We start from the raw sequence: 55,155 nt of genomic DNA on the forward strand, positions 1-55,155 counted from the left end.
TGCAGTTCAGTTTGGACATGATGTAGTCAATGGTATTATCAAAAGTATTGTTTTTGCCCTGATTTGTACCTGGATTGCGGTGTATCAAGGCTATGCCTGTGAGCCGACATCTGAAGGAATTGCAACATCCACAACCCGTACAGTGGTTTATTCGTCATTGTGTGTATTAGGTTTTGATTTCGTGTTGACTGCGGTCATGTTTGGAGGGGTTCAATGAAATCACGTACAAGTGAGCTGACCGTCGGTATTTTTGTCATTATCTTCGGTGGGGCGTTATTTTTCTTAGCTATGAAAGTAAGTGGATTGTCTGGCACCAATTTACGTGATGCTTATGAGATGACTGCGCAATTTGACAATGTGAATGGTTTAAAACCGCGTGCAAAAGTCACGATGAGTGGAGTAACGATTGGTCGTGTCACCGATATTACCCTTGATCCGGTATCGCGTTTGGCTACCGTTCATTTTGAACTCGATGGTAAGCTGACTTCATTCAATAAAGAGCAGCTTAAAACGGTTAAAGCCAATGCTTTAGAAGAACTTCGCTATAGCACAGAATATACTGAAGCAATGCCTGCACAACAAAAAGAAATGGAAAAACAACTTGTTGATAACATGAACTCCATCACTAGTATTGATGAAGATGCTTATATTATGGTTGCAACCAATGGTTTATTGGGTGAAAAATATTTGAAAGTGGTCCCGGGCGGTGGTTTGAACTACGTAAAACGTGGAGAAAGTATTGCCAATACACAAGGCACCATGGACCTTGAAGATCTAATTAGTAAGTTTATTACTGGTGGTGCGGGTAAATCATCAGAAAAAATGGCAGATGCAAAGACATCGAGTGAATCAACCGGTGCAGAAGCATCATTTGTTGAATAATTTGGAGAGGAAGTTTTAATGAATACTTTAGTTAAACATGCACTTACGGCTAGTATTTTATCAACAATGATGGCGACTACTGCATTTGCAGCACCAGCGGAAACTCCACCTGCTTTTGTAAAAAAAGTTGCAGATGGCCTGATTTCACGCTTAAAATTGGATAATGCTAAATTGCAAAATAATCCAGCTGCAGTGAAAGCGATTGTACGTCAAAATCTTGATCCCTATATTGATTCACAATCCTTTACACGTATTGTGATGGGTACGTATGCGACCAATCAATATAGTACTGCTGCCCAGCGTGCTCAGTTTGAAAGTAACTTCCGTGAAACTTTAATTGAAAACTACGGTAGCGCATTTGCGAAGTTCTCAAATCAATCGTATAGCCTTCGTCCATACAAAGAGACCAACAGTAAAAACCCTGTTGTAACTATGGACTTTAATAATAAAGGTGAAAAAATTCCTGTATCTTTCCAATTGGTAGATAAAGGCAATCAATGGAAAATTCGCAATATTAATGTATCGGGCATTGATTTAGGTTTACAGTTCCGCAATCAGTTTGCATCGACAGTAAAACTTAATGGTGGCAGCTTGGATAAAGCGATTGCAAACTTCCAGCCAGATGCAGATGCGGCGATTAATAAAAAATAATTGAGTAGGTGGTCGGTGATTGAAGTCATTAATCAGGAATTACAAGTTTCTGGAAAAATAGATTATCTAAATGCTGAAAGCTATTACCAGCAGGGTGTGAAACTGATTCAATCTCAAAATAAGTTTCCCGTGGTAGTGAATTTGGCGAAGCTGGAGCATGGTAGTACCTTGGCTTTGGCGGTGCTGGTGCGCTGGTTACGCCAGACTCCGAAAGCTCAAGGTCTACAGTTTAAAGCTGTGCCTGAAAAAATGATCAAAATTATTCAAGCTTGTCATTTGCAAAATGATCTGCAATTGATTACCTGAACACAGAGACAATAAAAAAGCACCTAAAGGTGCTTTTTTATTGTCTGCAAATAGGTATTGATCAAATCGGAAGCATTTCTTGCGCTTCGCTTTAAAAGCAGTATTTTGAAGCTCGCTTAAATCCATTTTTTCCAACGGAAATAGGCCAGCGGGCCAATAAAGAAAGCAAGCAAAATAATACCGACCATAATAAAACTGGTAGTACCTCTGGCAAAAGGCAATACATCGGTATTCATACCATAAATACTGGCAACCAGCATGGGCGGAGCAAGCATACTTGGCAAGATCGAGAATCGACGGATCGTGTCATTCTGTTCGGTGTTAATGAATCCGGAGGTGGTATCGAGTAAGAATCGTACTTTCTGGAACAAGAAGGCATCATGTTCGACCAGAGATCGCACATCTTCACTCAGCTCTCGAATATCAGCATCGTAAATATGACTGCCCAAAGCACGTGGGCGAGACAAGAAAGTCAGTACACGACGCAAGTCGATTAAACATAATTGGGCTTTTCCAAGCATGTCTTCTAATTGAGCCAAGCGTGTAATCATGTCATCCAAATCGAGTATTTGTTCACGATGACGGTTATTCAATACTTCGGTAGAATATTTTTCCAGGTCTTTATGGACATCTTCCAAGATATCCGCAAGCTCATCCAGTTTGGCTTCAAGCAGACCCAGTAATACCCAGGTGGGATCTTTATAGTCAATTTCATAATCATTACGCCGAGCACGTGCACGAAAGGCACGGAACGCAACCAGCTTTTCACCGCGCAGAGTAAACAGGTGTTGTTTATGCAGAATAAAAGCAACTGTTTGTACGGTGGCTAAGATACTCGAATCGTCATCTGTTTCAGCATCAACCTGAAAGTTTTTATTTTTCGTTAAAAAGTAAGTACTGATATGTAAAATACCGTCATCATCACGGTAAAATCGTGCTGATGAGGAAATGTCTTCTAAGGATTTTAGTGTGGGTAAATTCTGTTTATAGGCATCTAATACCCATTGTTCTTCTTCTTGTGAGGGTGCAATTAAATCAATCCACACCAAATCTGGGTGAAGATCAAAGCCTCCATTAATAATGGCATCTTCCAAACTACCGCGCTCTGTGGCGTAAAAGGCTTCAAGCATGCTGTCTTTTCCCTGCGCAGTATAGGTTAATCAATGCGTGTATTTTAGACAAGGAATTGAATAAAAACACTGATTGAATCGCTTTTTTATTAAAAAATCTCCTGAAAAGTTACTTTATTAATATGACATCTTAAAAACAGGTGAAACAATGACGAAATCAATCGCAATTTTTTGTGGTTCAGCTGTGGGAACAGATACTATTTTTTTGGATACCGCACAGAAAATGGGTCAAACCATTGCTCGGCAAGGCAAAACATTGGTCTATGGAGGGGGGCGATCAGGCTTGATGGGTATTGTTGCCGATAGTGCCTTACAGGCAGGAGGTAAAGTCATAGGTGTGATTCCGAATGCATTGGTCGACCGTGAGCTTGCACATCCACATTTAACAGAATTGCATGTGGTTAAAAATATGCATGAACGAAAAACCAAGATGTCAGAACTGTCCGATGCTTTTATTGCTTTACCGGGTGGCGCAGGAACTTTAGAAGAAATTTTTGAGCAGTGGACTTGGGCGCAGTTGGGCATTCATTTAAAGCCGTGTGCATTTTTAAATGTGGACGGTTTTTATGATGATTTACTGAAATTTATCCAGTTGACTACCGTTAAAGGTTTTACCCATGCCCGTTTTACCGACAGTATTATTGCCTCAGATTCTATCGAAGACATTTTACAGCAATTTAATACTTTTCAAGCTCCGCAACCGAAATGGGGTATGGTCGATCAGCAAGAATTGGTGAGATAAAGATGAAAGTGATTACCGTTGCTGCTGCCATTATTTTAAATGATCAGCGCCAGCTTTTAGTAGTTCGGAAGCAGAATACCTCCTGTTTTATGCAGGTCGGTGGAAAGTTGGAACCAAATGAGCTACCTGAACATAGCATGCTGCGTGAAATTCAGGAAGAAATTGGTTGTCAGGCATCGATTGAGCAATTTGTCGGGCGTTTTGAAACGGCAACTGCCAATGAACCTGATCATTTATTGGTCAGTTATGTCTATGTGGTGAGTCTGGATCATACTCCGAAAATTGATGCAGAAATTGCAGAGATGAAATGGGTCGATTTAGAGGATAAAGAAACTCAACTTGCTCCATTGACGACTGAAATTGTGATGCCGTGGGTGAAGCTGTTTTTAACAGAAAGTACAATTGCTTAGATAGTGACTAAAGCAAGTTTTACATTGTTACTTGTCTTTTAAAAACAGAGGAATATTTAAGTTTCTGCACTTGCGATACACATTGCGTAAACTTTATGACAACCCAGTTCTTCAAGCTTTTGTTTTAATGCATAGATAGAGCTGCCTGTGGTCACGACGTCATCTAAAATAAGTACACGGCGGTAACGAAGCTTTGATGTGGGGTTGATCTGAAACTGTTGTTCAATCTGATCAATGCGTTCTAATCGGCTTAAGCCTTTTTGTGAATGTTGCTGTAAACGACTAACAGGTTGCCAGATGGGAACATTCATTTGTTTGGCCATAATTTTAGCCAGGATCAGAGACTGATTGTAACCGCGTTCTAGGAGTCGTCTAGTAGATATCGGCATCGGGACAATAGCCTGAATTTTAGGTAGGCGAAGTTCGATTAGTGCGCCAGCAAGCAAGTTTTGAAAATGCAGTTGTTGTTCGTATTTAAATTTTTGAATAATCCTGTCAATTGGATAGGCATAATGATAAGCCACCTGAATATCCATTTGCTGACGCTGAACTGTACTTTTAGACCACGGCAATTGTTGCCAGCAATCTTTACAGAGTGAATGGCGGTGTTGTAAGTCTATTCCACAAAGTACGCAGGGGGAAATGCTTTGGATTGCTTTGTAAAGTAATGGGCTAATGAATTGCAGCATGTTTTTATTTTTCTTTTTATTTGATATTAATTTTACACCACATGTATGAAGGCTCAAGAGTTTTTTATTGGATTTAATCATTCATTTTAAAATCTACAAAGCGTATAGCGACTCTTGTTAGGACGGCATCCATGCCACTCATGTGATCGTTGCTACTTGATTAAACATTTTATTTGTACTTGTTATCTAATGTGTTCTTTTGAAATTATGCTTTACACATATGCATAGCGTGGGGCTTCAGGCAGCCAGCGTTTGAGTAAAGCTTTGGCATTTTCCGGATAGTCTTTGAGAATTTGCTGTGCCACATAATGCGCCTGATTCAGCAAATGGTCATCACGTTCTAACTTGGCAACCCGAAAACCCATATCTCCGGTTTGCTTGGTGCCAAGTAGCTCACCCGGACCGCGAATTTCCAGATCTTTTTCTGCAATCACAAAACCATCATTACTTTCACGCAAAATGCGTAATCTTTCCTGACCATTTTGCGATAAAGGACTTTTATAAAGCAGGGCACAGAAACTGGCGGTTGCGCCACGCCCAACCCGTCCACGTAATTGATGTAACTGAGAAAGCCCTAAGCGTTCAGCATTTTCAATTACCATAATTGAGGCATTCGGCACATCAACCCCAACTTCAATGACGGTGGTGGCAATGAGGAGTTGCAGCTGATTGTCTTTAAATTGCTGCATCACTGCCTGCTTTTCATCGGCTTTCATTTTGCCGTGTACCAGGCCAATATTGATATGTGGAAAGCGTTCCTTAATTTCCTGATAAGTTGCTTCAGCTGCTTGCGCATCCAAGGTTTCTGATTGTTCCACCAGGGTACAGACCCAATACGCTTGCTTGCCTTCAGCACAGTTGCTGGCAATTCGGGCTAAAACTTCTTCACGGCGGTCTAAAGGAATGGTCACGGTTTGAATTGGGGTACGACCGGGAGGAAGTTCATCAATCACCGAAGTATCCAGATCGCCATAGGCAGACATGGCGAGCGTACGTGGAATCGGGGTAGCCGTCATCACCAATTGATGCGGTGTCATATTGTTGGCACCTTTGTTACGCAGTGCCAGCCGTTGATCGACCCCAAAGCGATGCTGTTCATCAATAATCACCAACCCCAGTTTGGCGAATTCAACATTTTCCTGAAACAGGGCATGGGTACCGACCACTAAATTGGCGCTGCCTTCCTTAATGCCTTGTTCTGCTGCTGCACGCACTTTACCTTTTTGTTTCCCGGAAAGCCAGGAAACATGAAGGCCTAATGGTTCAAACCATTTTTTAAAATTTAAATAATGCTGTTCAGCCAAAATTTCAGTCGGTGCCATCAGTGCCACTTGCCAACCTTCTTCTAAGGCATGACACGCTGCAACGCCTGCAACCAGAGTTTTACCCGCACCGACATCTCCCTGAACTAAGCGCAGCATCGGTTTGTTTTGTTTTAAATCCTGCACAATTTCTTTGGAGACGCGTTTTTGCGCACCAGTCAGGCTAAAGGGCAAGCTGCCTAATAACTGTTTGGCAAAATTTTTACTGGGTGAAAAAGAAGGGGCTTCAATTTGCTGAATATAAGCACGGCGTGAAAGCAGACTAATCTGATGCGCGACCAGTTCTTCAAAAATTAAACGCTGCTGGGCAGGGTGTGAGCCTTGTGCCAGTTGCAACATATTGGCATTCAGTGGCGGCTCATGAATATATTCCAGTGCCTGTTTCAGCGCATAACCATTGGTAAATTTTTCTGGCAATAATTCAGGTAGGTCATCACTATGCTGTTTCAGTGCCTGTTTGACATATTCGCGCAGTTTGGCTTGGGTTAAGCCTTCGGTTGCCGGATAAATGGCAGTCAGTTCAGTTTTGGGTAAGGGCGTATGTTGGGTAATCAGCTGGATTTCGGGATGATACATTTCCAAACCACGTGCACCAACGCGGACTTCACCGAAAATGCGTAGCTGATTGCCCGGTTTAGCTCGATCGGTCAGGGCCTTATAAACATGGTAAAAACGCAAGGTGACTTTGCCAAAATCATCCTCCAAGAGCACCGCCATCGATTTGCGCTTGCCCGGTGGAAAATCCACACCTTTGACGATGCCTTCTAGCAAATAGCTGCGCCCCACGGTCAATTGGTTCATGGGGATGATCGTGCTACGATCTTCATAATCACGTGGCAGATGAAACAGTAGATCATCTGTGCTGAAAATATTCAGTTTTTCCAGTAAAGCAGCAGAGGCATTTCCTACCCCTTGCAATTGATGGACTGCAGCCATTTACCCTCAACTTCGGTTATGTAATCAGGTGTTTAATGCATATATTATTTATTGGTTATGGTAAAACATCTCGGCGCGTTGCTAAACAGTTATTTGAGCAAGGCCACCAAATTACCACAATTAGCCAAAGTCCGAAAACCGATGAATTTGCGACGCATCTGATTCAGGATGTTCATCAGCTCAATTTAACCCAGATCAAGCCTATAGATTGGGCGTATGTGTTGCTGTCGCCTTCACAGAGCAGTATCGAAGGGTATAAACAGACCTATGTTGATTCTGTTGCTCCCATTGTAGCCGCATTAAAACAGCATCCCATTCAAAAGATCGTGGTTGTGTCATCCACTCGTGTGTATGGTGAAAATAAGGGTGAGCGCATTGATGATAAGTCATGTATTCAACCTGTTGATGAGCAGGGTAGATTATTACGACAAATGGAACAGCTTTATCAGCAGGCTTTTCCGAAACAATGCATCATTACTCGCCCAACCGGGATTTATGGCACCTCGATTACCCGAATGATCAAGCTGGCCGAGAGTACTCAAACTTATGCCAACATACATTGGTCAAACCGAATTCATATCGACGACTTGGCACGGTTTCTTGCACACTTGATTCACGTGGAACATCTAAAGAATTTGTATATTGTCAGCAATAATCAGCCGCTCCCTTTGCATGAAATTATTCAATGGTTTCAACGACAGCTGAATTTAGCGGAACTGGTTTTAGACAGTGAGGTAGTGTCAGGAAAAAGGATTTATGCAACTCGAATGCTTGAAACAGGATTTGAGCTGGACCATGAAGATTGTTTTGAGGATTATTTGCAGATGTGGGAAAAAATATAAGAAACTCTCCTTCCTTCTTTTTAAAGGAGGGGTTAGGGGAGGATTAAAATTAAACCATCCCCTTGCGGACTTGAAATATATTTCGAGCTCCTCATCTTCTAAAAGGAAAGTGAACTCTTAAGGCTCTTATTTCTTTTTGCGCTTCAAACGACGTTTCGCTTGTTGAGCAGCAACAGCATCCAAAGCTTCTTTCAGCTCTTCATCGCTAAAGGTCGTAATGTGCTGAAGCATTTGCAAGGTCACATCATCCAAAACCAAGTTGGCGTACTGCGCAACATTCTGGAAGTTCTCATCAAACACAATGGCGTTGTCTTCGTTGTTACGGATATAGCCCTGTTGAGTCAGTACCTTAATAAAGCTTTGGAACAGGGCTTTATCAAAGAATTCTGGTGAATTGAACTCATAAAGTACCGACAAGCGTTGACCGACCAGATGACTCAGCTCTTCCACCTGACGGGTCGAAATGTTGCCTGAACCACGCTGGGTGATCAGCGCTAGCGTCATATAGTAACGCTCAAGACTTTGCATTACCGGAGCGGCAAGCACCACAAGCTGGTTGTGATCTTCTGAGTTTGGTGCAGGCGAAACCAGGTTGCCCTCACTATCTTCGGAAATCAATTTTGCCTTGATTAATGCTTCAACATAGGCACAGATCTGATCTTTCAGCTCATCATCTTGCCATTTCAAGAACAATTCAGCTTTTAAGAATGGATAAAGCGTGCGAATTACATTGATCAGATCACCACGACGAATCGAACCGTTATGTTCAACCAAGGCAGCAATTAAAGACGGCAATACAAAAGCATGCAAAATGTTATTGCGGAAGTAGGTCAGTAATACAGCTTGATTATCTTCAATCGCAATAATATCGCCCAACACGTGTTTGATGCGTTTAATCAGCTTCAGTTTTAGACCATAGGCAATAATTTCTTTGCCTGAAAGCGGTGTGACTTGGGTGCGTTCATCGTAAGGTAAGGCAGCAACCAAATTACGATAAACATCCAGCTGTTTAATGCAGATTTCTTCATCTAAGGTATGTTTTGGCGTTGCCAGTAGAATCAGAGAAAGCAGCGATACCGGGTTAATTACCACAGCCCGGTTAATGTTTTCTAAAATTGCATTCGCTGAACCGTTGACTGCATCCGACACTTCTTGCGGAACTGGGTCATCATTTTTTTCAATTTTGATTTGATCTGCACCGTGTTTTTTCAGCATGTCATCTAAAAATACCGGTTCACCGAAGTTCACATGCACTTTACCGAAAATGCGCTCGATTTTACGCAAGGTTTTTAAAATACCAATAATCGACTCAGATTCTTTCGGCTTGCCTTGCATCTCACCGACATAGGTTGAGCCTTCCATCAGGCGTTCATAGCCAATATACGTCGGCAGGAATACGATCGGTTTTGATCGACCACGCAAATGGCTATGTACCGTCATCGCAAGCATGCCTGTTTTCGGTGGCAACAAACGACCGGTGCGTGAACGGCCGCCTTCAATAAAATATTCCAGCGGGGTGTTGCGCGATAAAATACTGTACAGGTATTCTTTAAATACCGTGGTATATAAGCCATTGCCACGGAAGGTGCGACGAATAAAGAAGGCACCGCCACCACGGAGTAATTGACCCACAAACGGCATATTCAGGTTATCACCTGCAGCAATGTACGGAACCATCATGCCACGTTTATAAATCACATAAGACAGCAACAAGTAGTCAATGTGACTGCGGTGGCAAGGGGTATAAATAATTTCGTAGTCTTTGGCGAGTTCACGTACGGTACTGAAATTATGCACTTCTACGCCGTCATATAGCTGTGTCCATAAACGGGTCAGCGCCATATCGGCAAAATGCACCGCAGAATGTGAATAATCAGAGACAATCTCGTTTAAATAAGTAATCGCACGACGTTCTGATTCAATCATGCTGACTTTACTGCGTATGCTTTCACGGCGAATTGCTTCTTGCACATCTTTAGATTTGATCAGTGAATGCATGACATTGCGGCGGTCTGACAGGTCAGGGCCGAGTACAACTTCGCGCTGACCGTCTAAATACTTATTCAGGGTATTGAGGATATAGGTCGCAGGCGACAAGTTTGGATGGGTCTTTCTGGCAAATTCGACCAGCGTACGCAAGGATTGCCCTTGATGGAATTCCAGATAAGACTGACGGCCATGCAAGCCGATATTCACCAGTTGTTTAACTGTACCCGGGGTTGCCCAAGTATCCGTAAACAGCAGCTTGAACCAGGAATCTTCTTTATCAGGCGAGCGCCCCCACAGCACAGTCACAGGAATAAGCTCGATATCAACTTCAGGATGATTTTCTAAAAGATCAATTAAACGGAGTAAGCGTGGCGGAAAAGCATGCGGTGGAGGATTGAGTAAATTATTTTCATTGTGATGTTGTAAGAACAACACCGATGCTTTTTCTTTCTGATTCCCGACCACTAACGGATCTAAGGCAGGGGGAAGTTTAAGACGTCGTGTTTCACCATCAACAATCAGTGCATTGCTACGTGAGTAGTTTTGTAGAACATAACAGATGATTTTTTGCTTAATCGGCTGCTCTGTTGCTGTATTTTCTTCTGTAGTTGTCGGTTCAGTAGGAACCTCACCAAGAACATGTGGGGTTACCACGAGGTCAAGCAGCTTGCTTGAAAGCTGACGATAGATTTGACCAAAGCCACTCTTGGACATATACACTCCTACTTAAATGACCGAAACCACAGATATTCTGAGGGGGAATTATTTAGCATCATTATAATTTAAAACATTATGTCATTTTCTGACAAAATGCATGTTGATTGTTAAATATATCGTTAAAAATCGTCTTTTTAGCCACTCTATACCATAAATAATCTGACACACCAGTCAGTCTAACTGTAGGGCTTTGGTCTGGATTTATGGCAAAATAGCTGCAATAGTTTATCTGATTGATTTAAATTTTTCGCCTACATTTCAGGTATCCCCCAGCAAAATAGGTCGTTTATGAATGCGTTAACCCAAGAATTGGTTGAATTACTTAGCCTTGAAAAAATTGAAGAGAATGTCTACCGAGGGATAAGCCGAAACTTGGTTGGAAAACGTGTTTTTGGTGGCCAAGTGTTAGGACAGGCATTACGAGCTGCCTCGTATACAACGGATCGTCCTGCACATTCACTGCATGCTTATTTCTTGTATGGAGGGGATATCAATGCACCTATTCTGTATCAAGTCGACCGTTTGCGAGATGGCAAGAGCTTTGTCAGTCGCCAAGTCCGTGCCATTCAACATGGTCGTACCATTTTTACCGCGATGATTTCTTTTGCTCATCCAGAAGAGGGGTTGAATTACCAGATTAGTGAACCTGAATATCCGGCACCAGAACAGGTAAAATCAGAAGCTGAACTAAAAAAAATGTTTGTGGAATTTGTGCCGGAAAATGTGCGTGCCAGTTTTATGCGCGATCGCCATATTGATATTCGTCCGATTGATCCAAGCAATCCATTTCAACCCCAACCTGAAGCGCCATCTTATGCGCACTATTTGCGGACGCATGATAAAATCGCGCCAGAAATTGACGAGCTTTCTTTACATCAGGCCATTGCTGCATTTTATTCAGACTTTACTTTAATGACCACAGCGCTTCGTCCGCACGGTTTAAGTTATTTATCGCCAAGTTTGCAATGTGCCAGTATTGATCATGCCATGTATTTCCATAAGCCATTCCGCGTGGATGAATGGATGCTATACGACATGGATGCTACGGTAAGTGCGAGTTCGCGTGGCCTGAATTTCGGTCGCATGTGGCAAAATGGTGAGCTGGTGTGCAGTACTACTCAAGAAGGTCTAATTCGTATCCGCGAAATTGAAACCCAATAACAGATCATATTTGTTTTTAAAAAAACCGGGTATAAAGCCCGGTTTTTTTATAATGTTATTTTAGTGGCAGTGTGGAATGTCTTCCGAGACATCTTTATGACAGCCATGGCCAGAATGAGCAAAAGCTGTTCCCATACTGAATATGAGCGTGGCGATAAGAATTATTTTTTTCATATGGGTATTCTTTTAATTATTTGTAGAGGAGTAGTGATTCAAAAGCAGATTTTATGCCATTTATTCGGCAAGTCGTTGGAGATCCAGACAAAGTGTAAATTATGCTTTTGTATATTTGTGCTGAATTTGTGACAAAAAGTTCCTCGATTCTAAAAATAAGGCATGGCATAGTGCCTGCAAGACTTAACAATAAAAGCATGTAGAGATGAGCTTAAATACCCAAATTTTGATTGCTGCAATTTTAGGCGTGGCTTTCGGTTTTATTCTGAATCTTTATCCCGACAGCGCATTTTTTAATGCCAGTTTGTATGGTTTGGGAATTGCCAGCAGTATTTTTATTGGCTTATTGAAGATGCTGTTAATTCCCCTTATTTTTAGTTCAATTGTAGTTGGCGTCTCCAATTTACAATCGGGTGGGCAATTAGGCAAAGTCTGGAAAATTACCTTGGCATGCTGTGTTACGACCACCACTTTGGCTTTAATTCTTGGGATCAGTTGTGCGCATCTGTTTGATGTCGGCAAGGGCGTAGACATTGCCCTGTTTCAGGATGCTATGAATACCCATCAAACCCCGGACACTTTAACGCCAACCTCATTTTTCACCAATTTTATTCAAAATACCCTAATCAATCCTTTTAAAGCTTTTTCCGAAGGCAATGTCCTGGCTGTAGTACTGTTTGCCTTATTTTTTGGGGTGGCTTTGGTACATGGCGGTGAACGTTTCAAAACTGTACGTCAGGTCAGTCAGCAGTTTTTTGACATGATGATGTTTATGATCATCTGGGTAATGCGACTTGCACCGATCGGTATTTTTGCTCTGCTGGCAAAACTCATTTCAACCGAAGACATTTCTGTACTGAACCGTCTGATGGAATTTGCTGCTGTGGTGACCGGAACCACTATTTTTCACGGTGCCGTGGTTTTACCACTCCTATTGTGGATTTTTGGCAAGATGGATCCGATTACCTTTTTTAAAGGCACACGCACCGCCCTGATTACTGCTTTTGCAACCAGTTCCAGTTCGGCCACCCTGCCACTTTCCATGAAGTGTGCTCAAGAGAACTTGGGGGTACGTCCAGCAACAGCCGGTTTTGTTATTCCCTTGGGAACACAGCTAAATATGGATGGCACAGCACTTTATGAAGCTGCTGCGGCTTTATTTATTGCCAACTTGATGGGGCTGGATTTAAGTATTGGACAACAGCTTATTGTTTGTTTGACAGCTATGATTGCCTCCTTAGGTGCACCGGGTATTCCAAGTGCAGGCATGGTGACCATGATTATGGTATTGCAGTCAGTCGGTCTGCCCGCGGAAGCCATTGCCATTTTATTACCGATAGACCGTTTACTGGATACCGTGCGTACTGTGGTTAATGTGCAAGGCGATATGATGATTAGCGTGGTGGTCGACCGTCACACCCGTGATGAGGAAATTCCAACTTAATCGTTTTCCCAGCATGGATTCCAAATTACCTCCCAAACATGCCCATTGGGATCTTGAAAATAACCTGCATATCCACCGTAAAAGGTAGCTTGTGCAGGTTTAATAATTTGAGCACCTGCACGTGCTGCTTGTGCTATGACTTGATCGACTTCTAATGGACTAAAGACATTATGTTCAAGGGTCATTTGGGTCGGACACATTGGGTTCAGTTCCAGACCGGTATCCTGCTGAATACTCTGTTGCGGCCATAAGGCAAGTTTTAAATCTGATTGCAGATCTATAAAAGCGACTGCACCATATGCATAGTCTTGACCCAGAATGCCTTTACTATGTAAGCCCAAACCTTCACAATAAAACTTGAGTGATTCCTCTAAGTCCTTGACGGCAAGCGTAATAACAGAAATATACGGCTTCATTTTTTATCCTGATTTTTTTCTTATCTGGATTTATTGTAGTGTAAATAAAAGCAGGGCATAAAGCCCTACTGTTTGGTATTTGTGTGATTGCTTTAAGCGACTTTCAGTGCTGCCCATTTTGCAGCAGGGGAAGTGTTCAAATAGGCAATTGCATCTTCAGTTTTGGCTTCATGCACCGGATCGTACCAAGGCATTAAATATCCCAGTTGTTGTGAAACCAGCCACAGTGGGTTCGGCATTAAGCGATTATCTTTTTGTGAAATGCGATACCATTCACGCCAGATCCACGGTTTAAATACCTGGGGGCGAACAGATTTAAAACGTTCATCCTGCTGCATGATATGCGCTGCACCATCGACCCATAAACCAAGCACACCTGCAATGACCACCACACTTAAGTAATAACGCGCAATATAGCCACCGCCGAGATGACGGTATAAATCAAAGGCCACGGTACGGTGTTCTATTTCTTCTGCGCCGTGCCATTTGACCAGATCGAGCATGGCGGGATCGGCACCAAGCTGTTCCCAATATTGGTTATACAAAATATATTTTCCCAGCACGCAGGTCATATGCTCAACTGTAGCGATAATGCCGAGACGAAATAAGTCCCACTGATGTTTGAGTGATTTTGGTACCCTTAAACCGAGCGGTTGGTCTGCCAGTAACGTGCCAAAGAGGAAATCCATGAGTTTAAGATTGCGCTCTACATCAATGTTGCGCACCGAGAGATATTCTTTATTCGCTGAAGCATGTGCCTGTGCATGCATGGCTTCCTGGCGGATAAAAGCTTTGACATCCTGTTTGAGTTTTTCATCGCTAATTTGTGGCAAGACTTTGTTATATAAACGGCAGAACCAGAATTCGCCCGCAGGTAAAATCATATTAATTTCATTGACGAAATAACTGACAAAAGGCTGATTGGGAATCCAGTCGACAGGGGTCTGTTGCCATTCAAATTTGACTTTACGCGGCTTGATTTGGTAATCAATTGATGATCCAGTTTTAGACTTTTTCAATAACGATAAAAACTTCATCATCCTGTCCTTATTTTGTCTGTGATCAAGTTATTTGGTCCGTGATCATGATTGCATCGACTTAGGAGCAGTATAAAAAAATGCCCTCAATTGTGCTTAGCAATAGAGGACATTCAAATATCAATAGATGATAAATTTTGTCAGACAACCGGTATTAATCAGCTTGTCTGCTTTCATCGGTCACATCGTCGGCAATTTCGATCTCTGCCCCATCATCTGCATCCATAATTTCTACTGGTTCATCCAGATCGTTGGCGTCAGCTTCAGGAATGCTATCTAAATCGAATTCAGTCGCTTGTTCTAGGGTAAAGTTCAGACGACCGGCCATCACGCTGGCAAGTTCTTCCAAACCTTGTTTGTTCATCGATGAGAACAACTGAATCGAAAAATTAAGCTTCATTTTTCTCAATTGCTGTTGCACTTCTTGCAACGCTTTTGATGCAGGGCCACGGTTCAATTTGTCTGATTTAGTCAACAATACATGCACAAACAATTTACGTGAATAGGCCCATTCCAGCATCATCACGTCAAAGTGTTGCAGGGGATGGCGAATATCCATCAACAACACCAACCCTTGCAGGCTTTGACGATGAATTAGATAATTTTCCAGTTCTTTCTGCCAAACCAGTTTCATTGCTTCAGGTACAGCTGCATAACCATAACCCGGCAAATCGACCAGACGCTGATCCGGATTACCCAAGCTAAAGAAGTTGATCATTTGGGTGCGACCCGGCTTTTTCGATGCACGTGCCAACTGTTTTTGATTGGTCAAGGCATTGATGGCACTGGATTTACCGGCATTTGAACGGCCCGCAAAAGCAATCTCATAACCTGTATCTTCTACACACAGGTTGAGCTTTGGCGCACTCATCAAGAATTCGGCTTGGCGTAACCAGTTGAGTGAACGCACAGAATATTCAGTAATGGCAGAATCAACTTTTTTCTCATAGCTGATCTTTTGCTTAGGCGCATTGGCTATTTTACTGTTTTTGGATTTTCCTCTGCTGTGGTGCATAACTCAACTTCAATAAATGATCTACAAAGAAACATTATAAAGGAAGTCGTCTAGGCAAGCGACCTTTGCATTTTGAAAGCAGTAAAACTTCCGCTGGCGATTTAAAGATTAATCAGCGAAATGAGGGGTGAGGTGGTAACTTTACTGGAACTACTTTGATCAAGTACATCGCCTAAACGATAGTGATCTAAGGATTGATAAAACTGTTCAAGTGCTTGATCTAAAATGCCTTTAAGGCCACAGTTGCTGCGCAGTACGCAAGGTGGTGTATTGCATTCCACAATCTGGTTATCGCCTTGCAGGATACGCACAATTTGACCCAGATTTAAATTTAAAGTTTCTGCATTTAGGCGAATCCCGCCGCCTTTTCCACGTGTGGTAATGATCCAGTCCTGTTTTCCCATGAAATGAACAATTTTAACCAGATGATTTTGCGAGACATGTAAATCTCGTGCAATCTCTGCAATGGTATAAGGGGTGTCTCTGGGTCTGGAGATGTACATCAATAGACGCAAGGCATAATCAGTAAATTTATTGAGTTGCATAGAGTCTTTAAAAGATGAGGATGGAGATTTATAGGGTAGCTTGAAAGTCCCCCGAAAGGAACTTTCAATCAGAATCAATGAATTAATTATTCAGCATTTAGCCTTTAACTGGTGCAGAAACCTGAACCACATCACCTGCTTTGTAGTTTTCAAGCAAGATGTTGGCAACAGAATATTCTGTATGATTTACTTCAGGTTTTACATCAAAAACAAATTGATCTGCAGATTGGGCATCAGCAAACGTAAATTGTTGTGGTTGTTGAATGTCATGTCCAGGAACTTTAACTTTCACAGAAATATAGCTTCCTGCTTCTGCATTAACCACGGGCTGACCATCTTGTGCTTTTAAAGTAAAACGTTTGCCAGTCTCTGTGCTTTCAACTGTAGCAACTTCAAAAGCACGCCATCCAGCCCAACCGCCATTTTGTGCAGCTAGGTTTTCATATTTCTGTTTTTCTACTCCAGCTAAAATGCCTGCCAATTGCATATAAGCTTCTTTCCAGGCAGCAATCAGTTCAGATTCAAAAGGTACATTTAAAACTTCGCTGATTGAATGCAACAGGTTGTCACCCACAATGGCATATTGATCGGGTTGGATATCAAGGCTGACGTGCTTAGTGGTGATGTGCTCGATTGCTTTAGCTAAAACACTTGGATTTTCAATATGTTCTGCATAGGCCAATACCGCTGCTGCTAAGGCACGTGGCTGACGACCACTAGTTTGATGATCTAAGTTAAAGACATTTTTTAATTCTGGATTATTGTTCAGCATGCGGTTGTAAAAATAGCTGGTCAGTGCAACACCATTTTCACGTAGGACAGGGACAGTGGATTTAACAAGTTCGATATGTTGTGGAGTCATGGCTAGAACATCTTTTGTTGTGGCTATAAGATGTATTTAAAATACATCTTATAAAAATTATTGTAAATACATCTTTTTAAAAAACCATAAAAAAATTATGGAATATCTGAATATCCCATAATTTTGAAAATCCTGATAGGAAAAAGAAGTTATTTTCTGCCGAAAAGAGAACCGAGCAAACCACGGACAATTTTTTGTCCTGTACTGCCCCCTAAACTGCGTGCCGCACTTTTGGCAAATGTCCCGACAATATCCTGAGTCATTTTTTCGCGTTGTTTTGATACGCGATCAGCTTCTTTCTGCTGCTCACGTGCAATACGTTCTTGTTCGCGTGCTTGCTGCTTTGCAAAAGCTTCCTGATCTTTTGCTTGTTGTTTGGCTAACGCTTCTTGTTCTTTGGCTTGCTGTTTCGCTGTTTCTTCAGCAACTGCTTGTTGCTGAAGTTGGACGACTTTTTGCTGCAACATTTCATAAGCACTTTCGCGGTCAATATGTTGTTCATACATCCCGGCAACGATGCTTTGATTCATCAGTATTTTACGTTCATCTACGCTCATCGGGCTAAATGAAGAGTAGGGTGGCATCACCCAGCCCCGCTCTACAATTTGTGGAATACCTTGTTCATCCAGACAGCTAATTAAGGCTTCACCGACACCCAGTTCGGTAATGGCTTGATCGACCATAAATTCAGAATTGGCACGGAAAGTATCTGCTGCCGTTTTTACCGCTTTTTGATCTTTCGGGGTGAATGCACGTAAGGCATGTTGTACACGGTTACCGAGTTGTCCTAAAACGCTTTCAGGCAGGTCGAGTGGATTTTGAGTGACAAAATAAATTCCTACACCTTTGGAGCGAATCAGACGCACCACCTGTTCAATTTTTTCCTGTAGCGCTGCGCTGGCATTATCAAACAATAAATGCGCTTCATCGAAGAAGAACACCAGTTTAGGTTTATCCATATCGCCCACTTCAGGCAATTGTTCAAACAGTTCTGATAGCATCCAGAGCAAGAAGGTGGCATACAGTTTTGGGGTATTCATCAGCTTGTCTGCGGCAAGTAAATTGATATTGCCGCGACCTTGGCTGTCAGTCTGAATGAAATCCATAATGTCTAAAGCGGGTTCGCCAAAAAACTGATCACCGCCTTGGTCTGCAAGAGCCAGTAAGTTGCGTTGAATGGCACCCAGACTGGCAGGAGAAAGATTGCCGTATTCCGCCTGAAATTCTGCAGCATGTTCAGATACATAAGCGAGGATTGATTTTAAGTCCTTAAAATCAATCAGCAGTAAGCCCTGATCATCTGCAATCCGGAAAACCGCCGAAAGTACACCTTCTTGGGTCTCATTCAGATTGAGCATTTGTGCTAATAGTAACGGTCCTATTTCCGAAACCGTAGTACGGATCGGATGACCTTGTTGGCCAAATAAGTCCCAAAACACCACGGGTGATGCAGCAAACGGGATAGATTCAATCTTTAGGACTTTAAGGCGTTCATCGAATTTAGCATTGCTTGACCCCGCTTTAGCCAGGCTTGAAACATCGCCTTTGGCATCGGCTAAAAACACGGGCACACCCATTCGGGAAAAGTTTTCTGCAAGAACTTTTAAAGTCACCGTTTTACCCGTTCCCGTTGCACCCGCGATTAAGCCGTGGCGGTTGGCAAACTGTGAATGTAAAACAATCTCTTGTTGAGTATTCGAGGTTTTCTTGGCAATAACGATAGGTGTACCCATGTCTATTCCTGTTTATTTTCTTGTGTTTTGAGTTATTCGAGTTGTGGCGTATTTAATTGTTTTAACGCGTTTTCTATATCTTGAATTAAATCGCTTGGATGTTCCAGTCCTATACAAAAACGAACCAATAATCCTTGTTGTAAATGTGTATGCTCAAGTACACGCATATTCTTTAAGTTATAAAGCATGACTAGGCTGACAGGGCCACCCCAGCTAAAACCCAACTTAAATAGTTGTAAGCCATCACAGAATCTGCGGATATCTTTTAAACTATATTCAGGTTTGAAAATAACACTGACCAAGCCGGCACTTTCACCTGTGGTACAAATCTCTTTCCAATAATTATGACCAGCAGATGAGTCATCGGCAGGATGTAGCACCTGAACAAATTCTTGCTGTTGTTTCAGCCAGTTCAGTAGTTTTAAAGTACTTTGAGACTGATGTTCATAACGAACTCGCATGGAAGCTAAACTGCGTTGAACTTGTGCAGCATCATCCCCTGAGATAGAGATGCCTTGAATGGCATGCATGCGGAACAGTTTATGATGCAGGTTTTTGTCATCTGTCACCACCGAACCCATCAAAATATCACCGCCACCACTTGGGTATTTCGTCAATGCATGCACGGTCAGATCAACACTTAAATGCTGATCAGAAAAATCAAATGCATTAAAGGCAAGGCCTGCTCCCCAAGTATTGTCCAGTGCAGTCAGGATATTGTGTGCTTGAGCTTTTTTGACCAAGCCGACCAAATCGGGAAACTCTAAAGTGACTGACCCTGCAGCTTCCAACCAAATCAGTTTGGCTTTATTCGTAGGTTGGAAACTATCCACATCTATTGGATTGTAAACCTTAACTGAAATGTCATAACGTGTTTCCAGATTGCGCAGATGTTCCATGTTTGGACCATAGATATTGTCTGCAACCCAAACTTCATCTCCGTGTGCCAAAAAGCATGAATTTACCAGATTGATGGCAGACAAACCACTCGGCGCCAGCAGGCAATATTCACCGCCTTCAATTTGGGCAAGGTTGTCCCCCAAAGTAAAAGTAGTCGGTGTGCCATGGGTGCCATAACTATAGTCATAGTCGTCGGTCCAATGGCGATTAAACAGTGCATTGGTATCTTTAAAAATAATGGTTGATGCACGAAACAGGGGAGGTTGAATCGTAGAAATGTACTGAGGGGCTTTACGTGGTGCATGAATCAGTTCTGTTTGCGGATTCTTTTTCAATTTTTTGCTCTAAGTCGTATTAAAATTAGTCTTAGCTTAAGAGAAACTTGAACATTAGGCTATATAAATGCCGAAATGTATAGAAACGTTAATCTGCACATAATGTTGGCTTCATTTTTGCTAAACCTATATCAGAACACAACAATAGGCGGGAGCGCATGAAGTCGCATTTAAAGGTACATTATTTTCAGCATATTGCTGGTGAAGGGTTCGGCAGTTGTTATCCATTTTTAAAACAGCACCAGGCTAAAATGAGTGCAACGGAGTTTTTTGCATTACCTGTAGATCGGCCTTTGGATATTGAAGCTTTACCTCATATGGAAGATGTGGATTTACTCATTATTATGGGTGGACCAATGAGCGTGAATGATGAAGCAAATTTTCCTTGGTTAAAAGTCGAAAAACGCTGGTTGCGACGTTATCTGTCGATGGGCAAACCCGCAATTGGTTTGTGTTTGGGGGCTCAGCTTATTGCTAATGCATTGGGTGCAGCGGTTAGCCGCAATGAAAAACAGGAATTAGGCTGGACTGGGGTGCGCAAAGTTAATCATGTGCCTGAAGCATGTTTTGAATTGCCAGCGCAATTTAATGTGATGCAATGGCATAGTGAAACCTTTGAAATACCGAAAGGGGCGATTCATTTAGCCGAAAATGATGTTTGCCGAAACCAGATGTACCAAATTGGCAAAAATGTCTTGGGATTCCAGTTTCATCCAGAGATTACACCAGAAACATTAAAACTGTTTTTAGAAAATAATGAAGAGCGGGTAAATTTTACAGGAGAGTATGTACAATCTGAACAACAATTAAAAAAGTCGCCAAAAATTAATTTTATTCAAGGAAATCAAATATTAAATAAAGCAATAGAGTATGTTTTGCAAAATACCGCATGTTGATTTATTTTTAAACAATGTTACAAATTTATAATGTCAGAAAACCACTAAAAAGCACAAAAGAGATTTGCTTAAGCGTTAAACAGTGGCTATAATGAGCGGCCCTTTAATGAAAGGGGTTAACTACGAATAAAGTAGTTAATATCGTGACAGTCGTGGCATCGATCATGACCTTAGTGATTTTCACTGCCTTTGACACTTACCAATAGGTGAGATGCGTCAGAGGTGATTCTTTATATTTTTGGCTTGGAGTTTACTGGTATGTCTAACCAGAGAATCCGTATCCGTTTGAAGTCTTTTGATCATCGTTTAATTGATCAATCTGCTCAAGAGATCGTAGAAACAGCAAAACGCACTGGCGCACAAGTTTGTGGTCCAATTCCGATGCCTACACGCATCGAACGTTTTAACGTTCTAACTTCACCGCACGTTAACAAAGACGCGCGTGACCAGTATGAAATCCGCACTTACAAGCGCTTGATCGACATCGTTCAACCAACAGACAAAACTGTTGATGCATTGATGAAATTAGATCTTGCAGCTGGTGTTGATGTTCAGATCGCATTGGGTTAAGGCTTTCGGGTTAATTAACACTCTAAGTTAATTAAGCCGCTTTTTTAGAGGTTTATGCACATGGCTATTGGTTTAGTCGGTCGCAAGTGCGGTATGACACGTATCTTTACAGATGCTGGTGTTTCTGTACCTGTTACAGTGATTGAGGTTGATCCTAACCGCATCACTCAAATCAAAACGCTTGAAACTGATGGTTATCAAGCGATTCAAATCACTACTGGTGAGCGTCGCGAATCTCGCGTAACTAATCCTCAGAAAGGTCACTTCGCTAAAGCGGGTGTTGCTGCTGGTCGTTTAGTTAAAGAATTCCGCGCTACAGAAGCTGATCTTGAAGGTCGTGAAGTTGGTGGTTCTCTTACTGTTGAATTGTTCTCGGTTGGTCAAGTTGTTGACGTAACTGGTCAATCTAAAGGTAAAGGTTTCCAAGGTGGTGTTAAGCGTTGGAATTTCCGTACGCAAGACGCAACTCACGGTAACTCACTATCTCACCGTGTTCTAGGTTCTACTGGTCAAAACCAGACTCCTGGTCGCGTGTTCAAAGGCAAAAAAATGGCTGGCCATTTAGGTGCTGAGCGCGTAACTGTACAGGGTCTTGAAATCGTTTCTATCGACACTGAACGTTCAGTTCTTGTTGTTAAAGGCGCGATTCCTGGTGCTACTGGTGGCGACGTTATCGTTCGTCCTACGATCAAGGCCTGAGGGGAAATATTGTGAATTTAAATACTGTTTCCGGCTCTGCTGTTGAATTGTCTGAAGTTGCTTTCGGACGTGAGTTTAACGAAGCTCTTGTACACCAAGTTGTTACAGCTTACTTAGCTGGTGGTCGTCAAGGTTCTAAAGCTCAAAAATCGCGTGGCGATGTATCTGGCGGTGGTAAAAAACCTTTCCGTCAAAAAGGTACTGGTCGTGCGCGTGCTGGTTCTATTCGTAGCCCGATCTGGGTTGGTGGTGGTAAAACTTTTGCTGCCCGTCCACAAGATTGGTCTCAAAAAGTTAACCGTAAAATGTACCGCGGTGCTATGCAATGCATCCTAGCTGAACTTGTTCGTCAAGATCGCTTAGTTTTAGTTGAAGATTTTGCTGTTGCAGCTCCAAAAACTAAAGAATTGCTTGCAAAACTTAACGACTTGAATGCGACTCGTGCATTAATCGTTACTGATGCTGTTGATGAGAACTTGTATCTTGCTGCTCGTAACATTCCACACGTTGATGTGGTTGATGCTGCTGCAATTGATCCTGTTAGCTTGATCGCGTTCGATAAAGTTGTTATGTCTGTAGCTGCTGCTAAGAAAATTGAGGTAGAACTCGGATGAACAACGAACGTATCTATCAAGTCCTACAAGGACCTGTATTCTCAGAAAAAGCACAAGTTTTAGGTGAAGCTGCTGGTGTTCAAGTTTTTAAAGTTGCTATCAATGCAAATAAACTTGAAATCAAAAAAGCAGTGGAACAACTCTTTGGTGTTCAAGTTGTTAAAGTTAACACAACGATCACTAAAGGTAAGACTAAACGCTTTGGTAAAACATTGGGACGTCGTTCTGATGTTAAAAAAGCATACGTCACCCTGAAAGCTGGCCAAGAAGTTGAAATGGCTGACTTGGGCGATACCGCTGAAAGCGCAGCGGAATAAGGACGAGAATTATGCCTATTCAAAAATGTAAGCCAACGTCACCAGGACGTCGCTTTGTAGAGAAAGTCGTTCATGACCATCTTCACAAAGGCGCGCCTTATGCACCGTTGGTTGAAGCTAAAAAACGTACTGGTGGTCGTAATAACAACGGTCACATTACGACTCGTCACGTTGGTGGCGGTCATAAGCAGAACTACCGTATTGTTGACTTCAAACGTAACAAAGATGGTATTCCTGCAACTGTAGAGCGTATCGAATACGATCCTAACCGTACTGCACACATTGCTTTGGTGTTGTATGCGGATGGTGAGCGTCGTTATATCATCGCTCCTAAAGGTTTACGCGCTGGTGATAAAGTACAATCTGGTAACGATGCTCCAATTCGTCCAGGTAACTGCTTACCACTTCGTAACATGCCTATCGGTTCTACTCTTCACAACATCGAACTTAAAATCGGTAAAGGCGCGCAATTAGCTCGTTCAGCTGGTACTTCTGTTCAGTTGTTGGGTCGTGACGGTTCTTACGCAATTGTTCGTCTACGTTCTGGCGAAATGCGTAAAATTCACGTTGAATGCCGTGCAGTTCTTGGTGAAGTTTCTAACCAGGAAAGCAACCTTCGTTCACTCGGTAAAGCGGGTGCTTCACGCTGGCGTGGCGTTCGTCCTACCGTACGTGGTATGGCGATGAACCCAGTTGACCATCCACATGGTGGTGGTGAAGGGCGTAACAAAGGTATTCAACCTGTAAGCCCATGGGGTCAAAAAGCTAAAGGGTACAAGACACGTACCAACAAGCGTACGACTAAGATGATCATTCGCGACCGTCGCGTTAAGTAACAAGTAAAGGAATCTGACAATGCCTCGTTCTCTGAAAAAAGGCCCATTCGTCGATGCGCACTTGTTCGCTAAGGTTGAAGCGGCTATCGCGGCTAATAACCGTAAGCCGATCAAAACTTGGTCGCGTCGTTCGATGATACTCCCAGATTTTGTTGGTTTAACAATTTCTGTTCATAATGGTCGTAACCATGTTCCGGTAATTGTGTCTGAACATATGGTTGGTCATAAACTCGGTGAATTCGCGCCAACTCGTACCTATCGTGGTCACGGTGTTGACAAGAAATCTAAACGTTAAGGTGCTATGATGGAAGTTACTGCTAAATTACGCGGTGCCGCTATCTCGGCACAAAAAGCACGTTTGGTTGCAGATTTGATTCGTGGCAAGTCTATTGCTCACGCTCTAAACATCTTGAACTTCAGCAACAAAAAAGCTGCAGTTTTAGTGAAAAAAGCGTTGGAATCTGCAATTGCAAACGCTGAACATAATAACAGTTTAGATGTAGACGACCTTAAAGTTGCTACGATTTACGTTGATGAAGGCACTAGCCTTAAACGTATTATGCCACGTGCTAAAGGCCGTGCAGATCGTATCACTAAGCGTACTTGTCACATCACCGTTAAGGTAGGGGTTTGATATGGGTCAGAAGGTTCATCCAATCGGTATCCGCCTAGGTGTTGTGAAACGTCATAACGCTAACTGGTATGCGAATCCGAAACAATACGCTGAATATTTGCTTAAAGATCTTCAAGTTCGTGAGTTTTTAACTAAAAAACTTAAGAATGCGATGGTTAGCAAAATTCTTATCGAACGTCCTACAGGCGCTGCTAAAATTACAATTAGTACTGCTCGTCCAGGTATCGTAATCGGTAAAAAAGGCGAAGATATTGAGAAATTACAACGCGAATTAACATCTATTATGGGTGTTCCTGCGCAAGTAAGTATCAACGAAATCGACCGCCCAGACTTAGACGCTCGTTTAGTTGCTGAAGCTATCGCTTCTCAATTAGAAAAACGTGTAATGTTCCGTCGTGCTATGAAGCGTGCGGTTCAAAACTCTATGCGTGCTGGTGCTAAAGGTATTAAAGTTGAAGTTTCTGGTCGTTTAGGTGGTGCTGAGATTGCCCGTACTGAATGGTATCGTGAAGGTCGTGTACCTTTGCATACACTTCGTGCTGACATCGACTACTCATCTGTACGTGCTGAAACTACTTACGGTACGATCGGTGTTAAAGTTTGGGTATTCCGCGGCGAGATTTTAGGTGGCATGAAACAAGTCATGAACCCTGCTCCTGCTGAAGAACGTCCAGCTAAACGCGGTCGCGGTCGTGGTGAGGGTCAGGAGCGTCGTGGTCGTCGCAATGATCGTTCTGCTGAAAAAGGAGAATAATCCATGTTGCAACCTAAACGTACTAAGTTCCGTAAGGTACAAAAAGGCCGTAACACTGGTCTAGCGCATCGTGGTAGCACTGTATCTTTCGGTACTATTGCACTTAAATCTCTCGAGCGTGGTCAAATGACTGCTCGTCAAATTGAAGCTGCGCGTCGTACAATCAGCCGTCGTGTAAAACGTGGTGGTAAGATCTTTATCCGTGTTTTCCCAGACAAACCAATTACTGAAAAACCATTAGAAGTTCGTATGGGTAAAGGTAAAGGTTCTGTGGAATACTGGGTTTGCCAAATCAAACCAGGTAAGATCTTGTACGAAATGGATGGTGTTAGCGAAGAATTGGCACGTGAAGCGTTTACGCTTGCAGCTGCTAAGCTTCCGTTTAAAACCACTATCGTTACTAAGACGGTGATGTAATGAAAACTAATGATCTACGTGAAAAATCGGTAGAAGAGTTGACAGCTTTGCTTGATGAGCAACAGCTTAATCAATTCCGTCTTCGTATGGCTAAAGCAACTGGTCAATTGGGTAAATCGCATGAAGTTGCGCTTACTCGTAAGACTATTGCTCGTATTAAGACACTCCTTACCGAAAAACAGGGGAACGGACAATGAGTGAACAAACAGTTCGCACGTTAACTGGCAAAGTCGTAAGCGACAAGATGGATAAATCTATTGTTGTACTTATTGAACGCCGCGTTCAACACCCGTTGTATGGCAAATTAATCCGCCGTTCAACTAAATTACACGCTCATGATGAGAACAATGTTGCTAAAACTGGCGACTTGGTAACCATTAAAGAAAGCCGCCCAATTTCTAAAACTAAGTCTTGGACTCTAGTTGAAGTTGTTGAAGCAGCTGCTGAGTAATTAACGTTCTTGTTGCATCATCGGTTGATTTCGAGTACTCTTTGAGCCTTTCGAAATTTCGACCGGTGTTGCTCGGTTTTGGAGTAGGGCAATGATTCAGACCGAAAGTATGCTCGACGTAGCAGACAACAGTGGTGCACGCCGCGTACAATGTATTAAAGTACTTGGTGGCTCGCATCGTCGTTATGCTTCAGTTGGCGACATTATTAAAGTTACTGTAAAAGAAGCTATTCCTCGCGGTCGTGTTAAAAAAGGCGACGTGATGAATGCTGTAGTTGTACGTACGAAATTCGGTGTACGTCGTCCGGATGGTTCTATCATCCGTTTTGATGACAATGCTGCTGTGATTTTGAACAACAACAAAGCGCCGATTGCAACTCGTATTTTCGGACCAGTGACTCGTGAACTTCGTACTGAACAGTTCATGAAAATCATTTCATTGGCTCCTGAAGTTCTATAAGAGGCACTCATGGCTAAGATTAAAAAAGGCGATCAAATTATTGTGATCGCAGGTAAAGAAAAAGGCAAACAGGGAACTGTTCTGTCTGTTTCAAATGATCGTGTTAAGGTTGAAGGCCTTAACTTGGTTAAGAAGCATCAAAAGCCGAACCGAGCTACTGGCGCTGAAGGCAGCATCGTAACTCAGGAAGCTACGCTTCATATCTCAAACGTGGCAGTTTTTAATGCTACAACCCAAAAGGCTGACCGTGTTGGTTACCAATTTGATGCTGAAGGCGTGAAAACTCGCGTATTCAAATCAAATGGTGAATCAGTGGCGGTAGCGAAGTAATAGGTTGATATAGGCCATGGCCAGACTTAAAACACGTTACAACGAAGAACTTAAAGCTCAATTGTTAGAAACTTTGGGCGTTAAGAATGTGATGGAAATTCCACGCATTACAAAAATTACCATCAACATGGGTGTTGGTGCTGCATCAGCTGACAAGAAATTGTTAGACGGCGCTCTTTCTGATATGCAAGCAATTGCTGGTCAAAAACCAGTACTTACTTTAGCTCGTAAATCAATCGCAGGTTTTAAAATCCGTGATGGTTGGCCGATTGGTTGTAAAGTTACTTTACGCGGCGAACGTATGTACGAATTCTTAGACCGTTTGATCTCTATTGCGATCCCTCGTATTCGTGACTTCCGCGGTTTTTCTGCGAAATCATTTGATGGTCGTGGTAACTACTCGATGGGTCTCAAGGAGCAAATCATGTTCCCTGAAATCGATTTCGATAAGATTGATCGTATTCGTGGTATGGATATTACCATTACTACGACTGCTCGCACCGATGACGAAGGCCGTGCGCTTATGCGTGCATTCGGCTTCCCGTTCAAATAAGAGGTCGATATGGCTAAGAAAGGTATGATTAATCGCGAATTGAAACGCGAAGCTACTGTTGCTAAATTTGCTGCAAAGCGTGCTGAATTAAAAGCAATCATTGCAAATGTAAATGCATCAGAAGAAGAACGTTTCGAAGCGATGATGAAATTTCAAGCATTACCACGTAATGCGTCTCCAGTACGTCTTCGTAACCGTTGCGGTTTAACTGGTCGTCCTCATGGTTACTTCCGTAAGTTCGGCTTAAGCCGTAACAAATTACGTGAAACAGTAATGCAAGGTGATGTACCGGGCGTTGTTAAGGCAAGCTGGTAAGGAGCGACTATAAATGAGTATGCAAGATACCGTTGCCGACATGTTAACCCGTGTTCGTAACGCACAAATGGCTAAGAAACAAACTGTTTCTATGCCTAACTCTAAGTTGAAGGTTGCTATTGCTAACGTTCTTCAACAAGAAGGTTACATTTCTAACGTAGAAGTTGCTGATGCCGAAGGCAAAGCAACTTTAACAATTACGTTAAAATATTTTGAAGGCAAACCAGTTATCGAAACTGTGAAACGCGTAAGCCGTCCAGGTCTACGTCAATATCGCGGTAAAGATGCACTTCCGAGCGTTAAGCAAGGTTTAGGTATTGCAATTGTTTCTACAAGCAAAGGCATCATGACTGATCGCGCAGCACGTTCTGCTGGTATCGGTGGTGAAGTTATTGCTTTTGTTTCTTAATAGGTGAATCCTCATGTCTCGTGTGGCTAAAGCCCCAGTAACTGTGCCTAACGGTGTTACAGTTACTCAGAACGGCCGGCAGGTCGAAGTGAAAGGCAGTAAAGGTACATTGTCTTTCAACCTGCATGCGCTGGTCGAGCTAAAACAGGAAGAAGGTCAGCTTAATATTGCTCCAGTTAAAGAATCGAAAGATTCTTGGATGCAAGCTGGTACTGCTCGCGCTGTGCTTAACAACCTTGTAAAAGGTGTAAGTGAAGGCTTCGAACGTAAGTTACAACTAATCGGTGTTGGTTATAAAGCTGCGGTTAAAGGTGATGTTGTTCATCTTAACCTAGGTTATTCCCACCCAATCGATTATAAACTTCCTGAAGGTGTAACTGCTGAAACTCCAACTGCTACTGAAATCATTTTGAAATCAGCAAGCAAACATATGTTGGGTCAAGTAGCTGCAGATATCCGTTCATATCGTGAACCAGAGCCTTATAAAGGTAAAGGTGTTCGTTATTCGGATGAAGTTGTTCTTCGTAAAGAAGCTAAGAAGAAATAAGGCGCGAGGTTCTTATGAACGAAAAGAAACAATCCCGTTTGCGTCGTGCGAAAAGCACACGCTTGCACATTCGTGCATTGGGTGCGACTCGCTTGTGTGTAAACCGCACTCCGCGTCACATCTATGCTCAAGTTATTTCAGCAGATGGTGGCAAAGTTTTAGCGCAAGCTTCAACTTTAGATGCTACTTTACGTGCTGGCACAACTGGTAACGTTGAAGCAGCTCAAAAAGTAGGTGCTTTAATCGCAGAACGTGCTAAAGCAGCTGGTGTATCAAAAGTTGCATTTGACCGTTCTGGTTTTAAATATCATGGTCGTATCAAAGCCTTGGCTGATGCTGCTCGTGAAAACGGCTTGGAGTTCTAATCATGGCTAAAGTTGAACAAAACGAAGGTCTTGTTGAAAAGCTGGTTGCCGTTGATCGTGTAGCCAAAGTTGTTAAGGGTGGTCGTATCTTCTCTTTCACAGCATTAACTGTTGTGGGTGATGGTAATGGTCGCGTAGGTTTTGGTCGTGGTAAAGCACGTGAAGTTCCAGCTGCTATTTCTAAAGCACTTGAAGCTGCTCGTCGCAACATGATTACTGTTGATCTTGTTAACGGTACTGTGCAACACCCTATTAATGCTCGTCACGGTGCAAGCCGCGTTTACATGCAACCTGCTTCTGAAGGTACTGGTGTAATTGCTGGTGGTGCTATGCGTGCAGTTCTAGAAGCTGTTGGCGTACATAACGTATTGACAAAATGCTACGGTTCTACAAATGCTGCTAACGTAGTTAACGCAACTTTCAAAGGTTTGCGTGATATGACTTCTCCTGAGAAAGTCGCTGCGAAACGTGGTCTTACTGTTGAACAAATTCAAGGGTAATCAATCATGAAAACGATTAAAGTTACCCAGACTAAATCTTCATCGCATCGCTTGAAAAATCACAAGCTTAGCCTTCAAGGTTTAGGTCTGCGTCGTATTGGTCATACTGTAGAAGTGCAAGATACGCCTTCTAACCGCGGTATGATCAACCAAGTCTACTATATGGTTAGTGTAGAGGAATAAGCCATGACTCTGCGTTTAAATACTATTGCACCTGCAGAAGGTGCTAAGCGTGACAACCTTCGTCTAGGCCGTGGTATCGGTTCTGGCGTTGGTAAGACCGGTGGCCGTGGTGTCAAAGGTCAAAATTCGCGTAAGAGCGGTGGTACACGTCCAGGTTTCGAAGGCGGTCAAACTGCGTTATATCGTCGTTTGCCTAAATTCGGCTTCACTAGCCAATTGGCTTTGAAAACTGCTGAAGTACGTTTATCTGAGCTTGCTAAAGTTGAAGGTGACATCGTTTCACTTGAAACTTTAAAAGCAGCGAATGTTGTACGTAGAGATATGACTCGTGCTCGTATCGTACTTTCTGGTGATATTACTCGTGCATTCACTATTCAAGGTGTTGCATTGACTAAAGGCGCTAAAGCTGCTGTTGAAGCTGCTGGCGGCAAAGTCGAGGAGTAATCGCTAGTGTCTATGTCTCCTAGTTCTTCAGGTCATGTCAACATGATGAAAGGGCAGCCATTTCATGTGAAATATCGTGAAATAATTCGCCGAATGATGTTCCTTATTGGTGCATTAATGGTCTTTCGACTAGGAGCACATATTCCAGTACCAGGCATTAATAATGCTGCACTTGAAAATCTTTTTAATGCAAACCAGGGTACTATCCTTGGTTTGTTTAACATGTTTTCTGGTGGTGCATTAGAGCGGATGTCAATTCTTGCTTTAGGGATCATGCCTTACATTTCTGCTTCAATTATTGTGCAGTTAATGTCTACGGTTGTTCCTTCGCTGGAAGCTTTAAAGAAAGAAGGCGAGCAAGGTAAGCGTAAGATTAATCAATATACGCGACAAGGTACATTGTTGCTGGCACTTGTGCAGTCTGTAGGGATGTGTGCAGGGCTTATTAGTCAAGGAATTACTTTGACTGGAGGCCTGGCTTTTTACATTCCTGCCGTAACTTCACTGGTCGCGGGTACGATGTTCTTGATGTGGTTGGGTGAGCAAATTACTGAACGCGGAGTAGGGAATGGTATATCCATGATCATCTTTGCGGGCATTGTTGCAGGATTGCCGAATTTAATTATGCAGTCTTTATCATCAGTAGATAATGGTCAAACAAGTCTTATCGGCTTGGCAATCTTTGGTTTATTGTCTATAGGTGTGTTAGCAGCGATTGTGTTTATTGAAAAAGCACAACGTCGCATAGCAGTCAATTACGCTCAAAAACAACAAGGTCGTCGTGTATTTACTGCACAGCAGACACATTTGCCATTAAAAATTAATATGGCGGGTGTTATCCCGGCAATTTTTGCTAGTTCATTGCTTTTGTTCCCTGCGAGCTTAGGGCAATGGGTGGGTAGTGCTGATCCTAGTGCAGGAATTATCAAACGTGGCTTGCAAGATTTGGCACTCGTGTTGTCGCCTGGACAGCCGTTGTATTTGGTGCTCTTTGGTGCGTTAATTATCTTTTTCTGTTACTTCTATACTGCGCTAGTATTTAGCCCTAAAGAAGTCGCAGAGAACTTGAAACGCAGCGGAGCTTATGTGCCTGGTATTCGTCCAGGTGAGCAAACTGCTCGTTACTTAGATCATATTCTCAATCGTTTGACCTTTATTGGCGCGATTTATATCACAGTGATTTGTTTAATGCCGATGGTGTTACAAAGCTCATTTGGTATTCCATTCTCTTTGGGTGGTACCTCTTTGCTGATCGTTGTGGTAGTCGTGATGGACTTTATGGCTCAGCTACAAGCACATCTCACCTCGCATCAATACGATAATCAAACGTTAATGAGAAAAACGACTGCTCATCCTAAGGGATAAGCGCACTTGAGGTTTCATCATGAAAGTACAAGCTTCTGTTAAAAAAATTTGTGGTAGCTGTAAAGTTATCCGTCGTAATGGGGTTATCCGCGTGATTTGTAGCGCAGAACCTCGTCATAAACAGCGTCAAGGTTAATCTGATCAAGACCTGTTGATTTCAGTAGGTGAATTGGGTTAATATCCGCCCCTCAAGGTTTTTGTCGGGCGGTTGATTATCTCTACTGCCTTTTTGGAGAAAGTGAATGGCTCGTATTGCCGGTGTAAACATTCCGGATAACAAGCATGCTGTTATCTCCCTCACGTATATTTTTGGTATTGGTCGCCACACTGCTAAGAACATCTTAGCTGCTGTAGGTATTCCAACTACTACTAAGATCCGTGAATTGGATGATGCTCAACTTGATGCGATTCGTGCAGAAATTACTAAGGTTCCGACCGAAGGTGATTTACGTCGCGAAATTTCCATGAACATTAAACGTTTAATGGATTTAGGCTGCTACCGCGGTCTTCGTCATCGTCGCAGCTTGCCTGTCCGTGGACAACGCACCAAAACTAACGCACGTACCCGTAAAGGTCCGCGCAAACCTATTAAGAAATAAGATTTCTGGAAGCTAAAAGATGGCTAAAGATACTCGCACACGCAAGAAGGTCACCCGTACCGTCTCTGAAGGTGTTGCACACATTCACGCTTCTTTTAATAACACCATTGTGACTATTACCGATCGTCAAGGTAATGCACTGGCTTGGGCCACTTCGGGTGGACAAGGCTTCCGTGGATCACGTAAATCAACTCCGTTTGCTGCTCAGGTAGCTGCTGAAGTTGCTGGTAAAGCTGCTTTAGATTACGGTTTGAAAAACTTGGACGTCCTTGTAAAAGGTCCTGGTCCCGGTCGTGAATCTGCGGTTCGTGCTTTAGGTGCAGTGGGTTATAAAATTAACAGCATTACCGATGTGACGCCAATCCCGCACAACGGTTGTCGTCCACCTAAAAAACGTCGCGTGTAAGGAGAAACATTCATGGCTCGTTATATTGGTCCAAAATGCAAACTCTCTCGCCGCGAAGGGACAGACCTGCAACTTAAATCAGGCGTTAAACCGTTTGACGTTAAGACAAAAAAACATGCAAAAGCTCCTGGCCAACATGGTCAAAGCCGCGCAAAACAATCTGAGTACTCACTACAATTACGTGAAAAACAAAAAGTACGTCGTACGTATGGTGTGTTAGAACGTCAATTTAGTAATTACTATAAAGAAGCTGCTCGTGTTAAAGGCGCAACAGGTGAAAACTTGTTGAAATTGCTAGAAAGCCGTCTTGATAACGTTGTTTATCGCATGGGTTTTGGTTCTACACGTGCAGAAGCTCGTCAGCTTGTATCTCACCGTTCAATCACTTTAAATGGTCGTCGCGTTAACATCGCTTCAATCCAAGTTAAAGCGGGTGACGTGATTGCAGTTCACGAAGGTGCTAAACAACAATTGCGTATTAAAGGCGCAATCGAGTTAGCTACTCAACGTGGTATTCCTTCTTGGATGGAAGTTGACCATTCAAAATTGGAAGGTACGTTTAAAGCTGCACCGGATCGTTCTGATTTACCTGCTGAAATCAACGAAAGCTTGATTGTAGAATTGTATTCTAAATAATCCCTTGAGGTAGCAATAATGACGCGTACTGCAAATGAGTTTCTAACTCCGCAAGCGATCAAGGTCGAAGCGGCTAGCGGGACCTCGGCAAAAGTGATTCTGGAACCCTTAGAGCGTGGCTTTGGTCATACTCTGGGTAATGCTTTACGTCGTATCCTTCTTTCTTCTTTACCTGGCGCTGCTGTGGTGGAAGTTGAAATAGAAGGGGTTGAGCACGAGTACAGTACCTTGGAAGGCTTGCAGCAGGACATCGTCGAGCTCTTGCTGAACCTAAAAGGATTGTCGATTAAGCTGTTCGATCAAAACGAAGCATATTTGACATTAGAAAAACAAGGTCCTGGCGACGTAACTGCCGCCGATCTTCGTTTACCTCATAATGTTGAAGTGGTAAACCCTGAGCATTTGATTGGCACTTTAAGTGCTTCAGGCTCATTGAAAATGCGCCTGAAAGTTTCTCAAGGCCGTGGTTATGAGACTTCTGACTCACGTTTCCCAGAAGGCGAAACTCGCCCTGTAGGTCGTTTACAGTTAGATGCTTCTTATAGCCCAATTAAACGCGTGTCTTACACAGTTGAAAATGCTCGTGTAGAACAGCGTACTGACCTTGATAAATTGATCATTGATCTTGAGACCAATGGTACGGTTGATCCAGAAGAAGCCATCCGCAAAGCGGCAACAATCTTGCAACAACAAATTGCAATTTTTGTTGATCTTCAGAAAGATCAAGCTCCTGTTGCTCAAGAGCCTCGCGAAGAAGTGGATCCAATCTTGCTTCGTCCAGTAGATGATCTAGAGCTTACTGTTCGTTCTGCTAACTGTTTGAAAGCAGAAAATATTTACTACATCGGTGATTTGGTTCAACGTACTGAAGTGGAGTTGTTAAAAACTCCTAACTTAGGTAAAAAATCGTTAACTGAAATCAAAGATGTTCTGGCATCGAAAGGCTTGCAATTGGGCATGCGTTTAGAGAACTGGCCACCGGCTAGCCTCCGCATGGACGATCGCTTTGCTTATCGTAGTCGTTAATTAAGTAGGACTATCACCATGCGTCATCGTAATAGTGGTGTGAAATTAGGCCGTACAAGCAGTCATCGTAAAGCGATGTTCCAAAACATGGCTAATTCTTTGTTCGAACATGAGTTAATTAAAACTACTGTTCCTAAAGCAAAAGAATTACGTCGTGTTGCTGAGCCTTTAATCACTTTAGCTAAAGTCGATTCTGTAGCAAACCGTCGTTTGGCGTTTGCTCGCACTCGTTCAGCTGCAACTGTAGGTAAATTATTTACAGTTCTTGGCCCTCGTTACAAAGAACGTAACGGCGGCTATCTACGTGTTCTTAAAGCGGGCTTCCGTGCAGGTGATGCTGCACCGATGGCTTACGTTGAGCTAGTAGATCGCGAAGTTAAATAATTTCGCAAAAAGAACTTCAGTTGTTCGAAAAAGACCGGTGTTTCACCGGTCTTTTTTTATGCCTGATTATTTTTCATAGCTGGATAATTTTAGATTTTGGCCTGGACTGATATATTTTTTGTCAGATTTATTGGAACTTGACATTGTGTATTGTCAGAATTATGGTTTAATAAAATAAAGTTCAACAAGGTTATAAAAAGAATATGGAAAAGCACATTGATATTTTGATTGTGGGCGCAGGTATTTCAGGCATTGGTCTTGCTGCACATCTTTCAAAGAACTGTCCACAACGTCAATTTGATATTATTGAGCGTCGTGAAAGTTTCGGTGGGACATGGGATTTATTTAACTATCCCGGAATTCGTTCGGACTCTGATATGTCGACCTTTGGCTTTAATTTTAAGCCGTGGCAAAAGGCCAATGTGCTCGCAGATGGGGCATCCATTAAAGGTTATTTGTCTGAAGTCGTGGATGAATACCAATTAAAAACCAAAATTCATTTTAAGCATCGTGTGCTAGCTGCCAATTATGATTCTTCAATCAGTAAGTGGGTGGTAAAAATTGAAGATGCAAATCAAACGCAACAAACCTGGACTGCCAATTTTGTCCTAGGTTGCACTGGTTACTACAACTATGACCAAGGTTTCCAACCGGATTTTCCAAATCAAGCAGCGTTTAAAGGCACGCTCATTCATCCCCAACATTGGCCCGAAAATTTCGACTATGCAGATAAAAAAGTCGTGATTATCGGCAGTGGTGCAACTGCCATCACCCTGGTTCCGGCAATGGCGAAAGGGGGAGCAACGCACGTCACGATGCTGCAACGTTCTCCGACTTATATTGCTTCTGTCCCTTCGATTGATTTTGTTTATGACAAAATGCGTAAAGTCTTGCCCGAAGCGCTTGCTTACAAACTAACGCGAGCCCGAAATATTGGAATGCAACGTGGTATTTATGCCCTTGCTCAAAAGCAGCCGAAATTGCTGCGTAAATTATTACTCAAATCCATTGAGATGCAGCTCAAGGGTAAAGTGGATATGAAGCACTTTACCCCATCTTATAACCCCTGGGATCAACGTCTCTGTGTAGTACCTGATGGAGATTTATTCAAGGTATTACGCTCAGGTAAAGCAAGTGTCGAAACGGATCAGATTGAGAAATTTACTGAAAATGGGATTCAGCTGAAATCAGGTCAACATTTGGATGCCGACATTATTGTCTCTGCGACAGGGCTAGAAATTCAAATTTTAGGCGGTATTAAAGCGACCATTGATGGGAAACCTATGGATACTTCTAAGCATATGTTGTATCAAGGGATAATGGTTAGCGATGTACCCAATATGGCGATGATTATCGGGTATATCAACGCATCCTGGACGCTTAAAGTTGATATTGCAGCAGAATATATTTGTCGTCTGATCAATTACATGGACAAGAGTGGCTACGACCAAGTGATTGCTCAAGGTGATCAGACTGAATTGATGGAAGATACTGTCATGGGGAGCTTATCTTCAGGTTATATTGCACGTGCAGCGGATGTAATGCCGAAACAAGGTAAACATGCGCCTTGGAACGTGACCAATAATTATCTGGCTGACCGCAAAGTACTAAAAAATGCCAGATTTGATGATGCTGTACTTAAGTTTCAAAAACACAGTACACAAGTTTCACCTAAACCTAAATTAGTGTCTTAATTTACATGATAGATAAAAAAGGAGCATGAGCTCCTTTTTTATTTTACTTAAAGGGAACGAGAGATTAATTCTTTCATAATCTCGTTGGTTCCTGCATAGATCCGGTTGGCACGGTTATCAATATAGGCTCGTGCAATCGGGTATTCCATCATGTAGCCATAGCCGCCATGCAATTGCAGACATTCATCGACAACTTTGGAAAACATCTCGGAAATTTTGTACTTCGCAGCAGCAGCTGCATCAATGCCAAGTTTTTCTTCAAGCTGTAATTCCATGCAACGGTCTAAATAAGCACGACAGAAATCAATTTCAGTACGCAATTCGGCAAGTTTGAACCGCGTATTTTGGAAAGTGCTGATCGGTTTACCAAAGGCTTGCCGCTCTTTGGTGTATTTTACCGTATGAGCGAATGCAGCTTCTGCGCCAGCTTGGCAAATGATCGCAACCAACATGCGTTCCCAGGCCAACTCTTTCATCAGCATCATAAAACCCATGCCTTCCATACCAAGCAAATTTTCTTTAGGTACGCGGACATTATCGAAGAACAATTCACAGGTATCTTGTCCCTTCATACCAATCTTGTTGAGTGGTTTTCCTTTGTTAAAACCTACTCGATCCGCCTCAACAATAAGTAATGATAAATTGGCAGAACCTTTATCTGCACTGCCCGTTTTGCAGACCACGATGGCCATATCGCATAAATAGCCATTGGTGATAAAGATTTTTGAACCATTAATCACATAATCTTCACCATCCAAGATCGCAGTAGTACGTACTGCTTGCAGGTCTGATCCTGTTCCGGGTTCGGTCATGGCTATCGCAGTAACCACTTCACCGCTCGCCATTTTCGGTAACCATAGCTTTTTTTGTTGTTCATTGCCGAAATTATTTAAGTAGTTGGCAACAATATCCGAGTGCAGGGAAAAGCCTGTGGATGAATCCATCGCGTAAGCTTGTTCTTCAATCAAAATCATGCTGTAAAGCCGGTCAACGCCTGAGCCGCCATATGCCTCAGGCATGGTTGCACAGAGCAATCCCATATCACCGGCTTTATTCCATAATTCGCGATCAACATGTTGTTGCTGCTCATATCTTTCAATATTGGGAACCACTTCTTTTTCATAAAACTTGCGCACGGTTTCACGGAAGGCTTCATGCTCTGCTGTGAATAAATTGCGTGGCAACATGTTGGCTATTGGTCGAATCGTACCTGATTGCATTTTTATTCTGTCCATTTTCAGAGTCATTGTTGTATAGAAAGTAAAAGATCTATGAACAAGCGACAATGTGCTGAATGCTCAAATATTTAACCTAAATGATGAATTTTGTCAATTGCAGGAAATGGCTCGAAACTTGCCGCACTGATAAGGTAAACTAGCAAAAATTTGCATACTGTTGGGGAATGCTATGAGTGAAGAAATAAGCTTGGAAGAACGCAAAGTCATTTACCGTGCCCGTCGTGGTTTAAAAGAAATTGATGTGTACTTTGACCCTTATGTCAAAAATCATTATTTACAAGCCGATGCAGCAGAGAAAGAAACTTTTGCTGATTTAGTAGCGCAAGAAGACCCAGACTTACTGGATTGGTTTATGGAAGTGTCTGAACCGCCACGTCCAGAGATGAAAGATTTGATTAATAAGCTGAAACATTACGTACATGGTTAATCGATCTTTTCAACTGAAACGCAGCCGCTTGGCCTTTGTGTTTCAGTTGATCATTTTTATTCTTGTGATTGCACTTTTGCAGCAACTGTTGTCGCCATGGTTATGGTTGTTTTGCGTGTTGTTGGGTGTAATGGCTTATGCCTATGGTTTAAAAGCCCCGCAACCCATGTACTTTGAACATTTAGAGGCGCGAGAGTGGTCACTCTCTAGTGTCAAATCCAGACAGATTAAACGTGTTTCGATTAGTCATATTATTGATCATCAACTTTATATTGTGGTTTATTTCCAGCATTTTCAGGAAAAACCGTTACTGATTTGGATTGATCAGTTGCCGTTAAAACAATGGAAAGCATTAAAGAAATTGGCGAAACTGATTTGATTGTTAGACAATTAAATCTTTAAAATTATAATTAAAATATTAATAATCAAATATATGTAAAATTTTAACTGAGCTTTGTAAGACAGGTTGAATATAAAATTAAGAAATATACTTATTGTTAGACAGCTTTTCTTGTTAATTATTTGCACTAAATGTACATTAAATCTACCAACAGCAAATGAGGAAATCATGATGGTGATTCCAACTTGGATGTTTCTGGTGGTAGCGATTGTTTTGGCAGTTGTTATTGGACGACTAGGAACAGTGCTGAAGGATCGATTTGCACGACATGAAAGCCGTTAGGCTTTTACCCCTTAATAAGTAGCATGTGCCGAACCGTCGCAATGCTACTTTTTTTTGCCCAAAAATTATAACTTCATTGAATCCAGTCAATTTTCCTAGCTTCATTTCATGGCAAAGTAGCTAATCTGATTAGAGTAAATGCTCTTTTATTCAGATTTCGCATCTGATATGTTTAGTTGCTATGGACATAAACACAATTATAGAGGACAGGAAAATGTCGAGAGTCCAAAAAATATGCCAGGGTATGGCAGTTATTGCAGTTGCAAGTTCTTTATTATCAGGTTGTTCTCAAGTGGTTAAATCAGGGGCAAATATTGCACTTGGTTTTAGTGAGAAACATATTGTACCGCCTATTTTAGCAATGGATGATGCTGACATGGCGTGTAATTCGGGGAGTGCATTGACTCCAGCGATTATGTCAACCAAAGATATGGGCGCAGATCCGACCCGTATTGCCGTTCTTTTATATGCTTCATCTGGAATTTGCGCTGAAAATCAGGCACTCGAATCAGAGTTACGCTATTTACGTGCCTCAAAAGCTGGTCAAGTTTCAGAAGCTCAGGATGCCCGTATAGAACAAAAACGCTGGGCTGCGATTGCTGCGCAACGTCAATACGCAGGTTATCAGCTTCTGGAAAGTCGTTGGGAAGCAAAATATAACAAGAAACTGGGCGAAGATTGCCCGAAAATGAAGAGTGATCTGGATCAAACCGTTTATTTGATGGGGATGATTAGCGGTTTGCAAGCCATGACCAATGACATTAATTCTGGTGGGGCAATTAATGTTCCGAAAGATATTGCTGCAGTGGTTGAACGGGGCATGACATGTGTAGACAACGCCAAATTTTGGGGTGCACCCAATGCTGCTCGTGCGGTGATTTGGACGCTGTTACCAGGTGCGGGAGAAGGTAAGCCTGATCCATATCAAACCTTGAAAGAATCTGTGAAATTGGGTGAGCAAAAAGGGGTACGCTTGTCACATGCCTTATATGCCGTTGCTGCACAGGCCAGTGGGGATGATGCCAAAATTCGTGATGCATTAAAAACCTTTGCAGCTTCACGTTCAGAAGAAAAACCGGTGAATCCGCAATTTAAGCTGGTGGATAGTATGGCGAAGAATATGGTACAGGGTATTTCAGACCGATACTGGACTGAACATACCGGTATTCGTACTAGTGAGGATGGAATGCAGCGTTTCTGGGATGATAAAGAGAACACTGCAGAACTCGATGATTTATTTAATGAAGATGTGACGGCTAAATCCTGAGTTGAGTCGGTTAAAAGAGCATTTTAATTGGCCTGAATGGATGATTTAATCTTTGATAAATCATTTTTAAATGGGGGGCATGTCAATGAAAGATCAATTTCTCATCCGGAAAATTGTTTTTATTGCAATAGTGGTGTCATTTTCGGCATGTCTTCAAGTTTTCGCGGATTCATTTATATATTGGCAAGCAGGCTTGTTTCAAGAGTTTTGGCGTCTCTGGACCGGGCATTGGGTGCATGTAGGGTGGATCCATTACGCGCTGAACATGCTGGCTTTTGCCTGTTTACCTTTCATTTTCCCACGGGTAAAAGTCTGGCATTTTGTTGCTTTGCTTCTTTTACTTCCATTATTTATCAGTCTGTGTTTCTACTATTTCTTTCCTGATATTGAGGCCTATGCAGGGTTGTCGGGGGTCTTGCATGGCGCTTATGTCACGGTTGCCTGCGTACATTTGTTATATAAGAAAGAGCGTAATTTTGCAGCATTTGTCTTGTTTCTTATTCTGGCCAAATTGATTTGGGAAAATACCATCGGCAGTGTAGGGACGGCCGAACTGATTGGCAGCCCGGTATTGGTTGAGGCACATTTATTGGGGGTAATTGGGGGAGTAATTATCGCAATATTTTATATTTTATGGGATTATTTTTTTGAAGAGTGATGAGATTGACATTTAAAACATAAAAGAAAATGCATATTGTCATTTTTATTCATACAGAATTGATGCAAATTTGTTCATAACAATAAAGAGATTGAATAGAGAAAGGATATTTTCTATTCGAAAGAGGAAAGTTGGTATTGCTGAACCTGTGGCAATGACCAAGATAAAAATAGGAATGCACATGCAAAATGATGAAAATAACAGATCAGGATTAGGTCTGTTACGTTACATATGGACAGAGTGGATCTCGACTTTTGTCATTCTATTACTACTTTTGCTTACCCTCATCATCGGTACTGGTGAGATGATTCATGGTCAGTTGTTACGGGTCGGCGAGCGCTTGTATGGCAATCACGGCATTGGCATGCAATATTCTTTTCTGCGCGCAGAGCCGGTATCGCCCACTTGTGACCGCCATCCTGATGTAGATGCGCAAGTCCAGAAGCAAATGAAATCCAATGCCAATGATGAATTTGCCGATATTTTTGGTACCACCTCGGAAGCAGACGTGCGTGCTTCAGTCTTGGCGGGACAACAACAGTGTGAAGAAAAATATCAGTTCTATGACAAAGCGGTGCAATATATTAATGATCATCCCAGCCTAAGAACGTATCGAACCATTGAAACCTCGTTCTTCGGTGTTTTTAAATTTGGTACAGAAAATCGCGTCATCATTTTGTTGCTAATGGTGGTGGTCGCTGCGATTACCGCATCGGTGAAGTTTCATCATATTGGCCTGCGTGCTCCGACAACGAAACTGGATTATCGGGTTTATGCGCTGTTTATGGTGCTCGGTAATGGTTTACTGACTTCATCTGTACTTAGTCAATATCATTCAATCATCAATTCAGGTGTGACCTCGAGTTATGAAACGCTGGTGGTTTACTGGCTATGGATTTTCCTGTTTGTTAGCCTGACCTTAATTAGTTTGCTCCAGTTTATTAAGCCACCTGCAGCCAAGCAAGAAGGCAAAGGAAATTTTGGCTTAGCTTTACTGAGTGTGCCTCTTTATGCCTACATGGCATTAGTGACCGGGGTGGTCTTTACCTTTGTCATGGATTATCCGATGGGGCAAGGGATTTACCTGGGGATTTTAGTTGAATTCTCAGGCATTTTCTTAAACCTTGCACTGTTTATTTGGGCAGGGATGTTGCTGACCCAAACCCGGGTTATGGATTTGTTCTTAGGAATTTTACGTCCGTGGAATTTGGCACCGGAAACCCTGACCTGGCTCATTTTGATTGCTGCTGCGATTCCAACTGCTTATACCGGTGCTTCGGGGATTTTCGTTGTGGCTGCAGGTGCGATTATTTATAAGGAAGTATGGAATTCGGGTTCACGTCGTCAATATGCCTTGGCCGTATCTGCAATGTCGGGTTCGCTGGGGGTGGTGATTCGTCCATGTCTACTGGTGATTTTGATTTCGATGTTGGACAGTCGTCATGTGACTTCAGATGAGCTGTTTAATCATGGTATTTACGTCTTCTGGCTCACTGCACTGATCTTCCTTGGGGTATCGCTCTATCTGGCTGAAACGCGTTTCCGGGTCAATTCACCGAAAGTTGCTGTACCAGGCATGTTGAAGGCCATTATTCCCGTGATTCCTTATATCGTAATTACGATTATCGTGATTGTTTTATATAAATATGGTCTAGACACCAAAATGGATGAATTCACCGCACCTGTGATTCTTCCGATTATTTTGATTGCTTATATTATGTTTGATAAGTGGTGGGGTGATCGTTTTGCAACTCCGCCAGACCGCCATGCTGCGTTGGCTTTGGAACATGAAAATCAATCGACTTTTATGCGTGAGCATACGTCGCATGCGGGAGAAAAAGCACGTGGTTTTGGTCATTCACTCTGGTTTGCATCGGCAGAAACCGTTGGACATATTGGTGCACTCATCATCTTGATGGCCTTGTCTGCCAGTGTCGGTGGCCTGATTGAACGTAGTGAAGTGGTTGAGTTATTGCCAACGCATTTGGGTAACATCTATATTTCACTCGCATTCATCGCCTTGTTACTGGCTATTATTGGCATGACCACAGACCCGTTTGGTGCAGTGATTCTGGTGGCTGCAACCATTGCACCGGTGGCTTATGAAAATGGTATTCATCCAATTCATTTCTGGATGATTGTACTGGTTGCCTTTGAGTTGGGGTATGTCACACCGCCCGTCGCCCTGAATCATCTCTTGACAAGGATGTCTGTCGGAGAAGATGAGGTTCGGGCGGCCGATGCAGAAGCCAAAGCAAAATATACCAAGTTCTATTACCGCTATGAGCGCTGGTTATTGCCGATTATGGTGTTGTTCCCATCCTTACTGATTGTGACCTATGCGCCGTATATTTTTAGACTGTTTGACTGGTATCAATAATTTTTAAGCGATAAGAAAAAAGCATCTTCGGGTGCTTTTTTAAGGACAGGTTATTTTTATTTATTGCGTTGAGCGTTTTAGTCCTAAAGGGCTATACAGTACAATTGTACTAAGAATCAATATAAAACCCATCAAATTATATTGATCTGGTGTTTCCCGCCAAAATATAAAAATTTAAATGCCGGCAAAAATAATCGCAATATAATTTACCGGCCCAATCTACCCCCGCAGGTACAAGTTTATAGGCATTCGACATAAAGATTTACCTGATATTCGCCGTAATCCTGCATAAGTTAGAAAACTGAGTTCAGCCCATGAATAAGGCTCCCAGAGCCAAAACAGTGGAAATAAGCGTACCGATAAAACAGAAATTAAACCCGATTTTTTCAGGTGACTTGGTACTGGTCAGTACTCGAACGGTGACAAATACCATGGCGGCCAAGAAGCTTGCATTCAACCCAATCACCCCCATTTGATTAAATATCCCTGCATCAGCCCTAGCGACGAATATGACACCGATTAAACCAATTGCTGCTGCAACAAACATGATTTCCTCTTTGAGCAATACCTAAGTAATCAACCCAATGACTGCACGTTAAGTTATGCATCCCGATTTCTCAGTCTTAAAAACCCTGTCCCTTGCTTAAAAATGAAAAAAAGCAATAAGCCGACAAAATTTCGGAAAAATACAAGGCTGGGATTGTTGACAGTAGGTGAGGCATAACCAATGCATATATCCCTCAGGGAAAAGAGAAAAGCAAAGCAGGTGAGTAAAGCAAGCACTTTAAATAAACTACGATTGCTTGTAGCTATGGGCCTGAAAAAATCAGCTAGAATATTTGCTGCTATTTTAGCCGAATCTTCAATTATAGAATTATTGTTTTTGAGCCAGTTGGGCTTCAAGTAATTTAATCTGCTCTTGTTTGAGTGCAACTAAATCGTTGGCATCTGCATGTTGTGCTTTTAACACAGCTTCCTGATCATTCAATTGCTTTTGAATATCTTCCAGTTTAGCAATTTCTTCTTTGGCTAAGGACTCATTCTCTGGAACAGCTGCTTTCAGAATTTTTTCATCGACCAATTGAATGGGTTTTTCATCGGTTGCAACTGGGCTTTCATTCGGTTTCACTTCAGCAGAAGCAGCAGGCTTTGCCGGAGTATTTAAGCTTGTTGCTTCATGTTCAGCAAGTACTTCGTTCGATGTTGCAAAAAACCATTGATATGCCAAAAAAAGCACAATGATTGCAACTAATCCCCCAGTAATGCCCAATAAAAGTTTTGGGCTATTTCTTTGATCTAACGTCATGTATTGAACCTGTTATTATTTTGGCTGACGAGGTTTGAACTGAATGACGCCAATCTCATCCGGTACTTCCGGCATTTCTGGTTCATCAATATGCGTCGGGCGGTTTTCTGTATAATCGCATTCGACGCATTCAATCCATTCGTCTTCGCCAGAGGTAAGCATGACCACTCTATCTAGCGCTTCACATTTAGGACATTTTGCACCTGCAATGAAACGACGTTTAATAGCCATCTTACTTACCTTCTGATCAATCTAAGACGCCTATTTTAAGCGTTTTTAGCGGGGTTCGTCCAACCTTGATGACGTAATAAAGCATCTATTTTTGGCTCGCGTCCGCGGAAATTGATAAACGCATCAAGTGCTGTATCTTTTCCGCCAACTGCTAGAATAAATTGACGAAATTCTTTTCCGGTCTGAATGTTAAAAACCCCTTCTTTTTCGAAACGATCAAACGCATCGCTGGCCAAAACTTCCGCCCATTTATACGAGTAATAACCTGCGGCATAGCCACCGGCAAAAATATGGCTAAAACTATGCTGGAAACGGTTATAACTTGCCGTTGGCGCTACCGCATATTTTTGGCGAATATCGTCGAGGGTGGCTTGGACTTGTTCTGCATCTAAAGCAGAACTGTGCTTGTGGATGGATAAGTCAAATAGGGCAAATTCAATTTGACGCAAGGTTTGCATACCGGACTGGAAGAAACGTGCATCCAGTAATGCTTTCAACAAGTCTTGCGGTAAATGCTGTTTGGTTTCGATGTGTTCACTGAGCAGATCCAGACTGTCGGTATCCCAAGTCCAGAATTCCATAAACTGGCTTGGCAGCTCGACCGCATCCCAATCCACGCCGTGTGTACCTGCTACCGCAATATGGTCGACTTCGGTCAACATGTGATGCAAGCCATGCCCAAATTCATGGAATAAGGTATTTACTTCATCATGCGTGAGCAGGGCAGGTTGATCACCGACCGCAGGAGTAAAGTTACACACCATGTAGCAAATCGGCTTTTGTAAGCCATCTTTGGTTTGCATACGTGAACGGAAGCCACTCATCCATGCACCACCGCGTTTGCCACTGCGGGCATACAGATCAAAGTAAAAACCGCCAACCACAGTGCCTTGATCTTCCAGTTCAAAATAACGTGCATCTGGGTGCCAAACCGGAGCTTCGCGTTCCACAATATTGATGCCGTAAAGACGGTTCACAATACTGAACAAGCCTTGCAGACTTTTCGGAGCAGGGAAATATGGTTTTAATGACTCTTGGGATAAATTGAATTGCTGAACTTTAAGCTTTTCAGAATAGTAGCCGGTATCCCAAGGCTGTAAATCGTGAATACCATCTTGAGATGCGATGGCTTTGAGTTCGGCAATTTCTTGAGTTGCTGGCGCACGGGCATGTTCGGCCAAGTCGACCAGAAATTTATCGACCGTTTCGACGTCTGGCGCCATTTTGCTAGCCAGTGAAAGCTCGGCATAATTGTTAAAACCTAATAGCTGAGCCATTTCATGACGCAGGCTTAAGATTTCCTCCATCACTTGCGTATTGTCAAATTCAGGATGCTCAGACAGATCTGAAGCACGTGTAGTGTAGGCCTTATACAGTTCCTCACGTAAGCCACGGTCATCTGCATAGGTCATAATCGCAAGATAAGAAGGAATATCTAAAGTGGCAACCGCTTGTTCAAGTTCACGTTGCTGACCATATTGCTTTAATAAATCGATGCTGCTTTGTGGTAAGCCTTTGAGTTGCTCTTCGTTAAGTGGTTTGAAGTAGGCTTGGGTTGCATCCAGCACATGGTTGGAGAAGTCGGATGAAAGCTGAGATAAGCGTGCGGAAATTTCTGCATAACGTGTTTTGGCTTCGCCTTCTAAAGCCACGCCTGAAAGTTTAAAGTCACGCAGGGCCAGTTTAATCGCACTTTGATGCGCTTCAGGCAAGGTATTAAATACAGTTGCATCCTGCACGTTCTGATACGTTTGATATAACACTGTGTGTTGACCCAGTTGGGTATAGTATTCGCTTAAGGCAGGCAGCAGGGATTGATAGAGTTCACGGGTTTCTGTGTTGTTCATCACCGCATTGAGATGGGATAGCACACCCCAAGATTCACTCATATTATTTTCAAGGGTATCCACTTGGTCTAATACGGCCAGTTGCGCCTGAATACTTTCAGGGACTTCGGTTAAATCATTTAAAAAGTTTTGTCCTTGTTGAATGGCTTGTTCAATCTGTTGTTTTAAGTCTGCAAGTTGAATTTGATCAAATTGGGGAACGGGCAAGGTCGCCTTTTCTAAAGTCATTTCTAATACGCCATTTCATTTATAAACTTAATAATAGATGTAGGGCTTAGGCATAAGGAAATCAAGGTCTAGATTGCTTTTATGGGTAAATACATATGAATATCGATGATCAATAAAAAAAGCCCTACCGAAGTAGGGCTTAATTTTAAAACATTATTCTATCTTAGGTTTGGCATTATCCTTTTTCTTTTTCGGCTTAGCCTTTTTTCTCACTTTGTCTTTATCTTTGGCTTTTAGCTCCGATTTAGCTGATGGCTTTTTGTCGGACTTTTTAGCAAAAGAAGCTGACTTGCTTTTTGGCTTTTTCTTGCGAATTGGCTGTTCACCATCTTCACTCACCACCGCTTTAGCACGCGGGCTAAACACTTCCTCTGTTGTGGTCTTGGCCACACGTGGGGCACGGCTACGAATTGCACGACCGGCATGGGTCATTTGTTGTAACAGTTGAAAGTCAATCTTGCGATCTTCCAGATTCACGGCTGCGACTTTGATTTTGACCTCATCGCCAAGACTAAAGGTTTGGCCACGACTTTGACCGACCAAGCTTTGACTGGCCTGATCATAAACAAAGAAGTCATCGCCCAATTGGCTGACGTGAATCATGCCATCGACATAGAGGTCTTTAAGGGTGACGAATAAACCAAATTCAGCGACTGCACTAATGGTACCCACGAATTCTTCACCTAAATGCTGCTGCATATAGTGACATTTCAACCAGGTGGTGACAGAACGTGATGCTTCATCCGCACGGCGTTCAGTTTGAGAGAAATGTTCACCTGCATCATCTAAAGCGGCACCTGAGAGCGCGAAAGGCTTTTGTTTTAAATGCGCTTTGATGGCACGGTGCAACAACAAATCAGGGTAGCGACGAATAGGGGAGGTGAAATGCGTATAGGCATCATAAGCCAAACCAAAATGTCCGGCGTTGTTTGCGCCGTAATAGGCTTGCATCATTGAACGCAATAACACCGCATGAATACTTGGCGCGTCAATACGGTCTTTTGTCGCATCAATCACTGCTTGGTAATCTTTTTGGGTTGGCTGTTCAGGGAAGGGTAAGCCAAGCAACTTCACATACTCGCGAACTTTTTGGATACGCGAAAATTCAGGTGGCTCATGCACACGGTACAACATTGGAATATCGTTTTCTAATGCATATTCTGCTGCTGCAACATTGGCCAGCAACATACATTCTTCAATCAGCTTATGCGCTTCATTGCGTGAACGCGGCAGAATTTCTTTAATTCCACCCAACTCATCAAAAGTCATATAAGTTTCGACGGTTTCGAATTCCATCGCATGACGTTCAGAACGTAAACCTTTGAGAATCTGATACAGCTGGAACAAAGTATTTAATGACTTGTGCACACTGCGGTCTTCAGGAATCGCATTGCTGTTGCCATCAAAGTATTCTGCCACTTGGGTATAAGTCAAACGTGCTTTTGAATGCATGACTGATGGATAGAACTGGAAGCCGGTAACTTTACCCGCGCGGGATAAAGTCAAATCACATACCATACAGAGACGGTCTACGTGTGGGTTGAGCGAGCAAAGACCATTGGAGAGTGCCTCAGGCAGCATCGGCAAAACAAAGTGCGGGAAATACACAGAGGTACCCCGTTCTTTTGCTTCATCATCCAGTGGTTTATCGGTACGGACATAATGACTGACGTCAGCAATCGCAACCACCACACGATAACCGCCACCTGGACGTTTTTCTGCATACACAGCATCGTCAAAGTCGCGTGCATCTTCACCATCAATAGTGACGAGGGCTAAATCGCGTAAATCGATGCGACCTTCACGGTCCTGTTCGTTCGGTTCTTTAAAGCTTTCTGCATCGCGAACCACTTCTTCTGGAAATTCATAAGGCAAACCAAACTCTAAAATGGTTTGTGGAATAATGATTTCCGTATCAGCTTTATCCGCCATCGATTGCACGATGTGGCCTGTAGGTAATTCTTCACGGGTCGGGTAGTCATCAATGGCGACACGAACAGAATCACCCACTTTAACTTGGGCATGTTCAATCAGTTCTTTTTCTAAGGTAATCGGTTGATGTGCATTAGGATTCGCAGGTTGAATGAAGTATTCGCCGTCATACACCGCAACTTTACCAATAATCTGTTTTACACGATGCTGTACAACTTCAGTAATAAAACCCCAAGGTTTACCTTTGCGGTCTACAGAGGTTTGACGAACTTTAACGCGGTCACCATTAAAGACCAAACGCAGTTCACGTTCAGGTAATAAAATATCATCATGACCGGAAATGTTTGCGGTTCCCAACCCTTTCGAATTGATGTAGACGGTTGCTTCATGAGTCGGTTGGCTGGTTGCGAGCTGGAACCTGAACCCATCTTTCATCAATTGACCATCGCGTACCATGGCACTTAAACGATGGCTGAGTGCTTCTATACTTTTTTCATCTGCAATATTGAAGTGTTCCACTAAATCTGCATGAGATTGTGGTGCTTGTAGTTTTTCAATCGTTTCTGAAATGAGAATACGGCTTGGAATAGGATTGTCATAACGTTCGGCTTCAGCCTTGGCTTCAGGGTCGACCCAATTTTTCATAATGTCTTTGGCTTCATGTCAGAAGATAGGATTAGCATAAGTCATGCAGCAGGATACTGCACGAAAATGATTGCAATATTGTGTTTTCAATTCCAATTTTACAGTGAAGCAGCATATTTCACACGAGCAACTGTCTAGAAAAGCGGGAAAAGGGGCTTAATAAAGCTGTAAATCGTTTAAAAAATAGATGATTGATTAAAAATATCAGAATTTTTTGAAATGTGACTTGAAGTAGTAGAGTTTAGTTTGTATTATGGCGGCTCGTTACGGTGAGGTGGCCGAGTGGCTGAAGGTACTCCCCTGCTAAGGGAGCGTGGGTCTTAAAGCCCACCGAGGGTTCGAATCCCTCTCTCACCGCCACGAATAACTTGAAATGCGCTCATAGCTCAGCTGGATAGAGCACTTGGCTACGAACTAAGGGGTCGGGAGTTCGAATCTCTCTGAGCGCACCAATCAAGTTAAACGTAAATGTAACGACGTCGAAAGACAACTCAAGTACGCGCTCATAGCTCAGCTGGATAGAGCACTTGGCTACGAACTAAGGGGTCGGGAGTTCGAATCTCTCTGAGCGCACCAACTTGAACCCATCGACAGATGTAAAACTGGAAAAAACCGCATATGTTGCGGTTTTTTTGTGCCTGAAATTTAGTTAGAGCATCTGATTGAGCTTGCTTAAATATTTTTAAAAATGGGCTTCACTGCATTTGTCAGAAAGAGTTTCAAACATAGAAGTTTTTTATATTTCGGTTTAGTTTATTCATTCAATAAAAAGATTTTACCTCCGATAAATTATGATAGTGAGGGTTTAAATATGACTCTACTTACCTTAATCAAAGATAATGAAGACATTCATGGTCAAAAGGGCTATATCCATTCAATTCGAGATAAAATTACGGCGCAGCCAATCTCGGATATTACCGATCACCAAGGTAACCAATATATTGATTTGGTGTTGGAAGGAGGTGTGGTGTGGGGGCTTGCCTTAATCGGTTATACATACACGCTTGAACAAGCAGGTATTCGTTTTCTAAACTTAGCTAGAACTTCAGCAGGTGCAATAAACGCAATAGTTCTTGCAGCTTTAGGGCAATCCTCTGACAAAAAAAGTGAACAGCTCCTGGCTATTTTTAATAAAATGGATTTAAAAAATTTTGTTGATGGTGGCATTTTAGCTCAAGAATTAGCGAGTGATATTGAGCAAAAAGATTCTCCACTTTTTGAAATGTTTCCAAAACTGATAGGTCTTTTAACTCTCGGAAAATTTAGCAAAAATAAGCTGGGGATTAATCCAGGGCAGTACTTTGAAAACTGGTTGGACAGTATTTTAAATCAGCATAATGTTTCAACCACGGCTAAACTTTTTAAAAAACTAGAGAATAAAAATTTAAAAATCAGAGAAATCAGCACAAGAAAATACCCGGCTCTTGATCAAATCCGCTTTGAAAATACTTTCAAAACCAATAAATTGGCTATTATTGCATCAGATATTACTACTCAAAGCAAAATTATTTTTCCTCAAATGGGGTATTTATACTGGAATAATCCCCTAGACGTTCATCCCAAACACTATGTCAGGGCTTCTATATCCATTCCGTTGTTTTTTGAACCTGTTCGAATCAATAACATACCCGAAAATCGTGAAGAGTTTTGGCAGGTATTAACGGGCTTTGAAGGGAACCTTCCTGAAGTTGCTTATCTGGTTGATGGAGGGGTGATCTCTAATTTCCCAATTGATGTTTTTCATTCTCGGGACAGCATTCCATTATGTCCTACATTTGGAGTCAAACTTGATATTAGTAGGAAAAAAGCTTCAACCGTAGACAGTATATCCGACTATTTAACAGCACTCGTCAAAACGACTATTCATACCAATGATTATACTTTTTTGCTTAATAATGATGATTACAAACAATTGATTACATATGTAGATACTTCACAGAAATATGTGCCAAATCGTAAAAATAACTCGAATAATATTGTGAAAAAAATATGGGGGAAAATTAAGCCCAATGAATCAGATACTTTTGGGATTCTTGATTTCAATATGTCGGATGAAAAAAAAGCTGCACTATTTGCATTAGGTGCAAAAGCAGCCTGTGACTTTATTTGTGGAAATGACGTATATGCTTCAAGTAACAAACAAAAACCTTATCCACCATATACAATTCCACCCTTTAATTGGGAAGAATATAAAAATTTAAGAGAACAGTTAATTGTGGCGGATACCCGAGCCTATCAAGAAAAAAAACAGAAAATTAAAAAATTCTCTTTATTGCCATAAATAGGTTCAAGAAAGTTATATGCGTATTTTCTTGTGGTTACTAAATATTCTAGCAACCACTGATGATATTCTAAATAGCTTCACATCTGTCTTTACCAATTAAGTTATTTTCCTGAACATTAGAGTCTAGAGCATGTTCAGGGCTTGTGGCTGATTTTTAAGATCAATGTTTGAGAAAGATGTCATGATAAATTACACGATCGGCCATTTTTGTTTAAAAAATAGATGAATAATTGATTTCTGCCCAATAACTGTTCACTTGATGACGGATTTGTTAAAAAGCACTTAACAGAAAGTTAAAAACGCGTATAATGCAGCACATCAAGACGTCGCGCTCATAGCTCAGCTGGATAGAGCACTTGGCTACGAACTAAGGGGTCGGGAGTTCGAATCTCTCTGAGCGCACCAACTTGAACCCATCGACAGATGTAAAACTGGAAGAAACCGCTTAATTGCGGTTTTTTTGTGTCTAGCATAAATTAAATATGTTAAAAAATTATTTCATCTTCTGCTTAATTTTTAATGCCAATACGGTATTGCCACCAATCGCAGGTAACATGTCATGATAAGGCATGCTTCGCATCGCCCGAAGCAGGAAAGGCGCTTTGTCATGAATTTTCATGGCACTGGTGACATTTAATAAGGTACCGTTGCCTTGAGGAATCAGCTGCATCCCACCTTTGACAAACTGCAAATCTCCACCTACCGCATCAAACTGATTTTCTAAACTGTTGGGATAGTCAAAGCGCAGCTTAAAATCGAATGGAATATTGATTACGCCCAATCCGACTGAAATTTTATAGGCTGCATCAAAGGTGTTGGAATCAATTTGTTTGATGTCGATGTCTTTAATCTGGCGTGGAAAAAGTTCCTGATAAGCAGGCACACTCAGCCAATGCTTTAACTGTTGCGGGCTTTTGGCAAAATATTGATAGCTGCTACTAAAACGCAAGCTTTCCAGGCCATGCGAATAAGGCACTTTATTGGATGGCAAAATAAACGAGACGGGTTCTTGCGAGAACTGGCTCAATGCTGCAATTTTTTGAACCTGACTTGAACTTAATCGGGTTTCAGGTAATTCTCCAACTTTTAGGATTTGAGAGCTAGGCGTTTTAAAATGTTGTTGCAAGGCTTCTAATAAAAAAGCGTTGGTACCAGAAGGAATACCGAGTTTGGCCTCTGGAAGAGCATTCAAAATGGTACTGAATAAAAAGCCTTTAGGGTGGTTTAAGTCGCCCCATTGAGTAACAGTAATTAAAGTCTTGTTTCCGCCTAAATCAAACCATTCAATTTTACCCGCGCCGTAAGGAATCGGGGCATCCAGTACAATGGTAGAAATACTATTGGCAGTTAAATGATGCTGCATCAACACATTTTCTTTAAAGTTTAAGATAGGAATAGGAGTGGGAATAGATACTTGATATTTCATCTGTGTAATTGCGCCTTGCTGCACCAGTACTTTCGCAGATTTTAAGGTCGGAAATAGCCGATTGTACCCGCTATAGTTACTTAAAAGTCGTGCTACGTTTTGGCTATTGGCGGGTACAACGACTGCACCGGTATAAAACTTGCCTGTCATACTTTGCGGATTTTTAAAGGTCGGCAAAGTAATTGCCTGTGCAGGATGGGCATAAATCAAAATACGGTTTGCAGTCAAATCTGCCAGTGTTTGAGCTTTACCTTGAAATACACTTAAGCTGCTGGGAATTTGTTCTTTCCATTGAATAATTTTTGCAGAAGTCTGCATGCCAATCAGGCAGCACAGAATCAAGAAGCTGCATTTCTTTTTATGGGTTTGCATATCACATCCTGTTTATGCTTTTTTCTTACTGAATGCTGATGTTTTAATCAATTTTTAAAGCCTTGGGAAGCAAACTTATGTAAATTTGATTGTGATGGGGGCGAGTAAAAACAATAAGAAAAAGGTCAAATCTGGTGTAATATCTAGCGCAATTGTTGTAATAATTTGATGATGAAATATGTCAGAGACCAAGCCCGCGGTATCACTACGTTATTCCTTAAACCTGGAAGAATCACAAGATGGTTTTGCACTTGCAACTTTTGGTAAAAAGCAGCTCACGCGCTTTATTACCCCGTTGGTGAGTATCGGAATCATTATTTGGGGTTTTTATCTCGGCTTTAATGGCGTAGGTCGCTATTACGTGGCGCTTGGCGCTTTCTTTTTAATTTTACAGTTGATTATGCGTTACTGGTTTTTACCCATGATGTTTAAACGTCAATTTGTAAAATACCAATTCAGTAAAAGTGAACAGGGCATCGAATTATTTCAAGATTATGCCGAAATTTATGCTAATGGTCGTAAGCAGATATTCAACTACAGTGAAGTACAAAATTTTGCTATAGGTAAACTCACCTATATGATTGAGCTAAAAAACCGTACCGTCATTATTGTGCCGAAACGTGCTTTTGAGCAGCAATCTGCGGATCAAACGGTATTTGAAAATACATTCAAAAAGTAAGTTTTAAAATATTTAAATGTAAATTAAAAGGGAAGATCATGAATACACGTCCATCTAAAATTGTCTGTGTCGGTCGTAGCTATGCAGACCACGCCAAAGAATTAGGCAATGCTATTCCTGATCGTCCAGTTTTATTTATTAAGCCGCCCAGTAGTTTGACGAGTTTAGAACAAGGTATCTCATGGAATCCTGAGTGGGGCAATTGCCACTATGAATGTGAACTCAGCTTAAGGATCGACCGTACTTTAAAAGCAGAAACCGATCCAGCCAAAGCCCTGCAAGCAGTCGGTGCAGTGACTTTAGGTTTGGACTTGACCCTGCGAGATTTGCAAGATGATTTAAAGAAGAAAGGACAGCCTTGGGAACGTGCCAAAGCCTATGATGGTTCGTGTGTCTTGGCAGACTGGGTGGAGCTTTCAGAAGTCAAAGACTGGAAAGGTGTGCATTACACCTTGCATGTCAATGATGAGCTGCGTCAAAAAGGTGATACTTCTTTACTGATTTTTGATATTGCGACTTTGCTTGCAGATATCAGTCAGGTCTTTACTTTAGAACCGGGTGATGTGGTGATGACGGGTACGCCAGCAGGTGTGGCGGCCTTAAAACCAGACGATCAATTGACCATGACATTACAAGGTCAAACCCAAGATTTTGTCTGGAAAACCTTTGTTCAGGCTTAAGCTTTGAATGAAGAAAAGGACTGCTTAGGCGGTCTTTTTTTAAATAGATATGACGCAAAATACTTGTCAAATTATCTCCAACCAGATGATCTTCAATTTCGAAATTGAGAGACTTAGCGTATCTTTGGACGCGTAAAAATACGGTAAGTTTCAAGGAAAAATAGTGATAGAACGCAAGGCACTGGATGTACAAGCCTCTACCATCATGTTTGGCTTGTGTATTCTTTGGGG

The 55,155-nt window shown here is 42.2% G+C and carries 64 protein-coding genes, 4 tRNA genes and 2 pseudogenes (2 of these 70 running past the window's edge); 52 read left to right on the forward strand and 18 right to left on the reverse strand.

Going from position 1 to position 55,155, the window contains the following annotated elements; translation table 11 throughout:
* The 4 genes in view from mlaE to AC3CAU_RS05015 are tightly spaced (at most 18 nt apart) and all read left to right on the forward strand, a layout consistent with a single transcriptional unit that may run on beyond the window.
* Window positions 1–217 carry the final stretch of a lipid asymmetry maintenance ABC transporter permease subunit MlaE gene (gene mlaE / locus AC3CAU_RS05000; RefSeq protein WP_447053676.1) on the forward strand. 563 nt of this gene lie to the left of the window's left edge, so the window shows 217 of its 780 coding nt (coding positions 564–780); the start codon falls outside the window, past its left edge; its stop codon occupies window positions 215–217.
* Window positions 214–882, forward strand: coding sequence for an outer membrane lipid asymmetry maintenance protein MlaD (gene mlaD, locus AC3CAU_RS05005; RefSeq protein ID WP_447053675.1), 669 nt, complete (start codon window positions 214–216; stop codon window positions 880–882). Before mlaE ends, mlaD begins: the two co-directional genes overlap by 4 nt.
* Window positions 883–900: 18 nt before the next feature.
* Window positions 901–1,533 carry an MlaC/ttg2D family ABC transporter substrate-binding protein gene (locus AC3CAU_RS05010; protein WP_447053674.1) on the forward strand — a complete coding sequence of 211 codons (633 nt, stop codon included), beginning with the start codon at window positions 901–903 and terminating at the stop codon, window positions 1,531–1,533.
* A 15-nt stretch (window positions 1,534–1,548) separates the two neighbouring features.
* Window positions 1,549–1,839 (forward strand): STAS domain-containing protein, encoded by a 291-nt coding sequence (locus tag AC3CAU_RS05015; protein WP_447053673.1) that lies wholly within the window; start codon window positions 1,549–1,551, stop codon window positions 1,837–1,839.
* A gap of 116 nt (window positions 1,840–1,955) precedes the next feature.
* Here AC3CAU_RS05015 and AC3CAU_RS05020 read toward each other — a convergent pair whose 3' ends face one another.
* Entirely contained in the window at window positions 1,956–2,969 is a 1,014-nt protein-coding gene (locus AC3CAU_RS05020; RefSeq protein WP_131217814.1) for a CorA family divalent cation transporter, read from the reverse strand.
* A gap of 148 nt (window positions 2,970–3,117) precedes the next feature.
* Here AC3CAU_RS05020 and AC3CAU_RS05025 point away from each other — a divergent pair, with 148 nt between their 5' ends.
* Window positions 3,118–3,711 carry an LOG family protein gene (locus AC3CAU_RS05025; RefSeq protein ID WP_131217813.1) on the forward strand — a complete coding sequence of 198 codons (594 nt, stop codon included), beginning with the start codon at window positions 3,118–3,120 and terminating at the stop codon, window positions 3,709–3,711.
* Window positions 3,712–3,713: 2 nt separating this feature from the next.
* A complete protein-coding gene (locus AC3CAU_RS05030; protein ID WP_131217812.1) occupies window positions 3,714–4,121 on the forward strand; it encodes an NUDIX hydrolase in 408 nt (135 codons plus the stop codon).
* A gap of 56 nt (window positions 4,122–4,177) precedes the next feature.
* Here the strand turns inward: AC3CAU_RS05030 and AC3CAU_RS05035 are convergent, their stop codons facing one another.
* Window positions 4,178–4,810, reverse strand: a complete 633-nt coding sequence (locus AC3CAU_RS05035; protein ID WP_447053672.1) for a ComF family protein — start codon at window positions 4,808–4,810, stop codon at window positions 4,178–4,180.
* A gap of 212 nt (window positions 4,811–5,022) precedes the next feature.
* Window positions 5,023–7,068, reverse strand: a complete 2,046-nt coding sequence (recG, locus tag AC3CAU_RS05040) for an ATP-dependent DNA helicase RecG (RefSeq protein ID WP_447053671.1) — start codon at window positions 7,066–7,068, stop codon at window positions 5,023–5,025.
* A 35-nt stretch (window positions 7,069–7,103) separates the two neighbouring features.
* On the opposite strand from recG, the gene AC3CAU_RS05045 reads away from it, so the two are divergent.
* The gene (locus AC3CAU_RS05045) at window positions 7,104–7,910 is read left to right on the forward strand and encodes an NAD-dependent epimerase/dehydratase family protein (protein WP_447053670.1); all 807 of its coding nucleotides are present in this window, start codon (window positions 7,104–7,106) and stop codon (window positions 7,908–7,910) included.
* A 126-nt stretch (window positions 7,911–8,036) separates the two neighbouring features.
* Here the strand turns inward: AC3CAU_RS05045 and plsB are convergent, their stop codons facing one another.
* A complete protein-coding gene (gene plsB / locus AC3CAU_RS05050) occupies window positions 8,037–10,613 on the reverse strand; it encodes a glycerol-3-phosphate 1-O-acyltransferase PlsB (RefSeq protein ID WP_447053669.1) in 2,577 nt (858 codons plus the stop codon).
* A 291-nt stretch (window positions 10,614–10,904) separates the two neighbouring features.
* Between plsB and AC3CAU_RS05055 the strand changes: the two genes are divergently transcribed.
* Both AC3CAU_RS05055 and AC3CAU_RS05060 read left to right on the forward strand, forming a co-directional pair.
* A complete protein-coding gene (locus AC3CAU_RS05055) occupies window positions 10,905–11,777 on the forward strand; it encodes an acyl-CoA thioesterase (protein WP_447053668.1) in 873 nt (290 codons plus the stop codon).
* Window positions 11,778–12,156: 379 nt separating this feature from the next.
* Window positions 12,157–13,395, forward strand: coding sequence for a dicarboxylate/amino acid:cation symporter (locus AC3CAU_RS05060; protein WP_424619536.1), 1,239 nt, complete (start codon window positions 12,157–12,159; stop codon window positions 13,393–13,395).
* Here AC3CAU_RS05060 and AC3CAU_RS05065 read toward each other — a convergent pair.
* The 7 genes from AC3CAU_RS05065 to AC3CAU_RS05095 all read right to left on the reverse strand — a co-directional run bounded on the left by AC3CAU_RS05065 (window position 13,392) and on the right by AC3CAU_RS05095 (window position 20,238).
* On the reverse strand, window positions 13,392–13,811 hold the full coding sequence (locus AC3CAU_RS05065) for a VOC family protein (RefSeq protein WP_424619538.1): 420 nt from the start codon (window positions 13,809–13,811) through the stop codon (window positions 13,392–13,394). The two genes, AC3CAU_RS05060 and AC3CAU_RS05065, sit on opposite strands and share 4 nt — an antisense overlap.
* 92 nt (window positions 13,812–13,903) lie before the next feature.
* On the reverse strand, window positions 13,904–14,848 hold the full coding sequence (locus AC3CAU_RS05070) for a metal-dependent hydrolase (protein WP_447053667.1): 945 nt from the start codon (window positions 14,846–14,848) through the stop codon (window positions 13,904–13,906).
* Window positions 14,849–15,002: 154 nt separating this feature from the next.
* A complete protein-coding gene (gene yihA, locus AC3CAU_RS05075; RefSeq protein WP_424619542.1) occupies window positions 15,003–15,863 on the reverse strand; it encodes a ribosome biogenesis GTP-binding protein YihA/YsxC in 861 nt (286 codons plus the stop codon).
* Between the two features lie 101 nt (window positions 15,864–15,964).
* Window positions 15,965–16,408, reverse strand: a complete 444-nt coding sequence (locus AC3CAU_RS05080; protein ID WP_424619544.1) for an RrF2 family transcriptional regulator — start codon at window positions 16,406–16,408, stop codon at window positions 15,965–15,967.
* Window positions 16,409–16,505: 97 nt separating this feature from the next.
* Entirely contained in the window at window positions 16,506–17,270 is a 765-nt protein-coding gene (locus AC3CAU_RS05085) for a globin domain-containing protein (protein WP_424619546.1), read from the reverse strand.
* Between the two features lie 149 nt (window positions 17,271–17,419).
* The gene (locus AC3CAU_RS05090; RefSeq protein WP_424619549.1) at window positions 17,420–19,003 is read right to left on the reverse strand and encodes a helicase HerA-like domain-containing protein; all 1,584 of its coding nucleotides are present in this window, start codon (window positions 19,001–19,003) and stop codon (window positions 17,420–17,422) included.
* Between the two features lie 32 nt (window positions 19,004–19,035).
* Window positions 19,036–20,238, reverse strand: coding sequence for a PLP-dependent transferase (locus AC3CAU_RS05095; protein ID WP_447053666.1), 1,203 nt, complete (start codon window positions 20,236–20,238; stop codon window positions 19,036–19,038).
* 158 nt (window positions 20,239–20,396) lie between these two features.
* Here AC3CAU_RS05095 and AC3CAU_RS05100 point away from each other — a divergent pair, with 158 nt between their 5' ends.
* The 30 genes and pseudogenes from AC3CAU_RS05100 to AC3CAU_RS05245 all read left to right on the forward strand — a co-directional run bounded on the left by AC3CAU_RS05100 (window position 20,397) and on the right by AC3CAU_RS05245 (window position 36,642).
* Window positions 20,397–21,134, forward strand: a complete 738-nt coding sequence (locus tag AC3CAU_RS05100; RefSeq protein ID WP_424619553.1) for a type 1 glutamine amidotransferase — start codon at window positions 20,397–20,399, stop codon at window positions 21,132–21,134.
* 258 nt (window positions 21,135–21,392) lie between these two features.
* A complete protein-coding gene (gene rpsJ, locus AC3CAU_RS05105; RefSeq protein WP_000070912.1) occupies window positions 21,393–21,704 on the forward strand; it encodes a 30S ribosomal protein S10 in 312 nt (103 codons plus the stop codon).
* A gap of 60 nt (window positions 21,705–21,764) precedes the next feature.
* A complete protein-coding gene (gene rplC, locus AC3CAU_RS05110) occupies window positions 21,765–22,403 on the forward strand; it encodes a 50S ribosomal protein L3 (protein ID WP_131217797.1) in 639 nt (212 codons plus the stop codon).
* An 11-nt stretch (window positions 22,404–22,414) separates the two neighbouring features.
* Window positions 22,415–23,017, forward strand: coding sequence for a 50S ribosomal protein L4 (rplD, locus tag AC3CAU_RS05115; protein WP_131217796.1), 603 nt, complete (start codon window positions 22,415–22,417; stop codon window positions 23,015–23,017).
* A complete protein-coding gene (gene rplW / locus AC3CAU_RS05120) occupies window positions 23,014–23,334 on the forward strand; it encodes a 50S ribosomal protein L23 (protein WP_424619556.1) in 321 nt (106 codons plus the stop codon). Before rplD ends, rplW begins: the two co-directional genes overlap by 4 nt.
* Before the next feature lie 11 nt (window positions 23,335–23,345).
* A complete protein-coding gene (rplB, locus tag AC3CAU_RS05125) occupies window positions 23,346–24,170 on the forward strand; it encodes a 50S ribosomal protein L2 (protein ID WP_067726653.1) in 825 nt (274 codons plus the stop codon).
* Window positions 24,171–24,189: 19 nt separating this feature from the next.
* Window positions 24,190–24,465, forward strand: a complete 276-nt coding sequence (gene rpsS / locus AC3CAU_RS05130; RefSeq protein ID WP_004281508.1) for a 30S ribosomal protein S19 — start codon at window positions 24,190–24,192, stop codon at window positions 24,463–24,465.
* Window positions 24,466–24,474: 9 nt separating this feature from the next.
* A complete protein-coding gene (rplV, locus tag AC3CAU_RS05135; protein WP_131217794.1) occupies window positions 24,475–24,804 on the forward strand; it encodes a 50S ribosomal protein L22 in 330 nt (109 codons plus the stop codon).
* Window position 24,805: 1 nt separating this feature from the next.
* Window positions 24,806–25,622: pseudogene (rpsC, locus tag AC3CAU_RS05140) on the forward strand (30S ribosomal protein S3).
* Window positions 25,562–25,975 (forward strand): 50S ribosomal protein L16, encoded by a 414-nt coding sequence (gene rplP / locus AC3CAU_RS05145; protein ID WP_067726649.1) that lies wholly within the window; start codon window positions 25,562–25,564, stop codon window positions 25,973–25,975. Before rpsC ends, rplP begins: the two are co-directional and overlap by 61 nt.
* A complete protein-coding gene (rpmC, locus tag AC3CAU_RS05150) occupies window positions 25,975–26,172 on the forward strand; it encodes a 50S ribosomal protein L29 (protein WP_005012982.1) in 198 nt (65 codons plus the stop codon). Before rplP ends, rpmC begins: the two co-directional genes overlap by 1 nt.
* Window positions 26,169–26,426 (forward strand): 30S ribosomal protein S17, encoded by a 258-nt coding sequence (gene rpsQ, locus AC3CAU_RS05155; RefSeq protein ID WP_131217792.1) that lies wholly within the window; start codon window positions 26,169–26,171, stop codon window positions 26,424–26,426. Before rpmC ends, rpsQ begins: the two co-directional genes overlap by 4 nt.
* 91 nt (window positions 26,427–26,517) lie before the next feature.
* Window positions 26,518–26,886 (forward strand): 50S ribosomal protein L14, encoded by a 369-nt coding sequence (rplN, locus tag AC3CAU_RS05160; RefSeq protein ID WP_004650480.1) that lies wholly within the window; start codon window positions 26,518–26,520, stop codon window positions 26,884–26,886.
* Window positions 26,887–26,895: 9 nt separating this feature from the next.
* On the forward strand, window positions 26,896–27,216 hold the full coding sequence (rplX, locus tag AC3CAU_RS05165; RefSeq protein ID WP_131217791.1) for a 50S ribosomal protein L24: 321 nt from the start codon (window positions 26,896–26,898) through the stop codon (window positions 27,214–27,216).
* A 16-nt stretch (window positions 27,217–27,232) separates the two neighbouring features.
* Window positions 27,233–27,769: a 50S ribosomal protein L5 gene (gene rplE, locus AC3CAU_RS05170; protein ID WP_131217790.1), complete on the forward strand. Its 537-nt coding sequence runs from the start codon at window positions 27,233–27,235 to the stop codon at window positions 27,767–27,769.
* Window positions 27,770–27,778: 9 nt separating this feature from the next.
* Window positions 27,779–28,084, forward strand: coding sequence for a 30S ribosomal protein S14 (gene rpsN, locus AC3CAU_RS05175; RefSeq protein ID WP_086164635.1), 306 nt, complete (start codon window positions 27,779–27,781; stop codon window positions 28,082–28,084).
* Between the two features lie 13 nt (window positions 28,085–28,097).
* Complete coding sequence (gene rpsH / locus AC3CAU_RS05180) at window positions 28,098–28,493, forward strand: 30S ribosomal protein S8 (RefSeq protein ID WP_067726639.1); 396 nt, start codon at window positions 28,098–28,100, stop codon at window positions 28,491–28,493.
* A 13-nt stretch (window positions 28,494–28,506) separates the two neighbouring features.
* The gene (rplF, locus tag AC3CAU_RS05185; RefSeq protein WP_131217789.1) at window positions 28,507–29,040 is read left to right on the forward strand and encodes a 50S ribosomal protein L6; all 534 of its coding nucleotides are present in this window, start codon (window positions 28,507–28,509) and stop codon (window positions 29,038–29,040) included.
* A gap of 14 nt (window positions 29,041–29,054) precedes the next feature.
* Window positions 29,055–29,405 (forward strand): 50S ribosomal protein L18, encoded by a 351-nt coding sequence (gene rplR / locus AC3CAU_RS05190; protein WP_086184234.1) that lies wholly within the window; start codon window positions 29,055–29,057, stop codon window positions 29,403–29,405.
* A 2-nt stretch (window positions 29,406–29,407) separates the two neighbouring features.
* Window positions 29,408–29,905 carry a 30S ribosomal protein S5 gene (gene rpsE / locus AC3CAU_RS05195; RefSeq protein ID WP_086164633.1) on the forward strand — a complete coding sequence of 166 codons (498 nt, stop codon included), beginning with the start codon at window positions 29,408–29,410 and terminating at the stop codon, window positions 29,903–29,905.
* 6 nt (window positions 29,906–29,911) lie between these two features.
* Window positions 29,912–30,088 (forward strand): 50S ribosomal protein L30, encoded by a 177-nt coding sequence (rpmD, locus tag AC3CAU_RS05200; RefSeq protein ID WP_034682838.1) that lies wholly within the window; start codon window positions 29,912–29,914, stop codon window positions 30,086–30,088.
* Window positions 30,089–30,091: 3 nt separating this feature from the next.
* Window positions 30,092–30,532, forward strand: coding sequence for a 50S ribosomal protein L15 (gene rplO / locus AC3CAU_RS05205; protein ID WP_067726631.1), 441 nt, complete (start codon window positions 30,092–30,094; stop codon window positions 30,530–30,532).
* Between the two features lie 45 nt (window positions 30,533–30,577).
* A complete protein-coding gene (gene secY, locus AC3CAU_RS05210; protein WP_171459172.1) occupies window positions 30,578–31,897 on the forward strand; it encodes a preprotein translocase subunit SecY in 1,320 nt (439 codons plus the stop codon).
* 19 nt (window positions 31,898–31,916) lie between these two features.
* Window positions 31,917–32,033, forward strand: a complete 117-nt coding sequence (rpmJ, locus tag AC3CAU_RS05215; RefSeq protein ID WP_000867907.1) for a 50S ribosomal protein L36 — start codon at window positions 31,917–31,919, stop codon at window positions 32,031–32,033.
* Window positions 32,034–32,139: 106 nt separating this feature from the next.
* On the forward strand, window positions 32,140–32,496 hold the full coding sequence (gene rpsM / locus AC3CAU_RS05220) for a 30S ribosomal protein S13 (RefSeq protein WP_053579520.1): 357 nt from the start codon (window positions 32,140–32,142) through the stop codon (window positions 32,494–32,496).
* A 19-nt stretch (window positions 32,497–32,515) separates the two neighbouring features.
* Window positions 32,516–32,902, forward strand: a complete 387-nt coding sequence (gene rpsK, locus AC3CAU_RS05225; RefSeq protein ID WP_001040166.1) for a 30S ribosomal protein S11 — start codon at window positions 32,516–32,518, stop codon at window positions 32,900–32,902.
* A gap of 12 nt (window positions 32,903–32,914) precedes the next feature.
* Window positions 32,915–33,538, forward strand: a complete 624-nt coding sequence (gene rpsD, locus AC3CAU_RS05230) for a 30S ribosomal protein S4 (RefSeq protein WP_131217788.1) — start codon at window positions 32,915–32,917, stop codon at window positions 33,536–33,538.
* Window positions 33,539–33,556: 18 nt separating this feature from the next.
* A complete protein-coding gene (locus AC3CAU_RS05235) occupies window positions 33,557–34,564 on the forward strand; it encodes a DNA-directed RNA polymerase subunit alpha (protein WP_004650465.1) in 1,008 nt (335 codons plus the stop codon).
* A gap of 18 nt (window positions 34,565–34,582) precedes the next feature.
* A complete protein-coding gene (rplQ, locus tag AC3CAU_RS05240; protein WP_067726622.1) occupies window positions 34,583–34,948 on the forward strand; it encodes a 50S ribosomal protein L17 in 366 nt (121 codons plus the stop codon).
* A 203-nt stretch (window positions 34,949–35,151) separates the two neighbouring features.
* A complete protein-coding gene (locus AC3CAU_RS05245) occupies window positions 35,152–36,642 on the forward strand; it encodes a flavin-containing monooxygenase (protein WP_447053665.1) in 1,491 nt (496 codons plus the stop codon).
* Window positions 36,643–36,689: 47 nt separating this feature from the next.
* On the opposite strand, the gene AC3CAU_RS05250 is transcribed toward AC3CAU_RS05245, so the two are convergent.
* Window positions 36,690–37,862 carry an acyl-CoA dehydrogenase family protein gene (locus AC3CAU_RS05250; protein ID WP_447054343.1) on the reverse strand — a complete coding sequence of 391 codons (1,173 nt, stop codon included), beginning with the start codon at window positions 37,860–37,862 and terminating at the stop codon, window positions 36,690–36,692.
* A gap of 187 nt (window positions 37,863–38,049) precedes the next feature.
* On the opposite strand from AC3CAU_RS05250, the gene AC3CAU_RS05255 reads away from it, so the two are divergent.
* The 5 genes from AC3CAU_RS05255 (at window position 38,050) to AC3CAU_RS05275 (ending at window position 43,294) form a co-directional block, all read left to right on the forward strand.
* Complete coding sequence (locus AC3CAU_RS05255) at window positions 38,050–38,307, forward strand: FAD assembly factor SdhE (RefSeq protein ID WP_424619572.1); 258 nt, start codon at window positions 38,050–38,052, stop codon at window positions 38,305–38,307.
* The gene (locus AC3CAU_RS05260) at window positions 38,300–38,686 is read left to right on the forward strand and encodes a hypothetical protein (RefSeq protein ID WP_131217785.1); all 387 of its coding nucleotides are present in this window, start codon (window positions 38,300–38,302) and stop codon (window positions 38,684–38,686) included. The genes AC3CAU_RS05255 and AC3CAU_RS05260 overlap by 8 nt, the downstream gene beginning before the upstream one ends.
* Window positions 38,687–39,203: 517 nt before the next feature.
* On the forward strand, window positions 39,204–40,256 hold the full coding sequence (locus AC3CAU_RS05265) for a hypothetical protein (protein WP_131217784.1): 1,053 nt from the start codon (window positions 39,204–39,206) through the stop codon (window positions 40,254–40,256).
* An 85-nt stretch (window positions 40,257–40,341) separates the two neighbouring features.
* On the forward strand, window positions 40,342–40,914 hold the full coding sequence (gene rrtA / locus AC3CAU_RS05270) for a rhombosortase (protein WP_424619575.1): 573 nt from the start codon (window positions 40,342–40,344) through the stop codon (window positions 40,912–40,914).
* 181 nt (window positions 40,915–41,095) lie between these two features.
* Window positions 41,096–43,294, forward strand: coding sequence for a TRAP transporter large permease subunit (locus AC3CAU_RS05275; protein ID WP_447053664.1), 2,199 nt, complete (start codon window positions 41,096–41,098; stop codon window positions 43,292–43,294).
* Window positions 43,295–43,354: 60 nt separating this feature from the next.
* On the opposite strand, the pseudogene AC3CAU_RS05280 reads toward AC3CAU_RS05275, so the two are convergent.
* From AC3CAU_RS05280 to rnr, 5 genes and pseudogenes are all read right to left on the reverse strand, one after another.
* Window positions 43,355–44,107, reverse strand: a pseudogene (locus AC3CAU_RS05280) (EamA family transporter).
* A gap of 61 nt (window positions 44,108–44,168) precedes the next feature.
* A complete protein-coding gene (locus tag AC3CAU_RS05285) occupies window positions 44,169–44,600 on the reverse strand; it encodes a hypothetical protein (protein ID WP_424619721.1) in 432 nt (143 codons plus the stop codon).
* 15 nt (window positions 44,601–44,615) lie between these two features.
* A complete protein-coding gene (locus tag AC3CAU_RS05290; RefSeq protein ID WP_171459170.1) occupies window positions 44,616–44,825 on the reverse strand; it encodes a YheV family putative zinc ribbon protein in 210 nt (69 codons plus the stop codon).
* Window positions 44,826–44,866: 41 nt separating this feature from the next.
* Window positions 44,867–46,906, reverse strand: coding sequence for a M3 family metallopeptidase (locus tag AC3CAU_RS05295; RefSeq protein ID WP_447053663.1), 2,040 nt, complete (start codon window positions 46,904–46,906; stop codon window positions 44,867–44,869).
* Window positions 46,907–47,059: 153 nt separating this feature from the next.
* Window positions 47,060–49,483: a ribonuclease R gene (gene rnr / locus AC3CAU_RS05300; protein WP_424619717.1), complete on the reverse strand. Its 2,424-nt coding sequence runs from the start codon at window positions 49,481–49,483 to the stop codon at window positions 47,060–47,062.
* Between the two features lie 268 nt (window positions 49,484–49,751).
* On the opposite strand from rnr, the gene AC3CAU_RS05305 reads away from it, so the two are divergent.
* The 5 genes from AC3CAU_RS05305 to AC3CAU_RS05325 all read left to right on the forward strand — a co-directional run bounded on the left by AC3CAU_RS05305 (window position 49,752) and on the right by AC3CAU_RS05325 (window position 52,172).
* A tRNA-Ser gene (locus tag AC3CAU_RS05305) sits at window positions 49,752–49,843 on the forward strand.
* 15 nt (window positions 49,844–49,858) lie between these two features.
* A tRNA-Arg gene (locus AC3CAU_RS05310) sits at window positions 49,859–49,935 on the forward strand.
* 47 nt (window positions 49,936–49,982) lie between these two features.
* Window positions 49,983–50,059, forward strand: a tRNA-Arg gene (locus AC3CAU_RS05315).
* Between the two features lie 235 nt (window positions 50,060–50,294).
* On the forward strand, window positions 50,295–51,764 hold the full coding sequence (locus AC3CAU_RS05320; RefSeq protein ID WP_447053662.1) for a patatin-like phospholipase family protein: 1,470 nt from the start codon (window positions 50,295–50,297) through the stop codon (window positions 51,762–51,764).
* A gap of 331 nt (window positions 51,765–52,095) precedes the next feature.
* Window positions 52,096–52,172: transfer RNA gene (locus AC3CAU_RS05325), tRNA-Arg, on the forward strand.
* Between the two features lie 88 nt (window positions 52,173–52,260).
* On the opposite strand, the gene AC3CAU_RS05330 is transcribed toward AC3CAU_RS05325, so the two are convergent.
* Window positions 52,261–53,511, reverse strand: a complete 1,251-nt coding sequence (locus tag AC3CAU_RS05330) for an SRPBCC family protein (protein WP_447054342.1) — start codon at window positions 53,509–53,511, stop codon at window positions 52,261–52,263.
* 232 nt (window positions 53,512–53,743) lie between these two features.
* On the opposite strand from AC3CAU_RS05330, the gene AC3CAU_RS05335 reads away from it, so the two are divergent.
* The 3 genes from AC3CAU_RS05335 to AC3CAU_RS05345 form a co-directional block, all read left to right on the forward strand.
* A complete protein-coding gene (locus tag AC3CAU_RS05335; RefSeq protein WP_447053660.1) occupies window positions 53,744–54,244 on the forward strand; it encodes a YcxB family protein in 501 nt (166 codons plus the stop codon).
* A gap of 38 nt (window positions 54,245–54,282) precedes the next feature.
* Entirely contained in the window at window positions 54,283–54,924 is a 642-nt protein-coding gene (locus tag AC3CAU_RS05340; protein ID WP_131217774.1) for a fumarylacetoacetate hydrolase family protein, read from the forward strand.
* A gap of 205 nt (window positions 54,925–55,129) precedes the next feature.
* Window positions 55,130–55,155: the start of a DMT family transporter gene (locus AC3CAU_RS05345; RefSeq protein ID WP_424619734.1), read on the forward strand. It continues 853 nt past the right edge of the window; only the first 26 of its 879 coding nucleotides appear in the window; its start codon is at window positions 55,130–55,132; its stop codon lies off the right edge, out of view.

It is taken from the genome of Acinetobacter sp. GG23 (genome assembly GCF_057766365.1).

Coding starts and splice junctions, on each gene's coding strand:
- AC3CAU_RS05245 (WP_447053665.1), top strand. CDS start 35,152: ATGGAAAAGCACATTGATATTTTGATTGTGGGCGCAGGTATTTCAGGC.
- AC3CAU_RS05265 (WP_131217784.1), top strand. CDS start 39,204: ATGTCGAGAGTCCAAAAAATATGCCAGGGTATGGCAGTTATTGCAGTT.
- AC3CAU_RS05045 (WP_447053670.1), top strand. CDS start 7,104: ATGCATATATTATTTATTGGTTATGGTAAAACATCTCGGCGCGTTGCT.
- AC3CAU_RS05060 (WP_424619536.1), top strand. CDS start 12,157: ATGAGCTTAAATACCCAAATTTTGATTGCTGCAATTTTAGGCGTGGCT.
- rpsE (WP_086164633.1), top strand. CDS start 29,408: ATGGCTAAAGTTGAACAAAACGAAGGTCTTGTTGAAAAGCTGGTTGCC.
- AC3CAU_RS05090 (WP_424619549.1), bottom strand. CDS start 19,003: ATGGGTACACCTATCGTTATTGCCAAGAAAACCTCGAATACTCAACAA.
- AC3CAU_RS05080 (WP_424619544.1), bottom strand. CDS start 16,408: ATGCAACTCAATAAATTTACTGATTATGCCTTGCGTCTATTGATGTAC.
- rplC (WP_131217797.1), top strand. CDS start 21,765: ATGGCTATTGGTTTAGTCGGTCGCAAGTGCGGTATGACACGTATCTTT.
- rpsM (WP_053579520.1), top strand. CDS start 32,140: ATGGCTCGTATTGCCGGTGTAAACATTCCGGATAACAAGCATGCTGTT.
- AC3CAU_RS05035 (WP_447053672.1), bottom strand. CDS start 4,810: ATGCTGCAATTCATTAGCCCATTACTTTACAAAGCAATCCAAAGCATT.
- AC3CAU_RS05330 (WP_447054342.1), bottom strand. CDS start 53,511: ATGCAGACTTCTGCAAAAATTATTCAATGGAAAGAACAAATTCCCAGC.
- AC3CAU_RS05260 (WP_131217785.1), top strand. CDS start 38,300: ATGGTTAATCGATCTTTTCAACTGAAACGCAGCCGCTTGGCCTTTGTG.
- rplW (WP_424619556.1), top strand. CDS start 23,014: ATGAACAACGAACGTATCTATCAAGTCCTACAAGGACCTGTATTCTCA.
- rpmD (WP_034682838.1), top strand. CDS start 29,912: ATGAAAACGATTAAAGTTACCCAGACTAAATCTTCATCGCATCGCTTG.
- AC3CAU_RS05320 (WP_447053662.1), top strand. CDS start 50,295: ATGACTCTACTTACCTTAATCAAAGATAATGAAGACATTCATGGTCAA.
- rpsD (WP_131217788.1), top strand. CDS start 32,915: ATGGCTCGTTATATTGGTCCAAAATGCAAACTCTCTCGCCGCGAAGGG.
- yihA (WP_424619542.1), bottom strand. CDS start 15,863: ATGCACCACAGCAGAGGAAAATCCAAAAACAGTAAAATAGCCAATGCG.
- mlaD (WP_447053675.1), top strand. CDS start 214: ATGAAATCACGTACAAGTGAGCTGACCGTCGGTATTTTTGTCATTATC.
- rplO (WP_067726631.1), top strand. CDS start 30,092: ATGACTCTGCGTTTAAATACTATTGCACCTGCAGAAGGTGCTAAGCGT.
- rplR (WP_086184234.1), top strand. CDS start 29,055: ATGAACGAAAAGAAACAATCCCGTTTGCGTCGTGCGAAAAGCACACGC.
- rplP (WP_067726649.1), top strand. CDS start 25,562: ATGTTGCAACCTAAACGTACTAAGTTCCGTAAGGTACAAAAAGGCCGT.
- AC3CAU_RS05020 (WP_131217814.1), bottom strand. CDS start 2,969: ATGCTTGAAGCCTTTTACGCCACAGAGCGCGGTAGTTTGGAAGATGCC.
- rpmJ (WP_000867907.1), top strand. CDS start 31,917: ATGAAAGTACAAGCTTCTGTTAAAAAAATTTGTGGTAGCTGTAAAGTT.
- plsB (WP_447053669.1), bottom strand. CDS start 10,613: ATGTCCAAGAGTGGCTTTGGTCAAATCTATCGTCAGCTTTCAAGCAAG.
- AC3CAU_RS05010 (WP_447053674.1), top strand. CDS start 901: ATGAATACTTTAGTTAAACATGCACTTACGGCTAGTATTTTATCAACA.
- rplQ (WP_067726622.1), top strand. CDS start 34,583: ATGCGTCATCGTAATAGTGGTGTGAAATTAGGCCGTACAAGCAGTCAT.
- AC3CAU_RS05335 (WP_447053660.1), top strand. CDS start 53,744: ATGTCAGAGACCAAGCCCGCGGTATCACTACGTTATTCCTTAAACCTG.
- AC3CAU_RS05070 (WP_447053667.1), bottom strand. CDS start 14,848: ATGAAGTTTTTATCGTTATTGAAAAAGTCTAAAACTGGATCATCAATT.
- AC3CAU_RS05030 (WP_131217812.1), top strand. CDS start 3,714: ATGAAAGTGATTACCGTTGCTGCTGCCATTATTTTAAATGATCAGCGC.
- AC3CAU_RS05025 (WP_131217813.1), top strand. CDS start 3,118: ATGACGAAATCAATCGCAATTTTTTGTGGTTCAGCTGTGGGAACAGAT.
- AC3CAU_RS05065 (WP_424619538.1), bottom strand. CDS start 13,811: ATGAAGCCGTATATTTCTGTTATTACGCTTGCCGTCAAGGACTTAGAG.
- rpsJ (WP_000070912.1), top strand. CDS start 21,393: ATGTCTAACCAGAGAATCCGTATCCGTTTGAAGTCTTTTGATCATCGT.
- rplX (WP_131217791.1), top strand. CDS start 26,896: ATGGCTAAGATTAAAAAAGGCGATCAAATTATTGTGATCGCAGGTAAA.
- rrtA (WP_424619575.1), top strand. CDS start 40,342: ATGAAAGATCAATTTCTCATCCGGAAAATTGTTTTTATTGCAATAGTG.
- rpmC (WP_005012982.1), top strand. CDS start 25,975: ATGAAAACTAATGATCTACGTGAAAAATCGGTAGAAGAGTTGACAGCT.
- AC3CAU_RS05295 (WP_447053663.1), bottom strand. CDS start 46,906: ATGACTTTAGAAAAGGCGACCTTGCCCGTTCCCCAATTTGATCAAATT.
- rpsQ (WP_131217792.1), top strand. CDS start 26,169: ATGAGTGAACAAACAGTTCGCACGTTAACTGGCAAAGTCGTAAGCGAC.
- rplB (WP_067726653.1), top strand. CDS start 23,346: ATGCCTATTCAAAAATGTAAGCCAACGTCACCAGGACGTCGCTTTGTA.
- secY (WP_171459172.1), top strand. CDS start 30,578: ATGAAAGGGCAGCCATTTCATGTGAAATATCGTGAAATAATTCGCCGA.
- recG (WP_447053671.1), bottom strand. CDS start 7,068: ATGGCTGCAGTCCATCAATTGCAAGGGGTAGGAAATGCCTCTGCTGCT.
- AC3CAU_RS05250 (WP_447054343.1), bottom strand. CDS start 37,862: ATGCAATCAGGTACGATTCGACCAATAGCCAACATGTTGCCACGCAAT.
- AC3CAU_RS05285 (WP_424619721.1), bottom strand. CDS start 44,600: ATGACGTTAGATCAAAGAAATAGCCCAAAACTTTTATTGGGCATTACT.
- rplV (WP_131217794.1), top strand. CDS start 24,475: ATGGAAGTTACTGCTAAATTACGCGGTGCCGCTATCTCGGCACAAAAA.
- AC3CAU_RS05055 (WP_447053668.1), top strand. CDS start 10,905: ATGAATGCGTTAACCCAAGAATTGGTTGAATTACTTAGCCTTGAAAAA.
- rplF (WP_131217789.1), top strand. CDS start 28,507: ATGTCTCGTGTGGCTAAAGCCCCAGTAACTGTGCCTAACGGTGTTACA.
- rpsS (WP_004281508.1), top strand. CDS start 24,190: ATGCCTCGTTCTCTGAAAAAAGGCCCATTCGTCGATGCGCACTTGTTC.
- rnr (WP_424619717.1), bottom strand. CDS start 49,483: ATGAAAAATTGGGTCGACCCTGAAGCCAAGGCTGAAGCCGAACGTTAT.
- rpsK (WP_001040166.1), top strand. CDS start 32,516: ATGGCTAAAGATACTCGCACACGCAAGAAGGTCACCCGTACCGTCTCT.
- rplE (WP_131217790.1), top strand. CDS start 27,233: ATGGCCAGACTTAAAACACGTTACAACGAAGAACTTAAAGCTCAATTG.
- AC3CAU_RS05275 (WP_447053664.1), top strand. CDS start 41,096: ATGCAAAATGATGAAAATAACAGATCAGGATTAGGTCTGTTACGTTAC.
- AC3CAU_RS05085 (WP_424619546.1), bottom strand. CDS start 17,270: ATGACTCCACAACATATCGAACTTGTTAAATCCACTGTCCCTGTCCTA.
- rpsN (WP_086164635.1), top strand. CDS start 27,779: ATGGCTAAGAAAGGTATGATTAATCGCGAATTGAAACGCGAAGCTACT.
- AC3CAU_RS05235 (WP_004650465.1), top strand. CDS start 33,557: ATGACGCGTACTGCAAATGAGTTTCTAACTCCGCAAGCGATCAAGGTC.
- AC3CAU_RS05340 (WP_131217774.1), top strand. CDS start 54,283: ATGAATACACGTCCATCTAAAATTGTCTGTGTCGGTCGTAGCTATGCA.
- AC3CAU_RS05100 (WP_424619553.1), top strand. CDS start 20,397: ATGAAGTCGCATTTAAAGGTACATTATTTTCAGCATATTGCTGGTGAA.
- rplN (WP_004650480.1), top strand. CDS start 26,518: ATGATTCAGACCGAAAGTATGCTCGACGTAGCAGACAACAGTGGTGCA.
- AC3CAU_RS05255 (WP_424619572.1), top strand. CDS start 38,050: ATGAGTGAAGAAATAAGCTTGGAAGAACGCAAAGTCATTTACCGTGCC.
- rpsH (WP_067726639.1), top strand. CDS start 28,098: ATGAGTATGCAAGATACCGTTGCCGACATGTTAACCCGTGTTCGTAAC.